At 44.8% G+C, this 57,671-nt stretch carries 44 protein-coding genes and 2 pseudogenes (1 of these 46 running past the window's edge); 23 read left to right on the forward strand and 23 right to left on the reverse strand.

Going from position 1 to position 57,671, the window contains the following annotated elements; genetic code table 11:
- A partial coding sequence (locus ACED41_RS05575) for a DUF882 domain-containing protein (RefSeq protein ID WP_371724621.1) occupies window positions 1-475 on the forward strand: 475 nt, incomplete at its 5' end.
- 205 nt (window positions 476-680) lie between these two features.
- Window positions 681-1,334, forward strand: a complete 654-nt coding sequence (locus tag ACED41_RS05580; protein ID WP_017060954.1) for an MBL fold metallo-hydrolase — start codon at window positions 681-683, stop codon at window positions 1,332-1,334.
- A gap of 111 nt (window positions 1,335-1,445) precedes the next feature.
- Here ACED41_RS05580 and ACED41_RS05585 read toward each other — a convergent pair whose 3' ends face one another.
- Window positions 1,446-2,246 carry a DUF2982 domain-containing protein gene (locus ACED41_RS05585; RefSeq protein ID WP_017060955.1) on the reverse strand — a complete coding sequence of 267 codons (801 nt, stop codon included), beginning with the start codon at window positions 2,244-2,246 and terminating at the stop codon, window positions 1,446-1,448.
- A 220-nt stretch (window positions 2,247-2,466) separates the two neighbouring features.
- On the opposite strand from ACED41_RS05585, the gene ACED41_RS05590 reads away from it, so the two are divergent.
- From ACED41_RS05590 to ACED41_RS05630, 9 genes are all read left to right on the forward strand, one after another.
- Complete coding sequence (locus ACED41_RS05590; protein ID WP_017060956.1) at window positions 2,467-2,859, forward strand: hypothetical protein; 393 nt, start codon at window positions 2,467-2,469, stop codon at window positions 2,857-2,859.
- A 553-nt stretch (window positions 2,860-3,412) separates the two neighbouring features.
- Window positions 3,413-4,507, forward strand: coding sequence for a TRAP transporter substrate-binding protein (locus tag ACED41_RS05595; RefSeq protein WP_017060957.1), 1,095 nt, complete (start codon window positions 3,413-3,415; stop codon window positions 4,505-4,507).
- 197 nt (window positions 4,508-4,704) lie between these two features.
- Complete coding sequence (locus ACED41_RS05600) at window positions 4,705-5,250, forward strand: TRAP transporter small permease subunit (RefSeq protein WP_017060958.1); 546 nt, start codon at window positions 4,705-4,707, stop codon at window positions 5,248-5,250.
- Window positions 5,251-5,259: 9 nt separating this feature from the next.
- Complete coding sequence (locus ACED41_RS05605; protein ID WP_029235146.1) at window positions 5,260-6,543, forward strand: TRAP transporter large permease subunit; 1,284 nt, start codon at window positions 5,260-5,262, stop codon at window positions 6,541-6,543.
- A gap of 104 nt (window positions 6,544-6,647) precedes the next feature.
- Window positions 6,648-8,003, forward strand: a complete 1,356-nt coding sequence (locus tag ACED41_RS05610) for a cache domain-containing protein (protein WP_371724622.1) — start codon at window positions 6,648-6,650, stop codon at window positions 8,001-8,003.
- Entirely contained in the window at window positions 7,996-8,634 is a 639-nt protein-coding gene (locus tag ACED41_RS05615) for a response regulator transcription factor (protein WP_017060961.1), read from the forward strand. The genes ACED41_RS05610 and ACED41_RS05615 overlap by 8 nt, the downstream gene beginning before the upstream one ends.
- Before the next feature lie 169 nt (window positions 8,635-8,803).
- Complete coding sequence (locus ACED41_RS05620) at window positions 8,804-10,402, forward strand: BCCT family transporter (protein WP_017066829.1); 1,599 nt, start codon at window positions 8,804-8,806, stop codon at window positions 10,400-10,402.
- A gap of 271 nt (window positions 10,403-10,673) precedes the next feature.
- A complete protein-coding gene (locus ACED41_RS05625; protein ID WP_017060963.1) occupies window positions 10,674-12,245 on the forward strand; it encodes a BCCT family transporter in 1,572 nt (523 codons plus the stop codon).
- Between the two features lie 323 nt (window positions 12,246-12,568).
- Window positions 12,569-14,452 (forward strand): methyl-accepting chemotaxis protein, encoded by a 1,884-nt coding sequence (locus tag ACED41_RS05630; protein WP_017070254.1) that lies wholly within the window; start codon window positions 12,569-12,571, stop codon window positions 14,450-14,452.
- 71 nt (window positions 14,453-14,523) lie between these two features.
- On the opposite strand, the gene azu is transcribed toward ACED41_RS05630, so the two are convergent.
- The 4 genes from azu to trxB form a co-directional block, all read right to left on the reverse strand.
- The gene (gene azu / locus ACED41_RS05635) at window positions 14,524-14,976 is read right to left on the reverse strand and encodes an azurin (protein ID WP_017063577.1); all 453 of its coding nucleotides are present in this window, start codon (window positions 14,974-14,976) and stop codon (window positions 14,524-14,526) included.
- A 274-nt stretch (window positions 14,977-15,250) separates the two neighbouring features.
- Entirely contained in the window at window positions 15,251-16,972 is a 1,722-nt protein-coding gene (gene cydC, locus ACED41_RS05640) for a cysteine/glutathione ABC transporter ATP-binding protein/permease CydC (protein WP_371724623.1), read from the reverse strand.
- Complete coding sequence (gene cydD / locus ACED41_RS05645; RefSeq protein ID WP_371724624.1) at window positions 16,965-18,749, reverse strand: cysteine/glutathione ABC transporter permease/ATP-binding protein CydD; 1,785 nt, start codon at window positions 18,747-18,749, stop codon at window positions 16,965-16,967. The genes cydC and cydD overlap by 8 nt, the downstream gene beginning before the upstream one ends.
- A 161-nt stretch (window positions 18,750-18,910) precedes the next feature.
- Complete coding sequence (gene trxB, locus ACED41_RS05650; protein WP_004733400.1) at window positions 18,911-19,870, reverse strand: thioredoxin-disulfide reductase; 960 nt, start codon at window positions 19,868-19,870, stop codon at window positions 18,911-18,913.
- Between the two features lie 529 nt (window positions 19,871-20,399).
- On the opposite strand from trxB, the gene ACED41_RS05655 reads away from it, so the two are divergent.
- From ACED41_RS05655 to ACED41_RS05665, 3 genes are all read left to right on the forward strand, one after another.
- Window positions 20,400-22,067, forward strand: coding sequence for a diguanylate cyclase (locus ACED41_RS05655; RefSeq protein ID WP_017066195.1), 1,668 nt, complete (start codon window positions 20,400-20,402; stop codon window positions 22,065-22,067).
- Window positions 22,068-22,849: 782 nt separating this feature from the next.
- On the forward strand, window positions 22,850-23,506 hold the full coding sequence (locus ACED41_RS05660; RefSeq protein WP_371724625.1) for a 2OG-Fe dioxygenase family protein: 657 nt from the start codon (window positions 22,850-22,852) through the stop codon (window positions 23,504-23,506).
- Window positions 23,490-24,725 (forward strand): cysteine desulfurase-like protein, encoded by a 1,236-nt coding sequence (locus tag ACED41_RS05665; protein ID WP_371724626.1) that lies wholly within the window; start codon window positions 23,490-23,492, stop codon window positions 24,723-24,725. The genes ACED41_RS05660 and ACED41_RS05665 overlap by 17 nt, the downstream gene beginning before the upstream one ends.
- 156 nt (window positions 24,726-24,881) lie before the next feature.
- On the opposite strand, the gene ACED41_RS05670 is transcribed toward ACED41_RS05665, so the two are convergent.
- Complete coding sequence (locus tag ACED41_RS05670; protein ID WP_371724627.1) at window positions 24,882-25,553, reverse strand: type 1 glutamine amidotransferase domain-containing protein; 672 nt, start codon at window positions 25,551-25,553, stop codon at window positions 24,882-24,884.
- A gap of 227 nt (window positions 25,554-25,780) precedes the next feature.
- On the opposite strand from ACED41_RS05670, the gene ACED41_RS05675 reads away from it, so the two are divergent.
- Together ACED41_RS05675 and ACED41_RS05680 are read left to right on the forward strand one after the other, a co-directional pair.
- The gene (locus tag ACED41_RS05675; protein ID WP_371724628.1) at window positions 25,781-26,665 is read left to right on the forward strand and encodes a LysR family transcriptional regulator; all 885 of its coding nucleotides are present in this window, start codon (window positions 25,781-25,783) and stop codon (window positions 26,663-26,665) included.
- A 350-nt stretch (window positions 26,666-27,015) separates the two neighbouring features.
- Window positions 27,016-28,266, forward strand: a complete 1,251-nt coding sequence (locus tag ACED41_RS05680) for a diguanylate cyclase (protein WP_371724629.1) — start codon at window positions 27,016-27,018, stop codon at window positions 28,264-28,266.
- A 151-nt stretch (window positions 28,267-28,417) separates the two neighbouring features.
- Here the strand turns inward: ACED41_RS05680 and ACED41_RS05685 are convergent, their stop codons facing one another.
- Window positions 28,418-29,242, reverse strand: a complete 825-nt coding sequence (locus tag ACED41_RS05685; protein WP_017063586.1) for a DUF2797 domain-containing protein — start codon at window positions 29,240-29,242, stop codon at window positions 28,418-28,420.
- Between the two features lie 303 nt (window positions 29,243-29,545).
- Between ACED41_RS05685 and ACED41_RS05690 the strand changes: the two genes are divergently transcribed.
- Window positions 29,546-30,841 (forward strand): GGDEF domain-containing protein, encoded by a 1,296-nt coding sequence (locus tag ACED41_RS05690; protein WP_065585186.1) that lies wholly within the window; start codon window positions 29,546-29,548, stop codon window positions 30,839-30,841.
- A 254-nt stretch (window positions 30,842-31,095) separates the two neighbouring features.
- Here ACED41_RS05690 and ACED41_RS05695 read toward each other — a convergent pair whose 3' ends face one another.
- The 3 genes from ACED41_RS05695 to ACED41_RS05705 form a co-directional block, all read right to left on the reverse strand.
- Window positions 31,096-32,466, reverse strand: a complete 1,371-nt coding sequence (locus ACED41_RS05695) for a DASS family sodium-coupled anion symporter (protein WP_048607137.1) — start codon at window positions 32,464-32,466, stop codon at window positions 31,096-31,098.
- A 196-nt stretch (window positions 32,467-32,662) separates the two neighbouring features.
- Window positions 32,663-33,463, reverse strand: a complete 801-nt coding sequence (locus ACED41_RS05700) for a vancomycin high temperature exclusion protein (protein ID WP_017063589.1) — start codon at window positions 33,461-33,463, stop codon at window positions 32,663-32,665.
- Between the two features lie 172 nt (window positions 33,464-33,635).
- A complete protein-coding gene (locus ACED41_RS05705; RefSeq protein ID WP_017059764.1) occupies window positions 33,636-35,324 on the reverse strand; it encodes an NAD-dependent malic enzyme in 1,689 nt (562 codons plus the stop codon).
- Window positions 35,325-35,507: 183 nt separating this feature from the next.
- Between ACED41_RS05705 and ACED41_RS05710 the strand changes: the two genes are divergently transcribed.
- Window positions 35,508-37,886, forward strand: coding sequence for a helicase-related protein (locus tag ACED41_RS05710; protein WP_371724630.1), 2,379 nt, complete (start codon window positions 35,508-35,510; stop codon window positions 37,884-37,886).
- A gap of 203 nt (window positions 37,887-38,089) precedes the next feature.
- Entirely contained in the window at window positions 38,090-38,467 is a 378-nt protein-coding gene (locus ACED41_RS05715) for a hypothetical protein (RefSeq protein ID WP_017059766.1), read from the forward strand.
- Window positions 38,468-38,633: 166 nt separating this feature from the next.
- Here the strand turns inward: ACED41_RS05715 and ACED41_RS05720 are convergent, their stop codons facing one another.
- The 7 genes and pseudogenes from ACED41_RS05720 to ACED41_RS05750 all read right to left on the reverse strand — a co-directional run bounded on the left by ACED41_RS05720 (window position 38,634) and on the right by ACED41_RS05750 (window position 43,955).
- On the reverse strand, window positions 38,634-39,737 hold the full coding sequence (locus ACED41_RS05720; protein WP_017055177.1) for a phosphoribosylaminoimidazolesuccinocarboxamide synthase: 1,104 nt from the start codon (window positions 39,735-39,737) through the stop codon (window positions 38,634-38,636).
- Between the two features lie 326 nt (window positions 39,738-40,063).
- The gene (locus ACED41_RS05725; RefSeq protein ID WP_017055178.1) at window positions 40,064-40,471 is read right to left on the reverse strand and encodes a SulA-like leucine-rich domain-containing protein; all 408 of its coding nucleotides are present in this window, start codon (window positions 40,469-40,471) and stop codon (window positions 40,064-40,066) included.
- A 343-nt stretch (window positions 40,472-40,814) separates the two neighbouring features.
- A complete protein-coding gene (locus ACED41_RS05730) occupies window positions 40,815-41,003 on the reverse strand; it encodes a hypothetical protein (protein WP_017059767.1) in 189 nt (62 codons plus the stop codon).
- A 165-nt stretch (window positions 41,004-41,168) separates the two neighbouring features.
- Window positions 41,169-41,606, reverse strand: a pseudogene (locus ACED41_RS05735) (hypothetical protein); the annotation flags it as partial.
- Window positions 41,607-41,686: 80 nt separating this feature from the next.
- Window positions 41,687-42,254 (reverse strand): annotated as a pseudogene (locus tag ACED41_RS05740) (tetratricopeptide repeat protein); the annotation flags it as partial.
- 118 nt (window positions 42,255-42,372) lie between these two features.
- Window positions 42,373-43,062, reverse strand: coding sequence for a DUF2786 domain-containing protein (locus tag ACED41_RS05745; protein WP_017059769.1), 690 nt, complete (start codon window positions 43,060-43,062; stop codon window positions 42,373-42,375).
- A gap of 209 nt (window positions 43,063-43,271) precedes the next feature.
- Entirely contained in the window at window positions 43,272-43,955 is a 684-nt protein-coding gene (locus tag ACED41_RS05750; RefSeq protein ID WP_017059770.1) for a DUF3334 family protein, read from the reverse strand.
- A 222-nt stretch (window positions 43,956-44,177) separates the two neighbouring features.
- On the opposite strand from ACED41_RS05750, the gene ACED41_RS05755 reads away from it, so the two are divergent.
- The gene (locus ACED41_RS05755) at window positions 44,178-47,213 is read left to right on the forward strand and encodes an FAD-binding and (Fe-S)-binding domain-containing protein (RefSeq protein WP_171733459.1); all 3,036 of its coding nucleotides are present in this window, start codon (window positions 44,178-44,180) and stop codon (window positions 47,211-47,213) included.
- 66 nt (window positions 47,214-47,279) lie between these two features.
- Entirely contained in the window at window positions 47,280-47,741 is a 462-nt protein-coding gene (locus ACED41_RS05760; RefSeq protein WP_017066183.1) for an isoprenylcysteine carboxylmethyltransferase family protein, read from the forward strand.
- A 129-nt stretch (window positions 47,742-47,870) separates the two neighbouring features.
- On the opposite strand, the gene ACED41_RS05765 is transcribed toward ACED41_RS05760, so the two are convergent.
- From ACED41_RS05765 to hutC, 6 genes are all read right to left on the reverse strand, one after another.
- A complete protein-coding gene (locus ACED41_RS05765; RefSeq protein ID WP_061032742.1) occupies window positions 47,871-48,596 on the reverse strand; it encodes a DUF3581 domain-containing protein in 726 nt (241 codons plus the stop codon).
- A gap of 226 nt (window positions 48,597-48,822) precedes the next feature.
- A complete protein-coding gene (gene hutH, locus ACED41_RS05770) occupies window positions 48,823-50,355 on the reverse strand; it encodes a histidine ammonia-lyase (RefSeq protein WP_371724631.1) in 1,533 nt (510 codons plus the stop codon).
- Window positions 50,356-50,369: 14 nt separating this feature from the next.
- Window positions 50,370-52,064, reverse strand: a complete 1,695-nt coding sequence (gene hutU / locus ACED41_RS05775) for a urocanate hydratase (protein ID WP_017063597.1) — start codon at window positions 52,062-52,064, stop codon at window positions 50,370-50,372.
- 66 nt (window positions 52,065-52,130) lie between these two features.
- Window positions 52,131-53,159, reverse strand: coding sequence for a formimidoylglutamase (gene hutG, locus ACED41_RS05780; RefSeq protein WP_102393420.1), 1,029 nt, complete (start codon window positions 53,157-53,159; stop codon window positions 52,131-52,133).
- Complete coding sequence (hutI, locus tag ACED41_RS05785) at window positions 53,146-54,396, reverse strand: imidazolonepropionase (protein WP_371724632.1); 1,251 nt, start codon at window positions 54,394-54,396, stop codon at window positions 53,146-53,148. The genes hutG and hutI overlap by 14 nt, the downstream gene beginning before the upstream one ends.
- A gap of 113 nt (window positions 54,397-54,509) precedes the next feature.
- A complete protein-coding gene (gene hutC, locus ACED41_RS05790) occupies window positions 54,510-55,223 on the reverse strand; it encodes a histidine utilization repressor (RefSeq protein ID WP_017072048.1) in 714 nt (237 codons plus the stop codon).
- A 181-nt stretch (window positions 55,224-55,404) separates the two neighbouring features.
- Here hutC and ACED41_RS05795 point away from each other — a divergent pair, with 181 nt between their 5' ends.
- Both ACED41_RS05795 and thrS read left to right on the forward strand, forming a co-directional pair.
- Complete coding sequence (locus ACED41_RS05795) at window positions 55,405-56,148, forward strand: sporulation protein (RefSeq protein ID WP_017059779.1); 744 nt, start codon at window positions 55,405-55,407, stop codon at window positions 56,146-56,148.
- A 384-nt stretch (window positions 56,149-56,532) separates the two neighbouring features.
- Window positions 56,533-57,671 carry the 5' portion of a threonine--tRNA ligase gene (gene thrS / locus ACED41_RS05800; protein ID WP_017059786.1) on the forward strand. The gene runs 790 nt beyond the window's last position, so only the first 1,139 of its 1,929 coding nucleotides appear in the window; its start codon is at window positions 56,533-56,535; its stop codon lies beyond the right edge, outside the window.

The raw sequence follows: 57,671 nt of genomic DNA on the forward strand, positions 1-57,671 counted from the left end.
TCCTTCTATCGCTTTCGCTTCATACCCGGATCAACCAAGAACGATTAGCATGAACAATCTTCACACTGGTGAACGATTAGAGACTTGTTATTTCGATGGCACTAACTATGTTGGTGACGAGATGGCACGCCTTAGCAAACTGTGCCGTGACTTCCGCCGCAATGAGATTCATCCAATGGATAAGAACCTGTTTGATCAGATCACTCAGATTCAAAATGTACTGGGTATTCAAAAAGAAGTTCAAATCATCTCTGGCTACCGCTCTCCAGCAACCAACGAAGCGTTGCGCTCTAAGTCGAGTGGTGTCGCTAAAAAGAGCTATCACATGCTTGGTAAAGCGATCGATTTTCGTATCGATGGTGTTGATTTAAAGGAACTGAGAGACGTAGCTAAAAGTCTGCAAGCAGGTGGTGTTGGTTATTACGCTCGTAGTAACTTCATCCACATTGATACTGGTCCAGTTCGCAGCTGGTAGAGCTAAGCTGAGTTATTGAGTGATACGGTAGGCACTTGTCAAAGTAGACATCCAATGTCATAGTTTGCCCAAATTTCAGTTTGTTCTAATAATTCGGTTTATTGCTGCTCAGTTTGTTGCTGTTTAGTTTGTTATTGTTGGGTTTGTTGCCAATAACATAGCGATATTCGAGTTGTTCACCAGATTCGCTCTTTAAGGTTTGTATATGTCTCTTAAGTATCAAGTTGTACCTGTTACCTCTTTTTCTCAGAACTGCTCGATTGTGTGGTGTGATGAAACCATGGAAGGCATCGTTGTCGATCCGGGCGGTGATGTTCAACAACTCGCGGCTATCATTGAAGAACTCGGTGTTAAGGTTGTGAACTTGGTACTGACGCACGGTCACTTAGATCATGTTGGCGGTACGGTACCACTTGCTGAGATCTTGAAGGTTGAAATTGTGGGCCCGCATAAGGCAGACAACTTCTGGCTACAAGGTCTAGAGAATCAAAGTCAGATGTTTGGTTTCCCACTGTGTAAAGCTTTTGAACCAAACACTTGGTTAGAAGAGGGCGACAAAGTCACTTTTGGTAATCAAGTGATTGATGTGATTCACACGCCGGGCCACACGCCAGGTCACGTTGTACTGTTCAGTGAGCAAGCTCGTTTAGCGTTTGTGGGTGATGTGTTGTTTAACGGCGCAATTGGCCGTACTGACTTCCCACAAGGTGACTTCAATACGCTTATCGCTTCAATCAAGACTAAGCTTTGGCCACTAGGCAGTGACGTAACATTCGTTCCGGGCCATGGTCCTGAATCGACATTCGGTCGCGAGCGTGCATCAAACCCGTTCGTCGCAGATGAAATGCCTCTGTACTAATTAAATCTTTGATTTTCCAACCGATTATTTGTGTCGATTGATTGAAAATGAAGCTTAGCTTTTGTCCTGAAAGCTAAGCTTTTTTATTGTGTGTGAACTTACTGGTAAACCTTAATCAGAAAGACGTTCAGCGGCAGCCAAGTAGCGTCGAGCCAGCCCCACAAACTCTTCTCCACTCATATTCAAATCATGGGTTGATATGAAAATGTCATAACCGTGGAAGCCCCTTTGATATTTCATTCTGTTGGCAAGCATCGCCTGCAATCCAGAATAGTTTTTAATCACCGCGTTTGGACTGTTTGTCTCATTCGGTGAATCAAGGTTGTCCTGTGATTGGTTATCGTTGAAATTCACGTTGTCGGTATTCTGCGACTCTTTGTATTGGCTTAGTTCGACACAGCCACTTTCAGTACAACGCGCATGGTAATGCGATGAGTCGAGAACCATATCCTCAAAGTTGGACTCTTTGCCTGCTTGTTTGGCTCCTAAGTACAAAAGTGCTCGTTGGCTGAGCAATAATTCACAAGTTATTTTAGGACAAATCGAATCGAGGTAGGGCGAGTAATCTTTTACTTTAATTCCGACCCAGGGCAGAGGTTGATGCCAACCATCTTGTTCATAAGTGCAAAGACCAATTTTTTGGATGTTACTCCATTTTAAAACCCAACCCCCTTTGTAAAAGTGCTGCTGAAAATGAGTCGGGGTAAGTGTGAACATCACTCGGCTGCGCAGCATCAAATAGTAGCCAGTTCCCAGAAGCGCAATACTGCAAAAAGCACCCACGATCAGTAACTTTGGATTGTCACTGTAGAGCGAAACGATCAAGCAAATGAAGCCTAAAATAATGGCGAGGATACGGTACGAGCGAGTGAATGAAGGCAAAGAGAAATTACTAAGGTGACGAGTGTCCATAGGTAACACCAAGTTTTCATATTTTTGTCTGGATGGATAACCAGTGTATATGACCCTGAATTGATAAGTCGATGTTTAAATAATAGACGCTAGTAGACAATATCGGTATTTTTCGTCGACTTTCGACGCTTCACTCTACAAATAGCTCCTGTTTTTTGGTATAAATCGCGCTTCAAATTTTCACCACTGCGAAAAGAGCAGTGAACTGGAGAAATATTCAATGAGACTTGCTCATAAGCGTAAGGTGCAGGCTAAACTGCAGAAACGCACTAAAGCGGCTGTAGTTAAAGCAGTGGCAACGCCGAAAAAAGCGAAGCCTGTCGCAGAGAAAGTTGTAGCAGAAAAAACTGTAGCAGCAAAACCAGCGGTAGAGAAAGCAGTAGCAGCAACTAAAGAAGTTGCAGTAGCACTGACTCCTAAGCAACAACAAGTTCTAGACATCGTTGTTAGCAATGCTGAAGGCATTAACCCTAAAGGTATCGGCCTAGAAGCTGGTCAAGAAGACGCGAAAGCAGCTTCATGGGCAACAGGCGCATTGAAAAAACTTCTTGAAGAAAACCTAGTAGCGAAAGAGCAGCTAGCAGGTAACAAGGTTATCTACAAAGCTATCTAATCCTGTGGGATTACATTCGCTTCGTTAAGTTTTTAAGCCTCGATTTTCGAGGCTTTTTTGTATCTGGCACATTATGCCAAGTCCGAGCCCAAATCCAAGCCTAAACCTAGGCTCTATAATCTCAATTCCAATTCGATATACGGCTTAACTGATTAGTGTTGTCTCGTGTCAGAGCTTCGAATCAGCAAGCACTAAATTAGGGCGTTAGCTAGGTAGATCAAGAGAGCAAAGCCTTGATTTTTTCCCCTAAAATACAGCAATGAATAGAGCTTCATCACGAAATGGCAATCAATTGTTAAGAGTATTTAATTATTAATACTTAGGTATTTATCAATACGCATTGCCTTGGTGAATATCCAAACTCCTTTGAAATCGACACTATTCAATCATCTCCTACGTAGTTCTACTTAATCCTTTGGTCTAATACGTAACTTTGTTAACGCCATGCGTGCGTGCTCTCCCTGATATCTTGTTGCCTCATCACGGTGCACTCTTATGTTGAATCATAAAAAATGCTCATAGAAAGAGTGTTAACCCAACAAAGGACGTGAACATGAGTCTCATTTCTAACTCCCTCACACGAGTTTTTAAAAACGTTGCAGTAACTGCTGCGGCTTGTTTAGCTTTGGTCGCTACTGGTGCTACAGCCGCTGATAAGGTTTACCGTTTAAAACTTGCGGAAACTTGGGGACCAAACTTCCCAGTTTTCGGTGATGCAACCAAAAACATGGCGGCGATGGCTGAGAAGATGTCGAATGGTCGACTGCAAATCAGAATCGATTCAGCAAACAAACACAAAGCACCTCTTGGCGTTTTTGACATGGTTAAGTCTGGTCAATACGACATGGGTCACTCAGGCTCTTACTACTGGAAAGGTAAAGTTCCAAACACTCTTTACTTCACTTCTATGCCTTTCGGTATGACGCCAGCAGAACAATACGCGTGGTTCTATCACGGTGGTGGTATGGAGTTAATGGAGCAGGTTTACTCTCCACATAACTTGATGTCTTTCCCTGGTGGTAACACGGATATCCAGATGGGGGGTTGGTTTCAAAAAGAGATCAACAGCGTTGAAGATCTACAAGGTCTGAAAATGCGAATCCCGGGCTTTGCAGGCGAGATTCTTGCTGAGCTAGGTGCTAAACCGACGAACATTGCCCCAGGTGAACTTTACACGTCTCTAGAGCGTCGCACGATTGATGCACTAGAGTGGGTAGGTCCATCGCTGGATTTACGAATGGGCTTCCACAAAATCGCGCCTTACTACTACACAGGTTGGCACGAGCCGGGTTCAGAGCTTCAATTCCTAGTGAACAAGCGTACATGGAACAAGCTGCCTGAAGACCTACAAGAAATCTTACGTGTTGCAATGCGTACTGCGGCTTACGACATGTACACACAAGCAACGCACGAAAGTGGTAAGAACTGGGTTTCAATGAAGACAGAATACCCAGATGTACAAGTGAAAGATTTCCCACCAGAGGTTATGTCTGCTCTGAAAGAAGCGAACGATCGCCTACTGGCTGCACATGCTGAGAAAGATGAGCTAGCAAAAGAGATTCAAGCTTCACAAGCAAGCTACCTAGAGCAAGTACGTTCATGGACGGATATTTCACATAGAGCTTATCTAAATAGCCAAGCGAAATAATCGACAGTTGTTGAACTGAATCTAAATGAACCCGAAGCTTTTCTTATTGAGTATTTAAGAGTGAATAAGCCGAGGGTTCATTTAAAACATAATAACTAAGCAGGATAAATCCTGTATTACGCTCAAGAACCTTTTCTACGTCCTACAGCTCGTTACCTCAGCTGCGCGATGTCTTTTCAAATTCCATGGAGTCGGGAATGCGAAGTCTAATTTATATTGAACGCCTGTTTAATCGTATCGGTGACGCACTGGGATGGCTTTCCAGTATGTTGTTTATTTTACTTATCGCCAACGTCGTGTATGACGTTGTCATGAGATATGCCTTCAACGATGTCTCTATCGCCTTCCAAGAGATGGAATGGCACCTTTTCTCCGCCGTTTTCCTACTCGGTGTTCCTTATGCCATCAAGGCTGGTGGCCATGTTCGAGTTGACGTGTTCTATGAGCAACTGAGCTTTAAAGCACAAGCGATTATTGACCTGCTTGGCACGCTTATCTTTCTACTTCCGTTTTGCCTGCTGGTGGCTTGGTTTGGTATCGATGTTGCCAAAGAGAGTTATGAACTGGGTGAAACCTCAGGCGATCCCGGTGGCCTGCCGTATCGCTGGATCATCAAAGCTATGATCCCGCTGTCATTCTTTTTGATGGCACTCAGTGGCGTAGGTTTGATCCTGCATTCACTGAATAAGATTTTTAATCCGCATCTTATCCATGCAAACAATATTCATACAAAAAACAAGTAGAGGCTGAACATGATTGGAATAGTAATGTTTTTCGTAGCCTTGTTTGCGCTTTTACTTGGCTTCCCAGTGGCGTTTACCTTTGGTGGTATCGCGTTAATCTTTGGTGTTTGGGCTGAGGGCATTGAAATGTTTGCCTTCATGCCATATCGAATTCAATCCATTATGGAAAACACGGTTCTGATGGCCGTTCCATTGTTTGTTTTTATGGGGCTCGTTCTACAAAAGACCAAGCTTGCTGAGCAGTTGCTTGAGTCTATGGGGCGACTGTTTGGCGGCGTTCGTGGTGGTATCGCGATTTCAACCGTATTAGTAGGTTCACTACTTGCGGCTTCTACTGGCGTGGTTGGTGCTTCTGTTGTTGCTATGGGACTTATCTCCCTACCTGTAATGCTCAAGTACAATTACGACAAAGGCTTAGCCTGCGGCACTATTTGTGCGTCTGGTACGCTAGGGCAGATCATTCCACCCTCCATCGTATTGATTCTATTGGGTGATGTTCTAGGTGTTCCTGTAGGCGACTTGTTCCAAGCGGCGATTTGGCCGGGCGTGATGCTGGTCGGCGCGTACATCGTTTATATCTTGATATACGCAAAGCTACACCCTGAAGCGGCTCAACCTATTGAACGTGATGACTCCATCAGCCGTAAGCAGGAAGTGTTTAATGCACTGAAAGCGATTCTTCCGCCTCTAGCGTTAATCATTGTTGTACTGGGCTCTATCTTCGCAGGTGTTGCTACGCCAACAGAGTCAGCCGCATTAGGTGGCGCGGGTGCGATGATACTTGCACTGCTTTACGGTCAATTTAGTTGGTCGATGGTGTACGAGGCGTCGAAAGAGACGGTGAAAGTAACGGCGATGGTATTTGCTATCTTGTTGGGTGCAACGGCATTCTCAATGGCGTTTACCTACACTGGTGGCGACTATCTGGTTGAAGAGTGGATGCTACAACTGCCAGGTGAAAAATGGGGCTTCCTGATCATTACCATGCTGGTGATTCTGATTCTGGGTTTCTTCATCGACTTCGTAGAGATCTGTTTCATCATCGTGCCGATCATTGCGCCAGTTGCTGAACTGATGGGCATCAACATGACATGGTTCGCTATCCTTATTGCGATGAACCTACAAACTTCCTTCTTAACGCCGCCATTTGGTTTTAGTTTGTTCTATTTAAAAGGCGTAGCACCGAAAGGCGTGACGACTAAGGACATCTACCGAGGTGTGATGCCGTTCATTCTGATTCAAATCCTCGTACTTGGATCACTTCTCGCTTTCCCATCTTTCTATGGAATGTGAGTGAAGCCAAGAATGTGAATGATATGTTTCGACGGCTATCTATAAATTGCTAAAGTAAAACGGCTTATTGATGTTCAGTAAGCCGTTTTTTGTGAGGGAAAGGAATGCCTCTAAAAGCCAAGCTGATTTTGCTGACGTTGCTCCCGTTGCTGCTGGTAACGGCGAGTATTAGTTGGATCTCGCTGCACCAGACTAAGACGTTAGGCGCTAAAGAAGTCGAGATCTTTAGAGACAGCCTAATCAAGTCGCGTGAAAACGCCCTCAAAGACACGGTTGATCTCGCGTTCGACGCCATAGAACACGTCTATAACGATCCAAATATCCAAGAAGCCCAAGCCAAAAAAAAAGTTCGAACCATATTGTCTAAACTTAGATATGGCTCTGATGGGTACTTCTTCGCATACGATCGTCTCGGGACCAACTTGGTTCATCCAATTCAGCCAGAATTGATAGGCCAAAACCTACTCCAACTGCAAGATGAAGATGGCGATTTTCTGATAGAGGCTCTGTTAAGAGAAGCGCAAACCGGAGGCGGGTTTCACCAGTATTTGTGGCAAAAGCCTTCGACGGGTGAGGTGGTGTCTAAGCTTAGCTACGCCGCTTGGTTAGAGCGTTGGGACTGGATGATTGGCACCGGCTTGTATATTGAAGACGTACACCAAGAAGTGGCTTCGATGCAGGCTGCGATTAACAACAATATTGAAACCACGTTCTTTTCGATTGTGGTGATTCTGAGTGTGACGGTTGCGGTCATTATCGTGCTGACCTTGGCCATTAACATGCATGAACATCGGATTGCGGATAACAACCTAAAGGAACTGGCGCACAAGACGGTGATGTTCCAAGAAGACGAGAAGAAGCATTTAGCGCGTGAGCTACATGATGGTATTAACCAATTATTAGTGTCGAGTCGTTGCCACTTAGAACTGCTCGGTAATAAGCTACAAAATGAAGACCTCAAAGCACATTTGAATAAGTCGCAGCATTCACTGATGCGAGCAATCGAAGAAGTGAGGCACATCTCGCATCAACTTCGTCCAAGTTCGTTGGATGATATTGGTTTAGAGGCGGCATTGTCTTCATTGTTGTTAGATTTTCAGGCGCATTCGGGTATTGAAGTAGAAACCTTGTTTAGCACTCAACAGGGTAAGTTGAAATCTGAGGCTGCGACAACCTTGTATCGAGTGGTGCAAGAGTCGCTGAATAATATCGAGAAACACGCGCAAGCGACCAAAGTAACGGTTATCGCTCAGCAAATTGGTAATGTGTTGCAACTACTGATTCAAGATAACGGTGTCGGTTTCAACACCTATAAAGCGATGGAAAAACGAGGGATCGGGCTGCGTAACATGAGAGAGCGAGTGGAGTTCATCGGTGGTGACTTTGAATTGATGAGTGAGATTGGCCTCGGAACGGAAATTACAGTGTTACTGACACTAGAGGGATTAATGAATGAGTGAAGTTATTCGAGTTGTGATTGCTGACGATCACCAAGTGGTACTGGATGGCTTTATGGCGAGATTGGAACTCGAGCCAGATATTAGCGTGATAGGTACGGCCAGCAATGGACTAGAAGCGGTAGAGGTCGTTAAGTCTCTGCGCCCTGATGTGGTGTTGATGGATATCAGCATGCCTATCATGAATGGCATTGATGCCACCCATCTGATTAAAGAAGAAGACCCAGAAGCCAAGGTCCTGATGCTGACCATGCATAACAACCGTGAATACATCATGAAGGTGATGCAGTCGGGTGCTGTCGGTTACATGTTGAAAGAGATTTCGGCTGAAAAAATGGTACAGGCAATCAAAACGGTCAATCAAGGATCGACCTATTTCTGTGAAAAAGTCACGCAGAATTTGTTTACTCAGCCGATTACTCCCACGCCATCTGTCAAGAATCCATTGAGCAGACGTGAAGAGGCTGTGCTGAAATTAGTCGCAAAAGGGGAGAGCAGTAAAGAGGTCGCAAAGGCGCTGAATATCAGCTATCGAACGGTAGAAACCCATAGGCAAAATATTAAGCATAAGCTCGATATTCACTCTACGGCAGAGCTTGCTAAATATGCGGTCAGCTCCGGGCTTGTGGACTGATCTTACGCTAAATAACGTTAAATGTGTAATTTAATTACTAAATGTGTAATTTACGCCTCCTTTATGGAGGTTTTTTTAGTATTTTTGCGACAGGTTGATATTCTTCTTTTCGAAATTTAAGCGCCGAATGCAATGTTGCAAACTGTGCGCTGCAAATTAGAGAGGAAGCATGGAGCCTGTAAAAGATAGGTATAGTATTGAAAATACCGATTATACAGTAGGACAAGATAACGTTCAGAAATGGGGTTTTGATGTTCATAACCCAGTATTTGGAATCAGTGCAGGGGCGATCATTATCTTCCTGTTGGCACTTCTAGTCGCAGACCCTGAAACCGCAAAAGCGGCGCTTGATGGAATCAAATGGAAAGTCATTGGTAACTTCGATGGTTTCTTCATGTGGGCAGCAAACATCTTCGTAATTTTCTGTTTTGCCCTCATTGTCTCCCCGTATGGCAAGATACGTATTGGTGGCAATGATGCCAAAGCAGAGCACTCAAACCTATCTTGGATGTCGATGTTATTCGCCGCAGGAATGGGTATTGGCTTAATGTTCTGGGGGGTTGCTGAGCCAGTAGCTTATTTCACTGGCTGGTATGAAACACCACTAGGTGTTGAAGCTTACTCTCCTGAAGCGGCGAAGTTGGCTCTTGGTGCAACCATCTACAACTGGGGTCTGCACGGTTGGGCGATTTACGCGGTTGTTGCTCTAGCGCTTGCCTTCTTCACCTTCAATAAAGGTTTACCTCTATCAATCCGCTCTATTTTCTACCCTATCTTGGGTGATAGAACTTGGGGTTGGTTTGGTCATATTGTTGATATCGTCGCTGTGCTTGCAACGCTATTTGGCCTTGCAACTTCATTGGGCTTAGGTGCTCAACAAGCGACCAGTGGTATTAACCATGTATTTGGTACCGATGGCGGTATTGGCATGCAGCTGATTGTTATCGCAGTGGTTACTTTCTTAGCGACAATGTCCGTGGTTCGTGGCATCAACGGTGGTGTAAAGCTTCTGAGTAATGTGAACATGCTGGTTGCTTTGGGCTTACTTATCTTCGTTACCATCGCTGGTGGCATGGCGGGTATTAAAGCAATCCCAACCGCGCTAATGGGCTACATTGAAAACTTCATTCCCTTAAGCAATCCTCACGGTCGTGATGACGAAACGTGGATGCAAGGTTGGACGGTATTCTACTGGGCGTGGTGGATGTCTTGGTCACCATTCGTAGGCATGTTCATCGCTCGTATCTCTAAAGGTCGAACGATTCGTGAATTCATCGTTGCTGTATTGTTCATCCCAACGACAGTAATCATCATCTGGATGGCTATTTTCGGTGGCATCGCGATTGATCAAGTGGCGAACAAGGTGGGCGAGATTGGTGTGAATGGTCTGCAAGATATTACACTTTCTCTTTTCCATACTTACGATGCTCTGCCAATGAGCTCTGTGCTTTCAGTGGTATCGATTGGTTTGATTATGGTGTTCTTTATCACCTCTTCTGATTCAGGCTCATTGGTTATCGATAGCATTACCTCTGGCGGTAAAGTGGATGCACCGGTTCCACAACGTGTATTTTGGGCGTTGATGGGCGGCGCGATTGCAGCGGTTCTACTATGGGTTGGTGGTACGGAATCTATTCAAGCACTGCAAGCTGGAACGGTATCGATGGCGCTACCATTTGCCTTCATATTATTGCTTATGTGCCTAAGCTTATTGCTAGGTTTACGAACTGAAAATCAATTGGTTAAGCACCAAAATGCTTTGAGTTAAAAGTATTTTTGATAAAAAGGTCGACAGGGTCGACCTTTTTTTCGTCATAAACTTGAGTAATTACGTGAATATTGTTTGAAATTCCATCGAACCGATTCTAGTTTACTGAAAACAACAAGTTAACCTGCTAAACTTCAGACATCCAAGTATTTGAATTATTGTGACAACAGCTTGTACTACTTGGATCGTAGGTTCGAGTTTGTAATTAAGTCGCAGGTAAGTAAGGAATACGAGGTCAATAGACCCTAATAGAATTCCGTAGAGAGGGATGATGACTAAAGGTATAGATAAATACAGTATCGACAGTACGGATTACACTGTCGGTCAAGATAACGTCCAAAAATGGGGTTTTGATGTTCATAACCCAGTATTTGGTATTAGTGCGGGACTTATCGCTTTGTTCCTGATCGGTGTTCTTATTACAGATACCGCTTCAGCAAAGGCTGCGCTAGATGGCGTTAAAGGCCAGATTATCAATTCGTTTGATTGGCTTTTCATCTGGTCGGGTAATATTTTCGTAATTTTCTGCTTAGGTTTGATTGTTTCTCCGTACGGCAAAATCCGCCTTGGTGGTGTTGATGCGACGGCAGATTACTCATTCTTCTCTTGGCTATCGATGCTGTTTGCCGCAGGTATGGGTATCGGCTTGATGTTCTGGAGTGTGGCAGAGCCAGCGGCTTACTTCACGGGTTGGTTTGAAACTCCGTTAGGTGTTGAACCAAACACACCAGAAGCTGCAAAACTGGCATTGGGCGCAACCATGTATCACTGGGGTCTACACCCTTGGGCGATTTATGGCGTAGTAGCACTGTCACTTGCGTTTTTCTCTTACAACAAGGGATTGCCTCTTTCTATCCGTTCTATCTTTTACCCAATTTTAGGTGATAGAGCTTGGGGCTGGGCAGGTCACATTGTTGATATTCTTGCTGTACTTGCAACGCTATTTGGTCTGGCGACATCGTTAGGTCTTGGTGCACAACAAGCGGCAAGTGGTATTCAGCATGTATTCGGCATTGAAGCGGGCTTAGGTCTGCAAGTTATTGTGATTACAGCGGTGACTTTATTGGCGGTAGTATCAGTACTTCGTGGTATTGATGGTGGCGTTAAAGTTATCAGTAACATCAACATGTTGGTGGCTTTCCTACTGCTTATCTTAGTGGCTCTAATCGGCTACGCGGTGACTTTAGGTTCTATCCCAACGACATTGATGGCATACATTGAAAACATCATTCCGTTGAGTAACCCTCACGGTCGTGAAGATGAAACGTGGATGCACGGTTGGACTGTATTCTACTGGGCTTGGTGGATCTCATGGTCTCCATTCGTAGGTATGTTTATCGCACGTGTTTCTAAAGGTCGTACCGTTCGTGAGTTCATCACAGCAGTACTGATTGTACCGACTACAGTGACTATCATTTGGATGTCAGTATTCGGTGGCATGGCGATTGACCAAATCGTGAATAACGTTGGTATTCTTGGTCAAGACGGCCTAACAGATGTATCACTAGCAATGTTCCAAATGTTTGATGCACTGCCGTTCGGGACTCTGCTTTCAATCATTGCGGTTGTATTGGTTCTAGTATTCTTCATTACATCGTCTGACTCAGGCTCTCTAGTAATCGACAGCATCACCGCGGGTGGTAAAGTTGATACGCCTGTGCCTCAACGTGTGTTCTGGGCGTTCCTTGAAGGTGCGATTGCTGTGGCTCTATTGTGGGTTGGTGGTACTGAAGCAGTACAAGCTCTACAAGCGGGTGCAATCTCGACGGCATTACCATTTACCATCATTCTATTACTGATGTGTGTGAGCTTGCTAATGGGTATGCGTACAGAAAAACGCTAGGCTTTGTAAGCTGAAATCTACTGCAATTTATACGCAGTAGAACGGTAAATAATATGAAGGCAGAAGAGGAAACTCTTCTGCCTTTTTTGTTTCCTCTTTACCGTGTTTTCTTGTCTCTTTTAAGCATGTGAAGTGCGATAAAAATGTTAATAACCGTAGAGACAACACCGCCTTAAATTTGGCGATAAGCCAAGGATTTGACATTACTTAAGCTTATGGTTTGCTTAAAATTATATTCCAATATTAAATTGTGAAATCGCTCGAATTTAATACTAATATTGGGTAGTATGCGCGAGATTTCCCACCACTCGTGAAACTTTGACATGAAACTAACACTAAAGCAGAAGTTGATAGGCGCTAGCCTATCTGCTGTTGTCGTTATGGCTACAGCGTTGACTTGGTTGTCAGCAAACCAATTATTTGAACAGACTCGTAATGGCGTATACCTACGAGCTGAAAGCGTATCTGAAGCAGCATCTGAAGGTATTAAAAACTGGATTGATATCCGTACTGATATCGCATCAGCATTTAATGACTTTTCACGAGAGGATGATGTTGTTCCTTTCCTTAGACAAGCTCGTGTAGCGGGTGGCTTTGACGATATCTTTTTAGGTACTCCAGAAGGTGGAATGTACCGTTCACATCCTGAACGTAATCGTGCAGATTACGATCCTCGTCAACGTCCTTGGTACCAAGAAGCAAACGCTGCAGGTAAGCAAATCATTACTACGGCTTACCAAGATGCAATCACCAAAGCACTTCTAGTAACGATCGCAGAACCTGTTCGCCACAATGGCCAACTTGTTGGTGTTGTTGGTGCAGACGTACTGATCGACCAGTTGGTTAACGATGTAATCAGCCTTGATGTTGGTGACAACGCTTACGCAATGCTAATTGATGCCTCTGACGGCACATTTCTAGCACACCCAGATTCAGCACTAAGCTTGAAGCCGGTAAGCCAGCTTTCAAACGATATCTCTATGCCTATCATCGAAAACGCAGTGCGTACGGGTAGCATCGAGATCATCAAAGAGCGCGGCGCAGACAAGCTGCTTTACTTCACGAAGGTGCCTAACACTAACTGGATCTTCGCGGTTCAGATGGACAAAGCAACAGAAGAAGCGAACCACTCAACGCTACTTACTCAGCTGATCATCACTGCTGTCGTTATTACGCTCATCGTAATCGTACTCGTGTCTTGGTTAGTAAGCTTCCTATTCCGCGACCTAAACCGCGTTTCAGCAGCACTTGAAGAAATTGCTTCAGGTGAGGGCGATCTTACTCAACGCCTTGAGCCTAAGAGCGACGACGAAATTGGTCAGCTTGCAGCAAACTTCAACCGCTTTGTGGGTAACATGCACACCATGGTGATCAAGCTAAGCGAAGTATCTGCTGCGCTAGGCAACCAAGCACGTCAAACGGCTTCTCAAGCTGAAGAACGTAGTGCTCGTATCCAAATGCAACAAGACGAGATCAACATGGTAGCAACAGCCGTTAACGAAATGGCTGCAGCAACACAAGAGATCGCAGGTAACGCAGACCACACTGCACAGAACTCATCTGAAGCGGTTGGCGCGTGTGAGCACGGTACTGGTCAAGTGACACAGACTCAAAGCTCTATCCAAAACCTTGCTCAAGAAGTTCAAATCGCAACTAACGTGATTCTCGAGCTTGAAGAGCACGGCAACAGCATCAACGCTATCTTGTCTAACATTCAAGGTATTGCAGAACAAACGAACCTACTTGCACTTAACGCCGCTATTGAAGCAGCACGTGCCGGTGAGCAAGGTCGTGGTTTCGCAGTAGTAGCGGATGAAGTTCGAGTTCTGAGCCAACGTACACACGGTTCAACGCAAGAAATTCAACAAACGATTGAGTTGCTGCAAGGTACAACAGGCAAAGCGGTTAACATCATGAACGATAGCCGTACACTTGCTGAAACCAGTGTTGATGACGCGAACTCAGCGGCTGCAAGCCTAACGCAAATCCATGCTGCTGTTGAACGCATCAGTGACATGGCAACACAGATTGCTTCTGCTGCAGAAGAGCAAGCGTCAGTAACGTCTGAGATTACTCGTAACACTGAAGGAATCCGTGACGTATCTAACGAGCTAGCAGACGAAGCACACCAAGCTGCAGAGCAAGCTGCGCAGCTTTCTGAACTGTCTCACGAGCTAGAAAGCGAAATCAGCCGCTTCAAGCTGTAATCGAAGCCAATATAACAAAGCCCCGACTTAGGTTGGGGCTTTGATGTATCTGTACCATCTAGACTAACGAGTTATTTAAACTCAAACTTGCCCTTCATGATTGCCCAGTGGCCCGGGAATGAACATAGGAAAGAGTAGTCGCCACCGGCTGTCATTTTCTCTGTGCTGAAAGTGATTGAGGTTGACTCGCCACCACCGATAACACGAGTGAAGGCGTAAACGCGGCTGTCGTCAGGTTTTACGTAGTTATTGTCGATACCTGCCGACATACCATCGATGCCTACTGCTTGTAGCGACGCAGTGTCTGTTATAACGACGTTGTGACCCATTGATTGGGCTGGCATAGAACCAGTATGGTTTAGCGTCAGCTTCACTTCTTTACAGCTCGCTGGAACGCTTAATGTGTCAGTTGAAAATTTCATTTGATCACTAGCATCAATCGATACTTCACATTCCGAGCTCGCTTGAGCGGTAAAGCTAGCACCTACAAGCGCTATCGTTGTTGCGATTAATCGTAAAGACATACACTGTTCTCCATTATTTTAGGGGGAGGTTATTCCATGAGGTTGATTGATACGTATTATCCTAGAAAGATGATCATAGTAATGTGCTACGACTTGAATTGTGTGCAACTCGTTGCTTTGTAAATGGTAAGTTTTTGTAGGAAAGGGCAAAACTAATCAGCGCATGAACAACCGTTTAGGGGGGAATGGTTGCTCGAGACTAGAATCGCAGACAACAAAAAGCCCGAGCATAAACTCGGGCTTTGAATAGTTTTCTTTATAGCTTAAGGGGAAGCTAGATTGCCTGACGAAGTTGGAAATAACGTCCTTCTTCGTTTAACAGCTTCTCGTGAGAGCCGTTTTCAACAATCTCGCCTTGTTCAATCAGAACGATAGAATCCATTGATTCCAGACCAATCAAACGGTGTGTAATGAAAATAACCGTCTTGCCTTCGAAGTGCTTCTCGAACAGCGTCATGATGCTTTGCTCTGTTTGCTTATCTAAGCCTTCTGTTGGCTCATCAAGAAGCAGGATAGGGGCATCATGAAGGATTGCACGTGCAATACCAACACGGCGCTTCTCACCACCAGACAGTTGACGACCACCGTCACCCAACCAGCTATCAAGCGCGTTATTCTCCAGCAGCTTTTCTAGACCAACATCTTTTAGGATATTCGCTAAGTGATCATCGGTCGCTTCTGGTCTTGCAATCAACAAGTTGTCACGCAAAGTACCATTTAGAATGTCGACACGTTGGCTTACCACACTGATTGATTCACGAAGCTGTGATTCATTCCACTGAGTCAGTTCAATGCCCGCGATTGAGATGTAACCCTTTTTAGGATCCCAGTAGCGAGTCAGAAGCTGAATCAGTGTCGATTTACCAGAACCCGTTTGACCAACAATCGCAACCTTGTGCGTGGCAGGGATCGTTAGGTCGACAGCGTTCAGAACACTGCGCTCAGAGTCAGGGTAGTTGAACGTCACGTTTGAGAACGTAATATCCAGTGGCTTGTTGATGTCGAGCTTCTCTTCAGCAAACTGAACTTCAGGTTCTGACAGAATCACTTCGTTCAAGCGACGAGCTGAAGACAGAGTTTGACCTAAATGCTGGAATGCACCTGCAATTGGCATTAATAGCTCGAAGCTTGCCATGGTTGCGAATGCCATTAGCGCGATGAACGGGTCTGGTGCATTACCACCCACGCCGTCAGCCGCAAGCCAAAGCATAAGAACCAGCGTCAAACCGTTGAACAGCATTAGCGCTGCTGAAGCCATACCGGTTAGGTTAGCGTTCACAAACTGATTCGCCATCAGCTTGCGTTGCGTTTCTAGAATCGCATTACGGTAACGCTCCTCAGCACCGAACAGAGTTAGCTCGCTGTAGCCTTCAATCCAATCCAGAGTGGTAACACGAAGATCCGCTTTGTTTTGTGTCAGTTCACCGCCGTTACGTTTACCCAGCTTGTAGAACAAGATTGGCCAAACCAACAGCATGACAAGAAGGATAGAACCTAAGATTAAACCTAGTGAGCTATCAAACCACATCAAGAACAGAGTCAGGAAGAAGATCCCAAACACACCCACCGTCACTGGGCTTACTAAGCGCAAGTAAACGTGGTCCATTGCATCGACATCAGCAACCAAACGGTTCAGTAGGTCAGCATCACGAAGGTTTGAAATACGACCTGGGATCAGCGGAGCCAGCTTCTTGAAGAAGAAGATACGTAAATCAGTTAACAGTTTGAATGTCGCATTGTGGCTCACAACACGTTCACCCCAACGACCCGCAGTACGGCTCATTGCCAAACCACGTACGCCACCACCCGGTAGCATGTAGTTGAAGGTTTCACGTGCAATCGTCAGGCCAGCAACCGCGGAAGCTGAAATAAACCAACCTGATAGCGTTAACAAGCCGATAGAAGCCGACAGAGTAGCAAAAGCCAATAGCATGCCTAGCGATAGGCCAAACCAATGCTTTTTATAGAGTTTCAGGTAAGGCAGTAAATCACGCATCTAAATTACCCTTATTATCTTGTTGAGCTAAGTTCGCGTTAAGCATCTCTTCGAATAAACCACCCGCAGTCGAAAGCTGAGAGTAATGACCTTGTTCAACCAGACCACCATCGCGCATAACCAGAATGTTATCGACCGATTGAAGTGGAGCGAGTTGGTGCGTCACAAGCAGGGCAGTGCGGCTTTCGATGTTGCTATTGATGCCTTTCATTACCAACTGTTCGCTACGAGTATCTAGGCTGGCAGTGGGTTCATCGAGCAACCAGAACTGACCGTCTTGGATCATTGCGCGAGCCAGAGCCAAACGCTGAGATTGACCCACAGACAGACCGCCAGAGCGATCAGAAATCATGTAATCCAAGCCGTGCTCATTTACGAATTCGTTAGCAAAAGACTGCTCAAGTGCGTTCTCGACAACTTGGTCAGTGATATCGTGCTTACCTAGAGTGACGTTGTCACGAATTGTGCCGTGCAGTAGCAACGGGTTTTGACCAACCCAGCTAATGGTTTTACGCCAAGAGGCTAAGTCTAGGTCACGCAGTTCAATGCCATTGATTTTCAAGCTTCCTTCATAAGGCATGAAACCAAGAATAGCGTTGATCAAACTTGTTTTACCTGCACCACTTGGGCCAACTAACGCAGTCGATTGGCGAGTGTTAAGCGCGAACGAGATAGGACCAACCAGTTGAACACCTTCAGGGCTCAATACTTTCAGATCTTGAGCTTCAATATTGATGCCTTGAGCCGGGTCTAACTGAGTGTCGCCTGATTTAACTTTAGTGATGTCTGTTTCTAGGAACTCGACAATACTTTCCGCTGCGCCAACCGCTTGTTGTTTCGCATGGTAGAAAGTACCTAAATCACGCAGAGGTTGGTAAAACTCTGGCGCCAAGATAAGGATAAACAAACCTGCGAATAGCGTAATGCCAACGCCGTAGTGGCCGAAGTTAAGCTCGCCGATGTAAGTGAAACCAAAGTAAACCGCCGTCATCGCAATCGAGATAGACGTGAAGAACTCAAGTACTGCAGACGACAAGAAAGCGATCTTCAATACATCCATGGTGCGCGTTCTGAACACCTCAGATGCACCTTTCAATACTTCTGTTTCAGCGTTTGTGCGGTCAAATAGACGGATGGTTGTCATTGACTGCAAACGGTCGTAAAAGTGACCAGAAAGACGTTGCAGTGCTTTGAAGTTTTTACGGTTTGCATCAGCTGCTTTCATACCCACAAGTGCCATGAACATTGGTACCAGTGGAGCAGTAATCAAGAAGATCAGTCCTGCTGCCCAGTTTACTGGGAACACCACAACCAAAATAATGAATGGAATCATTACCGACAAAGACATCTGAGGTAAGTAACGAGAGAAGAAGTCTTGCATGTCTTCGACTTGTTCTAGCAACAGGGTTGCCCACGTACCCGCAGGTTTGCCTTTGATATAAGCAGGGCCCAACTCACGTAACTTATCAAGGATGAGTTGCCTGATGTAGACACGGATCTGTTCACCACAGCGATAACCTGCGATCTCACGTCCCCATGTACAGCCAGCACGGCCAACGACCGATAATGCCAAGCCTGCGAAATGACCAACCAGTTCAGATTTATCGACATTTTCGATGACCAGCTGGTGAAGAATAGAGGCGAGAAGAGCTGCTTGAGCAATTAAGAACACGCTTGAAAGTACGCCAAGGCTAATCGCAATCATAAGCCAGCGTTTCGCTAACTTACTCTGTTGCTTAAGCCACTTGTTCAAGCTGCGTTGTTTTTTCTTATCCATTATGAAGGCTTAATGATAATTATTATTTGTTGAGGGCGGCTAGTATACAAAAGAAAGCCCAGTGGATATACCACTGGGCTCTAGGGATTTACAACAAAATGTGATGACGCCCTGCATCTACTGAGGCGAGAGCACCGATAATCAAATCTGCAATCTCAGATTTACTTATCGTTAAGGCCATCTAGGAAGCGTTCAGCATCCAGTGCAGCCATACAACCTGTACCAGCAGAAGTGATTGCTTGGCGGTAGTTGTGGTCCATTACATCACCTGCAGCGAACACGCCTGGGATGCTGGTTTGTGTCGCGTTACCTTCAAGACCAGACTGAACAATGATGTAATCATCTTTCATGTCGACTTGGCCTTTGAAGATTTCAGTGTTTGGTTGGTGACCGATAGCAATGAATGCGCCCATTACTTCGATATCTTCTGTCTTATCAGACTGAGTATCTTTAATACGAACGCCCGTTACGCCCATGTCGTCGCCCAGAACTTCGTCTAGCGTGCGATCAGTGTGAAGAACAATGTTGCCGTTCTCTACTTTGTCCATTAAACGTTTCACTAGGATCTTTTCAGCGCGGAACGTGTCACGGCGGTGAACTAGGTGAACTTCAGATGCGATGTTAGACAGGTAAAGTGCTTCTTCAACAGCCGTGTTACCACCACCAACAACTGCTACTTTCTGGTTGCGATAGAAGAAACCATCACACGTTGCACAAGCAGAAACGCCACGGCCTTTGAATGCTTCTTCAGAATCTAAACCTAGGTACTTAGCTGATGCACCTGTTGAGATGATCAACGCATCACATGTGTACTCGCCAGAATCGCCTTTAAGACGGAAAGGGCGGTTAGAAAGGTCGACTTCGTTAATGTGGTCGAACAGGATCTCTGTTTCAAAGCGCTCTGCGTGCTCTTTCATGCGATCCATTAGAGCTGGACCCGTTAAACCTTCAGCATCACCCGGCCAGTTTTCCACTTCTGTTGTGGTTGTAAGCTGACCACCTTGCTGCATACCCGTAACAAGTACTGGGTTTAGGTTTGCACGAGCAGCGTAAACTGCAGCTGTATAGCCAGCAGGGCCAGAACCAAGAATCAATAAATTACAGTGCTTTACGTCGCTCATGAGGACTCCGAAATTGAATTTGTTTTAATTTATAATCGCTTAGGATTGTATGGAAAATATGGAGGCAATAAAAGGTTAAACAAGGGCAGAAGTGTAATTAATCGTTATACGTTAGAACATAACCGAACTAAATGATGGTCTTGTAATCCTGTGTCTTAGATCAATAGCGATAAGTCAAGGAAAGTGCTCTTGCAAACAGCTATGCATATTGCTCACTTTTAGGGCCTTCTTGATCATGGTGTTTCTATAGCAGTATTTACTTTTTTGCGTATACATTGATGAGTAGAAAAACAAGAGAACCTGAATCCTATGTTTTATTTTAAAAAGTTTGCGTTAAAAGACGCTGCAAGAATTCATCAAAATTAGCGTGCAGATAAGCGACCACAAGACGCACTTTTAGTATGAACGGCATGATTACAAACAGGTGTAATGTTGGTTAATACTTGAACTATTGAGTGTTTCTCAGTTGTTATTTTTTTGTATGTGTTATTATTGATATTTATATATTGCACGGAATCATTTGAACTCTATGCAGATTCTAATCCTTTTTATCAATGTGTTTATTGTGTGCCTGAATTCGGTTTTTGCTTCTCCGCTGCAGGTCAGCGGGGAACAATCTGTGTTAGCTAATGAAGCTGTAAGATGGTATGAAATGCCTTTGTTATCTGATCCAGTCGATTTTCCCATATTAAAAAAACACATTGAATCCTCTCCAAGGATTGAAACGATATTTGGTGGTGAAGGGGCGTTTGGGTTGAGAGTTGATTTGGCCAACTCCGATATCAAGTCGTCACAACAAATAGTTACACTCCATGCAAACTATTTGGATCAAGGTTGGGGTTACTGGCAATCAACAAATGGTCAAGTAAGGCGAATACTTGATTTTGGCCAATTAAGTAACAAGAGTATCTTGCATCTGCATAGGCAAAGCTTCCCGTTAATATTGAATGCGGAGGAATCTGGAACACTTTGGCTCTACTTGGAAGCAAAGAAATTTCCAAAGGCAGTTAACTTCACTCTTCAACCTGAATATCCATTTTATATTCACGTTTTCCGCAACAATACGCTCACATTAGCTTCTATTACTGTCATGCTAACGTTGGGAGTTTTCGCTCTTTTTTGTTACTTTCAAACTAAACATCCAGTCACACTGGCTTGTGCAGGTTATGTTGGGCTACATGGCCTGGGATGGTTCGCCGCTTCAGGCGCTTGGGGGTACTTATTACCAAGCCAAAGCTGGAACCCAGTTTATTTTGGAATGGTATTGTTTCCGTTTGCGGTTGCTTTTTCTTGCTATTACACAAGATTATTGTTTGGATTTCCGCAGCATTTTATTCGTATTAATCTTACCTTTCAGGCCTTTAGTTGGCTGTGTGTCATTATCGGGTTTATTAATGTCTTTGCCCCGTTTTCGTTGACTTTTGTTATGTCCCATTTAATTGCGGCAATCTGGGTGCCGACAATGATAGTGACTGGCGTATTGATGGTTTATCAACGAAACTTTGTCGCTAAATATTATTTGATCGGTGGTCTTTGTTATGGCACGGCTTTGGTATATTACATTTTTGCGCATTTTGCACCATTGCCGACTCAGAGATCGACAGAAGTCATCGTTGTTGTTGCATTAGCAATAGATTGTACCTGCATTTTATTGTCACTGACTGAATGGTTGCGGATTCAACAACATCAACATCAGAAAACCTATATCCAGTCGAGGGTGGATAGTTTAACGGGGCTTGGAAACCGGCTGGATTTTAATGATGCGAGTAAACAATTAGTACATCATTCCTATTGTATCGTCTTCATCGATTGTGATGGCCTTAAATCGATTAATGATACTTATGGTCATGATGAAGGGGATCGCTTTTTAGAATACACCAGCCGCATGATGCGAGAAAAATTTACAGACCTTGGAATGGTTTATCGAGCTGGTGGCGACGAATTTATCTGGTTGTTGAAAGTGGATAAAGAGAAACAAGTTGAGGCTCTCTATTCTCAGATTGAGCTTAGAGTGACTCAGGTGGAAGAGCAAATTCGCAGTGCTGATTGGCCTCAGTCTGGCCTCAGTTTTGGAAGCGCATCTAGTTTTGAATGTGTCAATTTTTCTGAGTGTTTGAGCTTAGCTGACCAGCGAATGTACCAGCAGAAGCGCTCGAAGAACGGTTTTAAAAATCAGTCCAGTGAAATTGAGTGTTAGCTAAATTCCCTATTTTCTAAGTGAATCGTTTTAAGTCTAGTTAACTTATTTTCGTTTTGACTTTTGGTGTAAATGTCACCAAAGGTGGCTCTTTTAGCAACCAACCTTTCAAGCTTGCTTACCCTCTCATCTGTTTTGTGTAGAACATTCCCAATCTTTATAGTCGCCTATTTTTAACGAATTCTAAGTTAGGACATAAAGGCAGACCATCATATTCCAAATAAACGCATCATTTATAATTGTAGGTTTTATTAGAAAGCACTCTATTTGGGGCGGCCGAGTTCCCCCCGAACTCGACCTGTTCCAGACGCGCAAGCAAAGGCATTTGGTTTCTGGCGTACTCATAAATTAACCAATTTCAGTTTGTTGTGTAAATAATCAATAGCTTGGCAATTGATAGGTAGGTCGTATTTTGCTGTGCAAAAGCATAGAAATGAATGATGGTGAGCGTGGTGCTTGAGTTCATGCAAGGAGGCTGGCGTATTGAAGTGCAAGGGCTAACACAATATGAAACATGGCTTACCAGTTAATAATATCGTTAAATTTAAATTTGTAGGGATTTATAACTAGCTAGTGGAGTGTGCTAGTTTTAAGAGTTGGTCATCTTTTATTCTGGTGTTATACACTGCTTTTTGATTTCAGGTTGGATTTAGTGTCTGAATTATTAAATCTGACGGGATAAATGATTGTTTAATGTTGATTTGACAAGATCTTCAAGTATCCTTTATGTAAACAAAGCGTTAAATATCGAAAGTAAATTAACAATCATTAAGGAGTCGATGATGTTACATGCTCACGAAAATACCCTACATATTACCCACCTCAGTAACCACGCGGTTGAGGAGTTGTCACCATCATTCTCTAAGCTACCAAGCACAGAGCATGCGGATGGCCAGTTTCGATTGAGAAGATACTCGGTGGTTCAATTCAGTAATGGACAAGTCGTTGAGCAAGACAAACATAACTTTGTTCAGTCTGAAAACATTAATCACTTTCAAGGTGACGTTGTTCGTCAGTTCGAGCCGATTGAAGCGAATATTCTAAGCAGTGAAGGCATGCAAGAAATGTGTGAACTGTTTATTGAAACCAATGGGCTTGAAGACGGGCAAGAAATCGAAATCCACCAAATCCGTATCGCTGCCATTTTTGAAGAGACACAGGTTGCGCCAGAAGGTGTTCACCAAGATGGCTTCGACCACATCGCTTTAATTGGTGTTAACCGTCATAACATTGTGGGTGGCGAGATAATGCTGTACCAAGATTCACATGAAGCGCCATTCTTTAGAAAAGTGCTTGAAGACGGTGAAGTCGCAATGCTGGCCGACAGCAAGCTTTGGCACAACGCACAACCGATTCGTACCATAGACCACGATGAGATGGGCTATATGGATGTGTTTGTTCTAACGGCTAAGGATGCGCGCAATGTCCTTCACTCTTAATGATGTGCGCCAGCAGTTTAGCGCGCTAGGCCAATACCATAACGGTAAGCCGGTGACCTTTTTTGATGGGCCAGGTGGCTCTCAGGTTCCTGAAAATGTTTTAGCATCCATGATGGAATATCTTGGCCACTTTAATTCAAACCTAGGCGGTCATTACTTTTCTAGCCAGAAGACCACAGGTTTAATGCAGCAAGCGAGAGAAGCGGCACAAGCGCTACTCAATGCGGAATCTTCTGGCAACGTTGTGTTCGGTGCGAACATGACCTCGCTGACCTTCCAACTTAGCCGCGCGATCAGCCGAGATTGGAAAGAGGGCGATGAAGTTATCGTTACTGCGTTAGACCATTACTCGAATGTATCAAGCTGGCAGCAAGCAGCAGACGACAAAGGCGCGATTGTTCGCCAAGTTCGTGTCGACGAGTCGGATTGTAGCCTAGACATGGCGCACTTTGAGTCGCTGTTAAATGAGAAGACTAAGCTTGTTGCTGTGACGTTTGCTTCGAACACCACGGGCTCGATTGTCGACATGGCGAAAGTTATCGAGCTTGCACATCAGCACGGTGCTCAGGTTTATGTTGATGCGGTTCACTACGCTCCTCATCACTTGATCGATGTTCAACAACTGAATTGTGATTTCTTAGCGTGTTCAGCTTATAAGTTCTTCGGCCCGCATGTGGGTATTGCTTACATTGCACCTCAATGGCTGCATACGTTAAAGCCATACAAGGTAGAGCCTGCCACTAATATTGGTCCAGGCCGTTTTGAAACCGGAACACAAAGTTTCGAAGGACTTGCAGGTGTGATTGCAGCAGTAGATTACTTGGCGCAGTTTGGTGAGCCAACCGACTCATTGCGTTCTCGTTTAGAGCAAAGCTACGCGCTTTATAATAAGCATGAGAGCCAACTGAGTGAGTACTTCCTTAAACGCTTGTCTGATCTTGAAGGGGCAAAACTTTATGGTAAAACGGAGTTTGATTCGAACCTGAGAACGCCAACGTTCGCCATCACCTTTGATAACCACTCTCCAGAGTTCATCGCTAAGAAGCTGGGTGAGCATAATATCTGTGTGTGGAACGGACACTTCTACGCGCTAGGTTTGGTGAAACAGTTGGGTATTGAAGAGCAGGGCGTGGTGCGTATTGGTTGTATGCATTATAACTCGATTGAAGAAATCGACTTGCTGTTCAATGTGCTTGAAGGGATCTTGCGAAGCCATTAGCAGAAGTAATTAGCAAGAAGTCACTAGCACTATAATCGCTACAGAATTAGAAAAGAGCATACTTCTCTCAAGAATATTGAGTAGGAAGTATGCTCTTTTTCGTTTCACCGTGCTTATTTAGTTAGCGCCAGTGACCTAGTCAAGACAGCGATTCGATTAAGAAAGCTGCTCAACAATGGCTACACCCACTGCGTGTGCGCTAGTCGGGTTCTGGCCTGTAATGACTCGCTCATCAACAATCACAAGTTTTTGCCACGGTTGAACCTTGTTGAAACGCGCTGCGCCACGAGCAAGCGACTCTTCCAGTAGGAATGGAATGTCGTTGATGGTACCAAAGTCGATCTCTTCTTCACGTGTAAAGCCCGTCACCGATTTAGAGCTCAGAAGTGTTTCGCCATTGCTCAGTACGATAGGTAGCAGGGCTGCTGGGCCATGACATACTGCCGCAATCACACCACCATCTTCGTAATGCTTAGCCGCAATAGCAGCGAATTGCTCGTTGGTTGCTAGGTCTGAAAGCAAACCGAAACCACCTGGGTAGAAGATAGCATCGTAGCTTTCTGCATTAATTTGGTTTACAGGAATCGTATTGTTGATGCGGTTTTGGAAGTCATCATCAGCCAAGATCTCAGCGTTTACTGAATCCCCTTCAATATCGGTTCCGTACAATGGGCCTTTACCACCCTTGATAGAAGCGATGTCGTACTCAAAACCCGCAGCAATGATCTCTTTGAGAGCATGAGTCAGTTCAGGCGCATAAGTACCATTCGCTTGATCTGTATCGCCTAGTGTTGCGTGGTTAGTCACTGGAATTAGTATTTTTTTCATGGTTCGTCCCTTTGAGCTGCTGTTTTTTTATTTAGGTGCTGACGCTTTTCGTTAAGCACTGATGCTGTTCGTTAGGCGCTAGCGCTTAGAGCTTGGTATCGCGTTGTTACTTAGCTATCGCCGTCTTGTTGTTTCTAATACTAGTTCTAAACCAATTAGGTGATAATATGCTAAACAGGCAAAACATTGTTGCTATATAGCAAAGATAAAATACGAGTAGATTAAGTATGGATAGCTTTGAAGGGATTAACGAATTTGTTGCAGTTGCTGAGTGCCACGGCTTTTCAGCGGCCGCCAAACAGTTAGGTTGCAGTACCAGCCATGTGAGTCGGCAGGTTTCAAGGTTGGAAGAGAGAGTGGGAGTGGCGTTGCTTGCGCGTTCAACACGGATGGTGAGCCTGACCGAATCGGGTCATACCTATTATCAGCAGTGCAAAGACTTGGTGATTGGGCTGCAACAAGCGAATGAACAAGTCACGTCTCAACAAACTCAGCTTAGCGGTACATTACGTGTTAGTGCTGCGGGTGCATTTGCAGAAAATCATGTTGCGACAGCGCTGATGGAATTTGCCAAAGATCATCCTGAACTCACCATAGAAATGAACTTCAATACTAAGATGGTGAACTTCATCGAAGATGGTATCGACTTTGCCATTCGTTATGGTCGATTGGACGATTCAGGATTGGTGGCAAGAAAGCTCGTCGATCGCCCGATGGCGGCGGCAGCCAGTAAAGACTACATAGAGCAATTTGGTACGCCGACTCATCCAGAGCAGTTAAAAATGCACAGCTGTATTATCGCCAACAGTGATCAGTGGCTATTTGAGAAAGAGGGCAAACCGTTAAATGCAGTGCGAGTACATGGACGCTGGCGCAGTAACAATTCGAGCGCAGTACTGAAAGCATGTGAAGAGGGGCTTGGCATCGTTTATCTTCCTAAAAGCAGTTTCAATGGCAGTCTTAGCAATGGAAAACTGGTCCCTGTGTTAGAAGAGTATTGGGGAGCAGGAACCAGCAGTTGGGTCGTATATCAAAATCGTCGTTTTTTACCCCAGAGAGCACGGTTGGCGATCGACTTCTTAGTCGCTTACTTTTCGGATTGGAATGAATAATTGACTAGCTTTCAAGCGAACAACCAACACGATAGAAGTGAATAATGAACGGGTTTGAAAAGAGTTGTGATTAGCGCTAGCTACCTACTTTAAGGTCGAAAACAGAAAAGCTAATGCTTAAATAGATATACGTTATCTTTTTTTGTTTTTTGACGCGCGTAATAGGAATGAGAGACTTGTCTACTTTTGATAACTGGTGTTAGCGATTGAATTGTAGAGAAGTCCTCAACAGTACGATATACTAGATACCATATTAATGTCCCTAACGCGTGATAGATTCTGTGGAAGCGTTGGCAGGATATGTTGTTATGCTCCAGTTTATGAAGTATAGCTAGAGTGCGGAGTTGGCAATGTCTTCAATAAATTTCGAATCCACGTACGGTGTAATAACTATTCAAGATATGAATGTAGTTAGTGTTGACGCTAACTATGCTCGCATCTATGGATACCAATCGCCCGAAGAACTACTTTCTAATATCGATAGCTTTCTAGATTTAATCTCAGAAGATTATCATGTTCTCGCCTATCAAAATTACCTTGAAACGGTCAGTGGTCAACGCGACCCGCAGGTTCACACCTATACCAATGTTGATCGTAATGGCAGAGAGTTCACCGTGTTTTCTATCGACCATGTGACGGAGTGGCAGGGAAGACCTGCACTGCAAGTCACGGTGATCGATCTTTCCCCTGCGATTCAGCTGCAAAACGTAGTGCGCGAACAAGATAAAATGTACCACGATATGATCATGCAATCTGGGCAGGGCATCTTGGTTCACCGAGATTTCAAGCCGCTGATGGTCAATCAATCGTGGGTTAAAATGCAGGGTGGTTCTTCCATAGAACAAGTTTTAAAGCTGGACTCTATCCTTACATTGGTGCCAAAACAGAATACGGATGGCATCAGTAAGCACTATCAAGCGATCGTGTCGGGTGAGTTGTCGGGAACCAGCACTGTGGTTGAAAATATTGGGTTCGATGGCGTTCATCGGTTCTTCAATATTTACGACAATGCGATTACTTGGAAAGGTCAGCCAGCCGTTCAGGTTGTACTCGAAGATGTGACTCAAAAGGTGATGTTGGAAAAGCAATTGGTTCATCAAGCGAATTACGATGAAATGACTGACTTACTCAATCGCAGAGCGATTTATGAGTGGTTAAGGGAACATATTGCCTCTGATACTCATGTCGTCAGTATGCTGCTTGATATCGATGACTTCAAATCGATCAATGATACTTACGGCCATATGGTCGGTGATGAGGTCATTTGTGCTTTGGCTAATATTACCAAGCGCAGTGCCGAGAAAGCCGGCGGAGTCGCAGGCCGTTGGGGTGGCGAAGAGTTCATTATATTTATCCCAAACACGTCTCTTGAAACAGCACACGAAGTGTCAGAAGAGATTCGCCAACAGTTCAATCAAGTTGAATTCAGAATCGATGAACAGTTACGATTTAATTCGAGTGTCAGTATCGGAATCAGTGATAGCCAAGCCTGTGAAGACGGTGTCACGATTGATGCACTCGTGAATTTAACCGATCAATCTCTCTATCGCGCGAAAGCCAACGGCAAGAATTGTGTAGACGGAGATGTGGTTGCGCTCTAACGCCTAAAATCGTCATCGAAAGCGAATAGGATCGACAACGAAAAATGCCCTCAAGTCATCACTTGAGGGCATTTTATTTTTTGGCTATTCACTAAGCGCTTCTAACTATAAGAAACGCCTCTAACTATAAGAAACGTTTAAGTTCTACAAGTTATGCCGACACTTCCACTTCGTAAGAACCAAATTTACGGATGTTAATCACACCAGTATCTAGGATTAGGTATTGGCCTTTAATGCCTTGAAGTACGCCTGTCACTTCAGGGTTCTTATCAAAGTTATGCGACACAATCTTCACTGGGTGCTGTTCAACTGGGTAGCTCAATGAAGTGATGTTTTCGCTCAGAATCTCGATAGCATCATCACCAAACTTCGCTCTGATCTCTTGGATTTTATCCTCAACCAACGGCAACAGTTCTTTGGCTTTTTCTACCAATTCCATATCGTCGCCGTCGCCTTTAAGCAGCGTGCGCCAGTTGGTTTTGTCAGCAATGTGCTTTGCTAACTCAACTTCGATCAGGCCAGAAATCTGACGTGTTTTTACCTTCAAGATAGGCAAACCTTGAGTCGCGCCTTGGTCAATCCAACGGGTAGGGATTTGAGTGTGACGAGTGATACCTACTTTTAGGCTTGATGTGTTCGATAGGTAAACGAAGTGATCAACCATGCAGTTCTCTTCACCCCATTGAGGCTCGCGACACGTGCCTTCATCGTAGTGACAAGTCTCTGGCTTCATGATGCACATGTCGCAGCTTGCTAGCTTTTTCATGCACACAAAACAGTGGCCTTGAGAGTAGCTCTTCTTAGTTTTCTTACCACATGAGCAGCAAAAAATATTGCCGGTGTGAGTGAGGTTGATGGTTTTACCAATCAGAGGGTTTAGCTCTACAAACTCTTCGCCTACAGGCAAACGGTAGGTAACCGCGCCATCAAGGGAAGCACTCATCTTTTTGAGTGTTCCTTTTGCTAATAAAGACATGACATTACTCGTTGTATTTTGATTATTATTTCGTCGACTCGATTGCGCTGTGAGCAGGCAGTACGGTTAACGATGATTATGCGATGAGTATAACAAATAGAGCCTGTTTTTATACGCAATATTACTTGATTCTCGCCGTGAATAATCAACAGCAAATACATGCATTAAAATATAGTATGACATTTTGTTCGGGCGTGATATAACGTTTTTTAGTGATTTATTGGTATTAAGATCACTAATTTATCTAACTTGTTTTTTATCGTGAAATCCCAACTATAGGGATATTAAGCAGGAAGCTTAGACGTGAAGTGGATCCATAAGATTGTTATCTTTCTAGTTATCGCAACGCTTGCCATTGTGCAGTATTACCGTGTGAGCGGAAATCGTGTGATAACGGCAATTACCCCTGATAAATATGAATTTATCGCGACCAGTGATCAAGTTGATAGGGGAGTCAGTACGTCCCAGTTATCCTATGAAAATGGACAGTACACTCTCGATTGTGAACTTAAAGAATCTGAGTATCCGTGGCCTTACTGTGGGCTGTCGATTCGTATCAACCCTGACATCACCTCGGGCCTTGACCTTTCTCAGTACCACACCTTTAGAGTGAACATTGATTACCATGCGGAGGCTGACTCTAGTGGCCGTTTGAGAACCTATCTACGTAACTACAACCCTGCTTATTCAGTTCCTGATGACGAGTACACGCACAAGTACAATGGGATGGAGTTTTCTCCAGGAATCGATGGTGGTGTGATTGAAATCCCGATCAAAAATCTGCAAGTGATGACATGGTGGCTGGCTGACAACGACATTGCGTTAGAGCATTCGGCCCCTGAATTTTCGAATGTGAATATGGTTGAGTTTGCTACTGCGTCTGGAGCGAAACTCGGTCACCACAGAATCGTCATCCGCAGTATTGAGTTCGAAGGTTCGTATATCACCGCAGAAAGCTTGTTCATGATCCTACTGTTTGTGTGGGTGGGGACGGGCACCGTATTCTTGCTGTCAGAGTTAAACCGTTCAAGAAAACGCATGGTGATCGCAGAGAAAAGACATCACCACTTAAAGAACGTCAATCGCGCACTGAGAGAACAGAATTTTGAATTTTCAGAGATGGCCCATCGTGATGAGTTAACCGGAATACTAAACCGCCACGCGATTCGTGATTGGTTGAAAATGCAGTCACAACATGTGAAGCAAGGACATGGCAAGCTGGGTATGTTGTATCTCGATATCGACTACTTCAAGAGTGTAAATGACAAGTACGGACATCAAATGGGTGACCATATTTTACGCGAGTTCAGCATGGTGGTGGGCAGTTCGATCAGCGCTACCGACAAGTTGGTGAGATGGGGTGGTGAAGAGTTCATTGTTTTTTGCCCTGAGACCGAAGCCGGAGAGGCGCAGATAAAAGCTGAACGCATTCGATTATTGGTTAGCCAGCACCTTTGGGTTCATGGCGATCCGCTGACATGCAGTATCGGTGTTGCCGAGATGAAGCAAGAGCGAGTGACAGAGACCATTGCTCGCGCTGATGAAGCTTTATATCAAGCAAAGCATTCAGGTCGAAACCAGGTGATCTTGAGTCACTAATCTGAAAATTGTTTTGATGAGTTTATAAGCCACACGTGCATATGTGACGTGTGGCGTTTTTATGGTTCTTCTCCCAAAAGCCAAAACAAAAAAGGTGGCGCGGGGCCACCAAAAGGGAAAGCGTTTCTTGTTTTTATATGCCCGTTCAGTGCTTGCTTACGCTGAACGGGCATTTTTGTCTTGGTTGAACCGGGGGAAGTTCAACCAGTTTAGGGGAGCATTCCTGTAAGCATGCGCTTATAGAACGTTAGTGTTTACCAGAAGATCCAAGCGAACAGAGTCAGAACTAGGATACAAACTAGGTTCAACACCATACCGATTCGCATCATCTCTTTCTGCTTGATGTGACCCGAGCCAAACACGATTGCGTTTGGTGGTGTTGCAACAGGAAGCATGAAGGCACAAGACGCAGCAACAGCGATCAGTGCAGACAAAATAACTGGCGACATACCAAGTGCTTCAGCGATGGTTGCGAATACTGGCACCAGAAGTGCTGCACTCGCTGTGTTACTCGCAAATTCCGTTAGGAATACCACGAACGCTACCACGGCTAGAATCGTAAGCAGTACGCCAGCTGTTTCTAAAAATCCGCTTAGTGAGTGTGCTAAGAATACGCTGGTTCCTGTCGCTTTTAGAATGTTACTTAAGCAGATACCACCACCGAATAGGATAAGAACACCCCAGTCCGTTGTCTTCTCAACGTCTTTCCATTCCACCGCTCTAGAAGCGCCAAGCAGTACAATTGCGCCAATCGCTACTAAGCTATCAAATTTAGAGAATCCGCCAATCATTGCGTTGATTGGTTTACCGAATATCCAAAGCGTTACGGTTAGAAGGAAGATAGACAGTGTGATTTTCTTGCTGTTTGTCCATTCAACTGGGGCATGGTCTAGCTCGAATTTGTGGTCAAGCTTCGGCTTAGTCATCACGTAAAGAATAATCATCGCGATTGGCAGTAAGATCATTGAGATTGGTAGGCCAAGTGCCATCCACTCTGTGAAGCTCAAGCCAACTTCTGCCGCCGCAATTGCGTTTGGTGGGCTACCAACCAAGGTTGCGATACCACCGATTGAAGCACAGTAAGCAATACCCAGTAGTACGAACACGTAGGTGTTGCGGTCTTCACTTTGGTCAACCTTGTTCATGATGCCAAGAACAAGAGGAAGCATCATTGCTGTGGTGGCTGTGTTTGAGATCCACATTGATAGACCTGCACTCACACCGAACAACATGAACACAGCGACCGACATTCTGCCTTTTGCTATCAGCAGCACTTTGTCAGCTATCGCTTTATCTAGCTCTTGCTTGTTCAGTGCAGCTGCTAATGCGAAGCCACCCATGAATAAGAAGATGATCGGGTTTGAAAAGTTAGCCAGCGCTGCGGGCGTATTGAACACACCAAACAAGACAGCCAATAGGGGAACGAGCAAAGCGGTGATGCTGACGTGAATAGCTTCGGTTAACCATAGAATGGCAACGAACACGAGAATACTTAAACCTGTATTCACTTGCGCTTCGAATGGCAGGGTATTGAGCAAAACTGCAAATAGCGTGAAATTACCAATTAATATCATGCTGTTGCGGGTAAACAACCAGTGTTTCAGTGTAGTAACAAGTGCCGTCATAAGACGCTCCTTTTGTTATCCTCGTTTTATTGGTGCACGACTTCATTGAGTCGTGCTTATTATTTTCGAGGTATATAGCTTGATGTAGGGTCAGACTTTGTTGGGAGAATGTTACTTAAGTTAATAAAGGCGTGTTGGTGTGTTTTTGTGTAACAGTGGGGAAATGTGAGGCAACAAATTCAAAATGTGTAGTTTTCTACACATCTGTCTCTGCTGGGTCTGCAATAGGGTTTGTTGTAGGATCTACAACAGGGTTTACAGAGGGGTCAGTCATAGGGTTTGGGATCGGAAATGATTCCGGTTTTGGACTCGATTGAATGGGCTCTTTAGGTCCAAGGAACTTTGGCGTTGTCCCCATAATATACAAATCTAAGAAGGCTTTGGTACGCGCAAAAACTTCACGCAAACGGATAGAGGTGCCTGAATGATGAGTAGGGCCTGAAACCGCTAAACATTGTGCATGAATATCGTAAGAATTAGCGATAAATAGTGCTCTTTCACAGTGGAATTTCTGAGTAATGATCAGGAAGTTGTCGGTGTCGAAGATCTTTTTAGCGCGAACAATCGAGTCTAAGGTTCTAAAGCCTGCGTAATCGAGGTTAATGCGTTCATCGGGTACACCCGCTTTCAGCAAGTCGCGTTTCATCGTCCACGGCTCATTGTAAGAGCGATGAGCGTTATCACCACTTAACAGAAACTGGTCGACTTTTTCACGGTCGAACAGCTCAATCGCGGCTTCGATTCGGTGCTTATAATAGTCGTTGAGTGTTCGACCCAAATATTTGCTCGTGCCAAGCACAACGGCGACCTCAAGCTCGGGCACTTCATCTATATCGTAGATGATGCGATCTTCCGCTTGCCATGAAACCCAATAATCGATCGCAATAACCGCAGCGCTGCCTACTAAGAACACGAGGAAAGCGCCAAACAGAAAACCTTGCAGTTTTTTGTAAGCTTTTTTTATGTAGCTACGGATAATGTGAGAATCAAATTTCACTCTCGGTATGGTCCTTTCACTGAGCATTAATTTTTGAGTGCTCGATAATACCAAATAAAAATGAGAAAAATCAGTTAAAAAGACAAGACAGTTTAAAGAAAAAAGCCCCTGCAATTGCAGAGGCTCATATAAGAGTCGTTAACGCTCTTTATTCCAAGCGCAGTACGCTTTATTAGAATGCCGTGCGCTTGTAGCGACGGTAAACTGGCTGCCAGAAGTGCTGGTCAATCGCTTGTTGCAGTGCTTCTTCAGTGATCTCTAGAGCAACGCCCTGTTCAATCGCCTTTTTACCTACCGCAAGAGCAATTTTCTTAGATACCGTGTGGATCTCTTCCAATGGTGGAAGTAGAGCACCTGTGCCATTGATTGCTAGTGGAGAACACGTAGCAAGTGCACGGCTTGATTCCATTAGCATTTCGTCAGTGATGCGTGAAGCATTCACAGCCAATACACCAAGGCCAATACCTGGGAAGATGTAGCTGTTGTTACACTGAGCGATTGGGTAAGTTGTGCCGTTGTGAACGACTGGCTCAAATGGGCTACCTGTCGCAACAAGTGCTTGGCCATCAGTCCAACGAATAATGTCGTTTGGCGTCGCTTCAACACGGCTTGTTGGGTTCGACAGTGGGAACACGATAGGGCGTTCACTGTGTAGGTTCATCTCTTTGATGACTTCTTTGCTGAATAGACCTGGAGCACCAGACACACCAACCAATACGGTTGGTTTCGCGTGGCGAACTACGTCTAGTAGAGAGAAACCAGTGCCATCGCTTTCCCAGTCTTTGGTGTTTTCGTTGGTTTGAACCAGACGCTGTTGGAAATCAAGCAGGTTTTGCATGCCTTCCTGTAACAGACCCCAACGGTCAACCATGTAAACTTGAGAGCGTGCTTGTGCATCGCTGATACCTTCAGACACCATTTGAGCAATGATAGCTTCAGCAATACCACAACCTGCAGAACCCGCACCTAAGAAGGTGATGCGTTGATCTGAAAGTTTGCTGTTTGCTGCTTTACATGCTGCAAGTAGAGAACCAACCGTTACGGCTGCTGTGCCTTGGATATCATCGTTGAAACAACAGATGCGATCTTTGTAGCGCTCAAGCAGTGGCATTGCGTTCTTTTGTGCGAAATCTTCGAACTGAACTAATGCATCAGGCCAACGGCGTTGAACCGCTTGGATGAACTCTTCAACGAATGCATCGTAGTCAGCACCCGTAATACGAGGATGACGCCAGCCCATGTACATTGGGTCAGCAAGACGTTGAGGGTTGTTAGTACCCACATCGAGCACGATTGGTAGCATGTAAGCTGGGCTGATACCGCCACAAGCTGTATAAAGTGCTAGCTTACCAATTGGAATACCCATACCACCGATGCCTTGGTCTCCCAAACCAAGAATACGCTCACCATCCGTAACCACGATAACTTTAACGTTGTGGTTTGTCGCATTATTCAGTAGGTCATCGATACGATCGCGGTTCGGGTATGAGATAAACAGACCACGGCCACGACGGTAAATATTTGAGAAGTTCTCACATGCTGCGCCAACTGTTGGCGTATAAATGATAGGCATCATTTCAGAGATGTGGTTTTGAACTAAACGATAAAAAAGCGTTTCATTAGTGTCTTGGATGTTACGAAGGTAGATATGCTTATCCATATCACTTTCGAAGTTACAATATTGTTTGTATGCACGTCCTACTTGCTCTTGGATTGTTTCGGTTGTTTCCGGTAACAAACCTTCAAGGTTGAAAGAACTGCGCTCTTCAGCAGAGAATGCGCTGCCTTTGTTTAGAAGAGGTGTACTTAGTAGAGCAGGACCAGCATAAGGGATATATAGAGGGCGTTTATCGTTGTTCATTGGATGCCTAATATGGGAGAAAGGGTAACTAAAAAATGATAACGGTTTAGTTATTCAATTGTAAATAGTTTCTCCGCGATCTGAGCAAACAAAATGATATTCTTACCTCTGTCCCACACTTATCGAATTTCAACACGATAATTCGTTATACTTTGCTCACACTTTTTCGCTACTCGCCATTTTATGTCATTACTTCCCATCGATGCTTATCAAAACGTATTCCACGAACAAATCGCTAATTCTCACCTTGTCGTAGAGGCGGAAACCGGATCAGGTAAATCAACGCGCCTGCCACTTTGGGCCTCTCAACATGGGCGAGTGTTAGTGGTGGAGCCAAGACGCATCGCGTGTACATCACTGGCTAAATATCTCGCGCAGCGATCAGGCGAGAAGTTGGGTAGCAAAGTGGGCTATGCGATTAAGCTTGAGTCGGAATACAACGAGCAAACTAACGTTGTTTTTGTGACGCCCGGTATCGCGCTGCGTTGGTTATCAGAAGATGGATTAGCTAGTTTTGATGTGATCGTGGTGGATGAGTTTCACGAGAGGCGCTGGGACATTGATCTGCTGGTGGCGATTCTGAAACAAAAAGCGAGTCATCGTTTGGTGATCACTTCAGCAACCATTGAGGGTGAACGCCTTGCTCATTATTTGGATGCGAATCGCATAAGCTGTGAAGGGCGAACCTATCAAGTTGAGATTGAGCACAGAGCGAATGAATCCAGAACACTGCCTGATATCCGACATCTAGAGCAGCGTATCGCGGAAGAAGTGAATCATCAGCTGATCGCTTCTTCTGGCGATATGTTGGTTTTTCTGCCGGGTAAAAAAGAGATCGTGCAATGCGAACAAGCCTTGGCGAAAAATCCAGATATCCAAGTCGTTAAATTGCATGCGTCGGTCAGTGATAAAGAGCGAGATTCAGCCTTATCGGGTCGTAATATCAATACTGAAGGTAATGGCCTGAAAAAGGTCATCCTTGCGACCAACGTTGCAGAAACCTCATTAACCATTCCTGACATTGGCGTGGTGATAGATTCAGGATTAGAGAGACGCACCGTTCAGCGTAATGGCAGAACCACACTGATGCTTAAATCCATATCACGAGCGAGTGCCAAACAGCGAGCTGGCCGCGCGGGTAGGGTAATGGATGGCGTTTGCGTGCGTCTATATGGTGAACATGCGGCGTTAGAGTTAGTCACACCGCCTGAATTGCAGCGTGAAGAGCTGACTGAACCTATGTTGGCCGCAGCATGTTGTGGATCTCCGCTTGAGAGCTTGTCCTTCCTTGACCCTATTCCAGAGAAATCACTCAACAGTGCAACTCAAACCTTGCTGACGATGGAAGCGATTAACGCCGACCATCAAGTTACCGAGCATGGTAAAAAGCTGTATCCGTTGCCGATTGATGCTTTGTATGCCGATATCGTTACTCGAATCAAAACCAAAGCATTAAAAGAGGCGATGGTTGATCTCACTGCGGCGCTGTCCGTTCCTGCTCGCTTGTATCAGTTACCAAACAATGCAGAACATCTTGAAGCGCTCGCGCAACAAGAGAAGGAAGGGTGTGATTTAAGCCTGTTGATTCAGATTGTGCGCGGTCGAGAATATCCGCATTTAGACATCGACCAACAGGCTCTGAATGAAGCTCAAGGATTGGCGAAGCAAATGCGGGAGGTATTTGAACTTCCTCAGCTAGAAGTCGCGTCACGTTTCCAACGCATTGAATTGCTCAAGACCATTGTGAATCTGCATCCTGAACTGGTGTTTGTGCGCCGACTGAAAAGGAAAGAAGCCTTTGCCAATGGTGTTTTAGAAGTGGTGCTCGGTCGTCAGAACCGTTTCCCTGATAATGCACAAGCGATGTTGGTGTTGGATACTCACAGCTTGCCGGGAAGAGGCGTTAAGCAAACACTGACCTTAGCGACGGTCACGACACCCATTCCTCTTGAGCTTCTCATTGATGCTGAACTAGGAGAGTGGGAGCAAGGCGAAACCGTTGTGAATGATGATGGTGTTTTTACCGAGATGGCATTGGTGTACGCAGGCCGCACGATTACAACCAAACTCGTCGCCGCTGAAGGGCAACTATCGTTAAAACCTATCGTCGACCTTGTGTTAAATGGAGAGCAGCTTCCCGGTTTTGCAAAGGCTCGCACTCAAGAAATCAAACACTGGCAGTTGTATGTGAAACTTGGTCTCGATGAACAAACTAAATACACACCAGAAATTGAGAACATTAACTTTGAGCTATGGTTTATAGAGCAGCTTGAAGTACTAGGTGTTACTGATGTCAGCGAATTGGAAATGTTCGATCATGCAGACATACCGTTCGATGGCATTCCAACTTGGCTCTACTCAGAATTTTCGGAAAAATACCCGTTTGCATTGAGCCTTGCCGACTTGCAACTCGATGTTGAATACTTGCCCGCAAGAAAGCTGATTTACGTCCATTATCAGTCGGGTAGCCGAAAGTTATCGCCAAAACGTTGGGAGCTACCGACATGGTCTGGTTGGCGTATTCAGTTCAAAAAAGCGAGTCGAATAATTGATATCAAATAGATGGATAAGTTTTATCTCTAAAATATTAATCAAATAGATGCATATATGATTTTTCAGTGCTTATTTTGTTACAAGTTTGATTTTTATATGCCTTTTTAACCAATCAAAAGGTCATAAAAGACTATTCTTCTATATCCTATTGCTATAAAGAAAGAGTTGATAGATATTGAGTATATTGTGTTGCCAAAGTGTCGGGGGACATCATGGATAAACAGGAAGAGACGCGTGTAGAGTTCGATTACACAACATTTCTTGGCGCCTCATGCAGTAAAAAATGGACTTTTCTGGAAGCACTCACCACAATTGCGCCAGTGTTCAGTACCGTCTGGCGAGATAGCATTAAAGAGTTGGGCACCCCAGAGGATCGTTTATGGCAGATGGCATTGAAATCAATGTCGACGCGTAAAAGTGATGAGTCGAACATTGTTACCTTACTCAAGCTCGCTAAGCTGGAAGGGATCAATGAGCTCAAAGTGGTGATGCCATATTCACTTGAAGAAGAGCAGATCGAGTATATTGAATCGCGCAGTCATTTAGTGATTGCGGGTAATTCTGGAGAAGAGTTCACGATTAAGCTGTAACTTCAGCTCGCCTATAATCTCTCTCGAGGAATAGTAAAAACGTACACGTAAAAAGGGCCTCAAATATTGAGGCCCTTTTAGTATCTAAAACTTGAGTCTACGAGCTTATTAGCTTTCGAGCTTTTTATTTTGAGATTAAGCGATTAAGCAATTAGCAATTAAGCGACTAGTCGATTAGACCATAGTCAGCGCGCAGTACATCGATGATCTCTTGCTTAGGATTTTCGCTCAGTACGATCTCCGCACCTGTGATTTTCGCTGCGATATCAAGGTAAGTGCGAGACAGAGACATTAGAGAATCCAGTGGAAGTTCATTGTCACGAGCCAATGCTTCACGTTCTGGCATACGCTCTTTATTCAAAAGAATGTCGGCATCAGGGAAGTAGTTAAGCAAGAACTGACGGAAGCCTTCTTTTGAATTCTCAACGATGTTGCCGTTGTTATATTCCTGAGTATCCCAAATGCGAGATGAATCTGGAGTACCGACTTCGTCCATGTAGATAAGCTTTTCTTTGCCTTGAGCATCGTTGACGTAGCCAAACTCAAATTTGGTATCAACAAAGGTTTGGTCTACTTTTGCTAGCGCTTGGCTGATTACGTTGAAGCCTTCTTTAAGAAGTTTTTCGTAATGCGCGATGTCGCTTGCTTGAGTAAAGTTGAATGCTGCGAAGTTATCTTCGATGTTGTTGCGTGTGATGTTCACATCGTCAGCTTCTGGAACGCCAGGAATACCTTTCAGAATCCCTTTTGTTGAAGGCGTGATCAGTAGCTCAGGCAACTTCTTGTCTTTCTCAAGGCCTTCAGGCATCTCGATACCACAGAATTCACGTTCGCCGTTTGCGTATGCACGCCACATTGAACCAGTGATGTATTGACGACAAATCGCTTCGATCATGACTGGGCGAGCTTTTTGTACAATCCATACGAACGGGTGAGGGATATCAAGAATATGACTGTCAGCAAGTCCGTTGTCTTTAAACAATTTGAACCAGTGGTTAGAGATAGCATTCAGAGCCGCTCCCTTACCTGGAACACCTTTAAGATTCCCTTCACCACGCCAGATACAATCAAATGCAGAGATACGGTCACTGATCACCATGATTGCTAAAGGCGCATCTGGTGCTACATCGTAGCCTTTCTCTTTAATTAGTCGTTGGCTATCTTCTTCAGTTAACCAGTAGACCGAACGAACCTTGCCACTGTGGACAGGTTTATCAGTACGGATTGGTAGGTCATCATTTACGGCAAGAACTTGATCAGCAAGGCTCATTTAGACATTCCTATCTTTTATCAAACGTCATACAGAGAAGTGCGGTGTGCACATGATTAGACGGGCATTATACCCAATCTACTATTTGCTTCCAGAGAAAAAGCAAACGATTGCTAAATCTGTTGTTTAAATAAAACCCCCGCCTAACAATCCGCTAAAAAATGGGCGAATTGTAGGGCAGGGGAAGGCAGTATGTTTGGACTGTGTTTTGGCGAATTGTTTCTTAAGTTAAATTAAGTTTGTTAGCTAAAAGATTAAGCTATGTTTGTGGACCATGTTTTTGAGCCAAAATGTTATTAAGCCAACATGTTATTAAGCAAGGTGGCTTAGTGAATACGCTCTGAATTTGCATCCATAAAGAAGACTTCACATTGAAAGCGTAACCCTAATGTTCTTAGGTACTGTTGGCTGAACTGATCAATCGATGCACTTGCAACAATCGCGCTCGCATTCTTAGAGCGGATTGCTTTCTCGACAGTCTCTACCTCAGTCATTTGATGAGAGGCTTTCATATGAATAACGCGGTCGCAGCAAACATTATGTTGCTTAAGCTGCTTAGCCGATGGTCTTGGTGTTTGAGCCGTAAACAGTAACCACTGATGTTGATTGGACAGCAACGCCATTCTTGCAAACAACGCTTCCTCGTTTGAATTTTTGCTTTTACGAGAAACTGATGTAAATGCGCAGTGAACTAGCGGGCTAGAGTGTTGTGCTTTAACGTGTGCTTGAATCATTTTGCTGTCCTTATATACATGCTGTATGTGTATACAGTAGTTTTAGTTGCTTATAAGATCAAGCGTTTTTTGCGGGATTATTGGACGATTTCGTCTGAGGTTATGGATGGTGAATGATTAAATCATTGAAAGTATTCGATAAATTAAATTTGAATGAATCTGCTGTTTTGTATCATAAGTTGAATAAATGTGAGCTTTATACAGGTGTATACACTGGTTTTTGCAGAAAAGTACTGTATATACCTGTATAGAAGAGAGAACAAAGAAGAAAGAAGAAAGAAGATCTAAAACCACAGGCACAAAAAAAGCGCCTTAGGCGCTTTCTTATATTTCACGGTGTTGCTTATCTCAATGTCGCTTGGGAGAGTTTTGCTCTCATTTCCATTTCACCAATATTGAACTGGCGAACATCAATGGTTGCAATATCATTGCACTCGTTACATGCATGATGACACTTACCATCTAGGTAGTCGTGCTTTTTAACTAGGCTTGGCTTTTTGCACCAATCACAAACGCCTTCTATTGTGAACATATTCTCTCCTCACCTGTTTAAGTCAGGTGTATTTTCGGCGCAAATTATGACACAAGTAAGACCCATTAGTTAATAGTTTGTTACCCGTTTTTGAGAGGGGGATCGATTGCAACACCAATAAAATCGATATCTTTGAGATCTAGGAAAATGAAGATGTGTGTTTGTTTACGGTTTTGTAACATTTTGTAAAGTGGTTTTTAGCGCATTGTTCAAACGTTTCATTTCTTCGTCACATCCGTGACCATCTGGATGGTAGATCTTTGATAGCTGTTTGTATCGGATCTTGATGCTTTTCTGGTCGGGGATTGAGCTAGGTGTGTAGCCAAATAGCGCGCAGGCCACCTGCAAATTACTCAGACCTTTGCTGTTTTTCTGCTTCTTCAATTCGTGGAACATAGTGTGCAGCTGGCGTTTTTGCTGCTTAATCGTAAGGTCCTTCGAGCTAAGCTGCGCTTCAAGTGATTGTTGTTGCTGTCGCGAATCACCCGACTTTAGAGCTTGTCTTTTTCTTGAGATAACGAGCGTCGCAATAATGCTGATGATTGAAATCAACACGGCCAACGCAGCACCAATCATATAGTCAGAGCTAGTTAGGTTAGAACTGGAGAGGTTAGAGCGTGATGCTTGGTTAGATTGAACGTGCTTAGATACCCCCTGACTGGTGTCTATTTCAGAGTCGATGCTGTCATCGAGCTGTTCTATTGAAGAGATCTGTTTTGCACGTTGCTGGTTGAATTGTGCTTCCAAAATGCGGTTGTAGCCCTCTTCTGCTTGTGGATTATCTTTTAAGGCTGCTTCATACCATAGCTGCGCTTTATCTAATGGTTGAAGGAGGTCTTGTTCTAGCGAGGATTCGTAGAGTTTTGCTACCTCGATAGGTGCGCGCTGGTTACCTTGCAACGCCGCTTTAATAAACCATTCCAAAGCAAGCTTGTTACTTTGTTCAACACCTGTACCTGCCAAGTACCATTCACCCAGTCTAAATTGCGCGTTTGGGTTGCCGTTTTCTGCTGACTGCGTGTACCAATACAATGCATCACTGGTGCTAACAGGAACGTCGACACCCGATTCATAAGCTTGAGCCAATTGGTATTGAGAAACTGGATCTTGAGGTTGTGATTCTAGTGAAAATTCATCACTGCTTGCTGCGTGCACGAAATGTGTGGTGGACAACGGTATCGTGGAAAAGATGAGGGCTAGAAATAGAGCTCTAAGAAATGATGAGGGGGGAAAATTGGACACGATAAACAATGGGACCTCATAGTTAAGTCTAATACGATATGTGGTTGTCAATTAAGTCGTATCTTCTTCGGCGAGTGATACGACTAAAGTAATCACTATCAATACCCTAAGCCAATGTGCATCGGCTCTATGATTTAGTTATCTTTTTAGCTGCCTGGGTACCGCCAACTGGTCGATTAACAGACAATTTACGACCTTTCTTCAAACCAACTTCATAATCGGCGGTGAGGTTTTTCATCGCTTCTCTCAGTTGCTGCTTGAACGTTTCACGGTCGATATTTTTGAATTCTTTATCAATGTAGTTATTGATCTTGTTGTTTGATTCGTCGTCGGGAGTAATGGTTGGTAGCTTTTCAAGCGCACCTTCAACCCAGCCTGAAACAAACGAGTTCACGCGGCGTGTCACTTCTAAGGACCCTGTGCCAGAGCCAGCAAAGCTATTTCTGAATTGGCCGGTGTGTTCATTCAGTTCACGATAAATGATATCGAAAGCGAACGCTGCGAAGATCGCGCGGTCGGCTTCACCAATGAACTCAACACGCTTGAGGCCTTTATGATTCAGCAATACGGCTTCTACGCCAAATTTGGTGTTGATACCGCGAATAACACGCAGCAGTGTAGAACTGATATTTGCAGGTAACAGGTGACTGGACTGAGTTTTCCCCATCTTGATAAATTCAATATCGTCTTTTTCGAGACCATATTTCAGCATCAAGTTATGCGCCATTTTTATCGCATTGGCAGCTTCATTGACGTTCGCAGAATTTCCAAGCTCAAGACACTTGGCAATTTTCTTTAGGGCTTTTTTCTTATCCATCGACAATTTAATCAGTACCGCAAATTTTTAAAAGTCCAACATTTTACATGTTTTCGCGGGTAACAGAAAGGCAAAACTGGTTTGATGAACAAGGAAGGCGGTGAACATTGAACTGCATGAGCCCAGTTGGCGGTAAAAACAAAAACGCCATCAAGCGTATTGATGGCGTTAGTGACACGTTTTTTCAATATGTCTAGAGCATTCGTAAACTAGATACCCAGTTCATCGAGTAGATCTGCCGCAGAATCATTGCCAGAGCTTTGAGCTGGCTTGTTCGCTTCTTGCATTTTTTTCTGAGTCGCCTCAAGAATGCTATCTGGACATTCGTCTTCTGCGATTTCAAATTCTTCTAATTGAATGAACTCAGTCTTATCCATCGCAAGCTCAAGGTAGAAGATGTTGTTATTAGCGGTAGAGAAGGTCACACGACGAGCTTGTGGACGGTCGAGATTGGTATCAACAGAAAGGTTAACTTGCTTGTTCAGAGCCAGCATTTTCGGTTGGTTTTGTGTGATGTTGGTTTGCAGCTCTTTGCGGATTTTATTGGTGAAATCGCCAACTAATTGGTTCATCAACTCACCCAATACATCACCCACTTCGTCTGAAGTATGAAGCACAGCAAGCTCGTTTTCAGGCATGCCCATATTGCGCATGTAATTGGTGTAGATCTCTAGCGCTGCTTTGGACGTAAAATTAATAACAACGAGACCAGAAAAGCCGCCGTCAAACAGAACGAAGCAACCAAAATCTGGCTTTAGGCTTGTCTTGTTGATCTTTTGAACCATGGCTGAATAGGACACCTGAGAAGCCGTCGCTGAAGTCAGTACGCTTGAGACTGATTGGCATAGTTTAAGAAGGATATCTTCAGTTGTGACTGTTTTGTTTTTTTTCATTGTGATGTGCTCGTGGAGATGTCTTAAACAAAATGTTATTCAGTATATTGTTACTGAATTAAGACGAAAGTGACTATTTCTCCATTCTTGCACTGAGATTCTGATTTGATCACCTTTTTATATGATCTTAATAGTAGTAAAGTGACGAAATTCAAAGAAAATTATTATAAATCTCAGATAACCCAATGCTGATAGGATCAGCGAAGTAGGGGCAGGAAGCAAATGTTACCAAGACTTCAACTCAATGCTGATGTCGATCCAGTTGTCGTACGCTTTTTAGATGAACTAAAAACAGCGGGCTTTACTGGCGACATTGAATCTCAATATTCTAGCCGTTTGGCTGTGGCGACTGATAATAGTGTCTATCAGCAATTGCCGCAGGCGGTCATCCTTCCTAAAACAACGCAAGACGTTGTGCTTATCGGTAAAGTGGTTTCTAAATCCGCTTACGAACGCGTGACTTTTTCCCCTCGTGGCGGCGGTACCGGAACCAACGGACAATCTTTAACAAAAGGTGTCGTGGTTGACCTGTCGCGATACATGAATAAGGTTCTTGAGATTAACGAGAAAGAGGGCTGGGTAAGAGTTCAGTCTGGTGTCGTTAAAGATCAATTGAACGACGCTGTTCGCCCTTATGGTTACTTTTTCTCTCCAGACCTTTCTACCAGTAACCGAGCAACCTTGGGTGGCATGATCAATACCGATGCTTCGGGCCAAGGGTCATTGAAGTACGGCAAAACGTCTGACCATGTATTGTCGCTGCAAGCGGTGTTCGCAGATGGTTCATGTCTAGAATCTGATTTATCACACGGCTTACCTGTAGAGGGTGAATTCGCTCACCATGCACTTACGGTGACAGAGGCGGTTTGTCGAGACAAACGCGCTCAAATCTTAGATAAATTCCCTCCGCTGAATCGCTTCTTAACAGGCTATGACCTAAAGAATGCAATCAACGAACAAGATGACAGCTTTGACCTAACTCGCGTTCTATGTGGCGCTGAAGGTTCTTTAGCATTCATCACGGAAGCAAAGTTAAACCTAACCAAGATTCCAAAAGCGCGCACACTGGTTAACGTGAAATACAACACGTTTGATTCTGCGCTGCGTAATGCGCCGTTCATGGTGGAAGCGAAAGCACTGTCTGTTGAAACGGTAGATTCAAGAGTATTGAACCTAGCGAAGCAAGACATCGTTTGGCACACCGTGAGCGATTTGCTGACTGATGTTCCGAACAAAGAGATGCTTGGCATCAACATGGTTGAGTTTGCAGGCCAAGATGAAGCGGAAGTTGAACAGCAAGTTCAAGCGCTGACTGCACGCCTTGAAACCATGGTTGAAAGCGAAGAAGCCGGCGTGATTGGTTTTCAAGTTTGTAGCGATTTGGCGAGCATTGGCCGAATCTACAACATGCGTAAGAAAGCAGTGGGTCTGTTAGGTGCGGCGAAAGGCCGAGCTAAGCCAGTCGCTTTTGCTGAAGATACTTGTGTACCACCAGAAAACCTCGCGGATTTCATCTCTGAATTTAGAGTGTTACTCGATTCAAAAGAGTTGAATTACGGCATGTTTGGTCACGTTGACGCGGGCGTATTACACGTTCGTCCAGCATTGGATCTGTGTGACCCGATGCAAGAAGCATTGATGCATGAAGTCTCTGATGAAGTGGTTAAGCTGGTGGCGAAATACGGCGGTTTAATGTGGGGCGAGCACGGTAAAGGTTTCCGTTCTGAGTATGGCCCAGACTTCTTTGGTGAAGAGCTGTTTACCGAATTAAGACGTATTAAAGCAGCATTCGACCCGCACAACAAGATGAACCCAGGCAAGATCTGTACGCCTTTAGAAAGTGACGCTGAATTGGTGAAAGTCACCGATACCAAGCGTGGTTTCTACGACCGTCAGATCGACGTACAAGTTCGTGACAGCTTCAAGCAAGCAATGGAATGTAACGGTAACGGCTTGTGTTTCAACTACGATACTAGCTCGCCAATGTGTCCTTCAATGAAAGTTACGGCTGACCGACGTCACTCACCCAAAGGCCGCGCAGGCTTGGTAAGAGAGTGGTTGCGTCAACTGACTGAACAAGGCGTTGATATTCTCGACCTTGAGCAAGAAGCGTTGAAAGACAACACACCCGTTAAGACTATGATTGAGCGTGTTCGCAATACGATGAACAAACGCCATGAGTACGATTTCTCGCATGAAGTTCATGAGGCGATGAACGGTTGTTTGGCGTGTAAAGCGTGTGCGAGTCAATGTCCGATCAAAGTCGATGTACCAAGTTTCCGTTCTCGATTCTTGAACATCTACTACTCGCGTTACCAGCGCCCTGCAAAAGATTATCTAGTTGCCAACATTGAAACCATGCTGCCGCTGATGGCGAAAGCGCCAAAAGTAGTCAACGCTGCATTGGGTCAAAAGTGGATCCAAACGGCAACAGCTAAAACGGTCGGTTATGTTGATGCACCATTGATGTCGGTGCCTACGCTCAAAAATCGTCTAGCGAGTAAAGAGCTGCAACTCTTCGATTTACAGTATTTAGAAGGCTTGTCTTCTGAACAGAAGAAACAGCATGTGCTGATCGTTCAAGACCCGTTTACCAGCTTCTATGATGCCGAGGTGATTGAAGACTTCGTCACTCTGGCTCAAAAACTTGGCAAAACTCCGGTACTGCTGCCGTTCAAACCGAATGGTAAAGCGTTGCACATCAAGGGCTTCTTAAATCGTTTTGCACGTGAGGCGAAATCGACTTCGGATTTCTTGTCGATGGTGGCGGATATCGGAATTCCTTTGGTCGGTGTTGATCCTGCTCTTGTGCTTTGTTACCGCGATGAATACGTCGAGATCTTAGGTGACAAGCGCGGCGACTTTGATGTACTTACTGTGCATGAATGGTTAATGCCATCGCTAGGTGAGTTCGAAGCACGCTCAGCAAGTGAAGATATGTGGTACTTGTTTGCTCACTGTACTGAGAAAACCAAAATGCCGAACGCTGAAAAAGAGTGGGGTACTATCTTCAAACACTTTGGGGCGGCGTTAACCAGCGTTCCTGTCGGCTGTTGTGGTATGGCGGGAACTTTCGGCCACGAAGTCGATAAGCTACAAATGTCGAAAGACATATATGGTTTAAGCTGGAAGCCTCAAATGCAGGACTTACCAAAAGATCGTTGCTTGGTGACGGGCTATTCTTGCCGCAGCCAAGTGAAGCGTTTTGAAGGTGAGAAGCTTGCTCACCCATTACAGGCGCTAGCAAAAATTCTCTAATACATTTAGCCCAGCAATTGCTGGGCTTTTTTCTAAACTAACAAAGGAATGTTAATAAGGAAAAGTATGAAATTTCTAGAATTAAAAGTACCACCAGTTGCACTGTTCATTATTGTATTCGTAGCATCATACTTCTGCGCTCAACAGTTGAGCCAAGGGACACTGGCATTGCCTTATGGAATGATTGTGTTAGGAATCGGAGTCACATTGAGTGGTGTGATCGGAATATCCGGTATATTGGAATTTCGAAAACAGAAAACCACCGTTAACCCGATCAAAGTAGAAACCGCTTCAGCCGTCGTGGACAGTGGAATTTTTGGCTACACGCGAAACCCAATGTACTTAGGGTTGTTCATCCTGCTATTTTGCTTTGGCTACTTCTTCCAGAATATCTTCAGTGTACTACTTAGCTTTGGCTTCGTAATCTACATGAATTACTTCCAAATCAAACCCGAAGAGCGAGCACTAGAACAATTATTCGGCGCAGAATATGTTGATTACAAACAAAAGGTTAGACGCTGGATTTAGTTTTGACTTGAGTGTCTTCGTGTAGTCAGAGAACGTACTAAAAAAGCCCAGCTTGAGGATATCAAGCTGGGCTTTATTGATCTTATTCTAGAGCTTATTTACATCGAGATGTGTAAATAAGGATGCTGATTAAGCAGCAGCGGCGAATTGAGCTAGAAACATCTCTTTACGCTCGTTGAAGCGGTTTACTAGGTCGTCGACAGAAGCTTGGTCGTATGGCTTAAGGCCGCTTGCTACCATGCGCTTCACGCCTTTACCTACTACTTCGCCGTCTTCTTTGAAATCGAAGTTCAGGGTCACGATGCCACGTTTGCCTTCAACATCAAAAGTCGCGCCAGAGAATTCAACTTCTGGGTGAGACAGGTCTAGGCGAGTAAATTCAACTTCCATGCTCTCGTAAATCACTAGAGGACGTTGGCAGTTGATCATCATTTGTTGTTCTTCCATAAGAGGAACCATGATGTGTGGGAAGTTCATGCCAGAGAACTTAACGTAGTTTGTTACTACGTGCTCGATGAATGCTTGATCATGGCTCTTCTCACCTTCACAAGACATGTGTAGGTACTCTTTACCATTTGCATCGATAAGTGAGCTCTCTTTTTCACACTTGTTGTCAACGCTTAACGCAATACCGTTACCAACCATACCTGAAAAATCAAAACGCATTTTTTGGCTGATGCCTTCTTTTTGCAGAAGTACTGCAAATAAAAGATCGCCAGGTACACAGAAGCGCTTGTTGTCTTCATCGTGAATCGGGTTGAAATCGCCAGCTACTTTTTTAGCAAAGTGGCTAGCTTGTTCACGAGTGAATTGAAATTGATTGTCTTCAGTAGAAAAGTAAGGTGTCAGAAACATAGTATCGCTATTAGTCATCAAATCTGGGGTGGATTATAGCTAACTAACTTCGATCTAATGGTCTATCCAGTTAACTTTGCTTATATATCAGTCAATTAGATAAATACGTTGGATGGTATGTGGCAGTTTTACAGCGGATATGGTGACTGGCTCAATGCAACAAGGGCTAATTAATAGCCCTTGTTTATATGACACTCTAATGGGTGTTGTTCAGAATGTTTTTGCTTTAAAAGCTACACAAAGTGCCTTCTGGCATTAGGTGATTATGAACGGACAATTTGAGCAACAGGTTAGCTTGTTCAATATCCGGTGCAAAATATCTGTCTTTGTCGTAGAAGCTGACTTTTTCACGCAGAATCTGTTTCGCTTCTTCCACACGAGGAGAAGATAGATTCGGAGCTCGGAAGTCTAGCCCTTGTGCCGCTGCTAAATATTCTACTGCCAATATCCCACGGGTGTTTTCAGCCATGTATCTAAGCCTACGAGCTGCAAAGGTAGCCATTGAGACGTGGTCTTCTTGGTTTGCAGAAGTAGGCAGGCTGTCTATTGACGCCGGATGAGCCAAGGTTTTGTTCTCACTAGCGAGTGCTGCAGACGTTACTTGAGCAATCATAAAGCCCGAGTTCACGCCGCCGTTATCGACCAAGAAAGGTGGAAGTTTGCTTAGCGCACTATCAATCAACAACGCCATTCTACGCTCTGACAAGCTACCGATCTCTGCGATTGCTAATGCAAGGTTATCCGCAGCCATTGCAACGGGTTCTGCGTGGAAGTTACCACCAGAAATGATGTCGCCATCGTCAGCGAAAACAAGCGGGTTGTCAGATACGGCATTTGCTTCAATGTTTAAGGTTTCTGCAGAATTACGAATTTGCTGTAAACACGCACCCATCACTTGAGGTTGGCAACGCAGCGAGTAAGGGTCTTGAACCTTTTCACAACAAGTGTGTGATTCGCCAATTTCACTCTTTTGATCAAGCATATGGCGGTAAGCAAGTGCTGCATCCATTTGGCCACGATGACCACGAACGCGGTGTATACGAGGGTCAAACGGACGACGACTACCCAGTGCAGCTTCAACAGACATTGCACCACATACGGTTGCAGACGCAAACAAGTCTTCCGCTGCGAACAGACCTTCTAATGCAAAGGCAGTCGATGCTTGTGTGCCGTTTAACAGCGCTAAGCCTTCTTTCGGCGCAAGTGTGATTGGTTCAAGACCTGCGATCTGCATTGCTTCTAAGCCAGTGATGATCTTGCCGTTGTGGCGTGCTTGGCCTTCACCTAGCAGAACGGTACTCATGTGGGCGAGGGGAGCAAGATCTCCAGATGCGCCTACTGATCCTTTTTGTGGAACACACGGGTAAACCTGCGCGTTCACAAGATCGATAAGAGCGTTAATCACTTTGAGGCGGATACCAGAGTAACCGCGAGACAAGCTGTTAATCTTCAATACCATCATCAAGCGTACGGTTTCATCAGACATGAACTTGCCAATGCCCGCAGCGTGAGAAAGTACGATACTTTTCTGTAGAACTTCGAGATCTTCAGGCGCAATCTTGGTGTTTGCTAATAAGCCAAAACCCGTGTTGATGCCATACACAGTGCGGTCTTCAGCAATCACTTGTTCGACAACTTGCATGCTCGCTTCGATATCCGGGATTGCTGCAGGATCGAGTGATAAGTTCACAGGGCTACGGCTGATTTTTCGAAGTTCAGATAGGCCAAGAAGTCCTGGCTTAAGTAATAAGTTCAACATGTTCTCTCCAGACATTAAAGGCGACGAAGTTCTTCGTTTAGCATAGGTAAATCAAGCTTCTGCTCTTTGGCACATTGCTTGGCAATATCGTAACCTGCATCAGCATGACGCATAACGCCGGTTGCTGGGTCATTGTGAAGTACGCGAGCAATACGCTGTGATGCATCTTCACTGCCGTCACAACAAATCACCATGCCTGAGTGTTGCGAGAAGCCCATACCAACGCCACCACCGTGGTGCAAAGAAACCCAAGTTGCGCCGCCCGCTGTGTTCAGAAGGGCATTCAATAGAGGCCAATCTGATACGGCATCTGATCCATCCATCATGCCTTCTGTTTCGCGGTTCGGGCTTGCTACTGAACCTGAATCTAGGTGGTCACGACCGATAACAACTGGTGCTTTCAGTTCGCCATTTTTCACCATTTCATTGAATGCTTGGCCTAAGCGTTCACGATCTTTCAAGCCAACCCAACAAATACGCGCTGGCAGGCCTTGGAACTGAATGCGTTCACGCGCCATATCTAGCCAGTTATGTAGATGTGGGTTGTCTGGAATCAGTTCTTTTACTTTTTGGTCTGTTTTGTAGATGTCTTCTGGGTCACCAGATAGTGCCGCCCAACGGAAAGGACCAATACCTTCGCAGAATAAAGGTCGAATATAAGCCGGAACGAAACCTGGGAAATCAAACGCGTTTTCTACGCCTTCTTCCAGTGCCATTTGGCGAATGTTATTACCGTAATCCACGGTCGCTGCGCCGCGGTATTGCAGGTCTAACATCGCTTGTACTTGAATCGCCATAGATTGCTTAGCGGCTTTCACCACTTTTGCTTCATCAATGGAGCGCTCTTGTGCGGCTTTCTCCATCGTCCAACCTTGCGGCAAGTAGCCGTTAAGAGGATCGTGGGCAGAGGTTTGGTCAGTCACCACATCAGGTGTGATATTGCGTTCAACTAACTCTGGGAAGACGTCTGCGGCGTTACCTAATAAGCCAACAGAGATTGGCGTGTCTGACTCTTTAATCATTGCCATCGCTTCATCTAAGCTGGTGGCTTTTTTGTCTACATAGCCAGTACGCAAGCGGTAGTCGATTCGTGATTCATCACACTCCACTGCGATCATTGAGAAGCCAGCCATCGTTGCAGCAAGAGGTTGAGCGCCGCCCATTCCACCAAGACCGCCCGTTAGAACCCACTTGCCGTTTGCTTCACCTTGGAAGTGCTTCTTCGCGATAGCGACAAAGGTTTCGTAAGTACCTTGAACGATGCCTTGTGAACCAATGTAGATCCAGCTGCCCGCGGTCATTTGGCCGTACATCATCAAGCCTTCTTTATCGAGCTCGTTGAAGTGCTCCCAGTTCGCCCAGTGTGGAACAAGGTTCGAGTTAGCGATCAGTACGCGAGGTGCGTTTTTATGAGTCGGGAACACGCCCACAGGTTTACCGGATTGAACAAGTAACGTTTGGTCGTCCTCTAAACGCTCTAATACTTCAACAATTTTGTCATAACATTTCCAATCACGTGCCGCGCGACCAATACCGCCATACACAACCAGTGCATGTGGGTGTTCTGCCACATCAGGGTCTAGGTTGTTCATCAGCATACGCAGTGGTGCTTCTGTTAACCAAGATTTAGCGCGCAAAGTGGTGCCGTGAGGTGCGCGAATTTCGCGAGTCGTGTCGAGACGAGGGTCACTGTTGTGGTGTTCCGTCATTTTGGAATTCCTTCTGTTTCACGTTATATCGTTGTAGTTGTAGTTGTAGTTATCGGTATAGCTGGATTAGTCGCTGGCCATTGCACTGGCAATATCCCAACATAAACGAGCCGCTAATCGAGCCGTTTGGCCATCGACGTCGTAGTCTGGGTTGTATTCCGCTATGTCCGCGATAATGAGTTTTTCACTGTGTTGGAAAATCTGTTCTAGAAAAGGAGCAAGCGCTTCATAGCTCACGCCTCTTGCCGCTGGTGCACTTACGCCCGGCGCAGTAGCTGCGGGGAAAACATCGAGATCAATGGTGAGATAGAGATAATCACACTCAACGATGAATTTTTGTAACTTGATCAGTTGAGCGACTTGATTCACTTGGGTCATGTTGCGGTCGTGTTCATACCACACGCCCAGTTGGTCAGCTTTGTTAAACAGCGCTTTGGTATTGCTGGCGGCACTCACACCAAGACAAGCGTAATGAAACGGCCATTGATGTGCGTGGCAGTAATCACTGATCTGGTTAAAAGGCGTGCCGGAGCTCGGTTTAACATCGGTGATGTCGCTTTCAAATTCACGAAGATCAAAGTGAGCATCAAAATTAACGATGCCGATCTTAGGATTGTGTTCTGATTGAATTTTATTTAGGTGCTCAGCGAGACCTTGGAACGTTGCCCAAGCCACCTCGTGACCACCGCCAAGGGTAATCACTTTGTTGGTTGCTAAGGCATTGGCAATCACAGAAGCACACTGTTTTTGGCTGACTTCTAATTGACCATCATTGCACTCGATATCACCAAGATCGGCGATGTGTGCGTCACTGTGCCAAGCCATATTCGCCAACGCTTGGCGTATCAAGTTAGGTGCTTGTTTCGCGCCCACGCGTCCTTTATTTCTTGCAACACCGGCATCGCTGGCAAAGCCTACCAAGGCGATATCACCGTCAGTCAGCTTGTCACTTAACTCACTACTTTGCACTTGCTTGGTAATGTGATGAACGCGAGTACCGAGTGCGCCATCTTCAAGATCATTACGTCCGGTCCACACAAAGTTATGCACGGTTGTTGCGTTCTCTTGGATACCGTTGGATTTAGATTGAGTCATGACACACCTCGCCATTAACAATGCGTTTATGCAGGTGAGGAACACCGACTTGATAGCTTAGATCTGCAGGGTGGTCGATGTTCCAGATAGCCAAATCTGCGGCATAACCGATTTCGACTTTGCCTTTGGTTTGTGACTCACCAATGGCAGCCGCCGCGTTACAAGTTACACCGCGTAGCGCTTCTTCAGGCGTCGTACCAAACAGGGTGCAGCTCATGTTCATCATCAGCGTTAAGTCTGCAAAGGGAGATGTGCCGGGGTTTAGGTCGGTCGCGATCGCCATTGGGATTTTGTGTTCACGAAGTAAAGCAATAGGTGGCTGTTGAGTCTCTTTCAAGAAGTAGAAAGCCCCGGGTAATAAGGTGGCGACTGTGCCTGATTCTGCCAGTGCTTTTACTCCGGTTTCATCAAGGTATTCAACATGGTCGACAGAGAGTGCACCGTATTTAGCTGCGAGCGCACTGCCGCCCATATTTGAAAGTTGTTCAGTGTGACCTTTAATCGCGAGGCCATGTGCTTTGGCTGCTGCAAATACACGTTCGGTTTGTTCTAGGTTGAAGCCGATAGATTCGCAAAACACGTCAACTGCATCGGCGAGCCCTTGCTCTGCAGCTTTAGGAATGATCTCTTGGCAAACCAGATCGATATAGCTGTCCGGTTGCTCTTTGTATTCGGGTGGCACAGCATGCGCTGCAAGGAGAGTAGTGGTGATCTTAATTCGGCGATGATTCTCTAAAGCTTTGGCTGCGCGTAACATTTTGAGTTCATCATCAAGTGTTAAACCATAGCCAGATTTTACTTCGATGCTGGTTACGCCACTTCTTAGTAGGCCATCAAGTCTCGGTAATGCCATTTCAACCAGCTCAGACTCTTGCGCTGCGCGTGTTGCAGTGACTGTCGCTAGAATGCCGCCGCCTTGCTTGGCGATGTCGGTGTAAGACACACCATTCAAACGCTGCTCAAATTCATTGGCACGATTACCCGCAAATACGAGGTGAGTGTGGCAATCAATTAATCCGGGTGTCACTAGCTTGTTCTTGCAGTCATAGGTGATGTAATCCGCAGAGTTATCAGTGCTCGGTTGTTCTACCTCATAAGCAAGTACGCCTTGGTTTGAACAAGAGATGGACACGATTTTACCGCTTTCGATAACGATATCTTGAGGGGAAGAGGGCTGATAACCGTCGGCTCCCGAACTCATGGAGACCACTCGTGCATTTTTGAGGATCAAATTCATAATCACCTAGATCTTTGCTAAATATTAAATGTATATACAAATAAATAGGCTAAACGCTGACCCGAATCAAGTCGATGTTGCAAAAATGTGATCGGCGATCAGGATGATGTTCTTTAATTTAGAAGTATCTTGGAGCTTAATTTGTACTTAGAACCAGGATGGTAGAGCAATGCAAAGCTGATGAGGCGCTCTTTACTCCATGTTCTTCTATTCAAAAGTAGGCAAGGTTCTGATTCAGATAGCTTTAGTGACGTTCTGATTTGAGAGTCAGGAATAATGGCTTCAACCGTGTGCTCGATTGCACTCAACGGGCAGCTTTTTGAAAGGTATTCATTGGGTGTAGAGGTTGAAAAGTCTTGCTCTAGGTATTTTGGTGCGGCTTGCGAGTTCACCCAGCGCGCTTCCAATTGAATCGGTGTGTTGTCAGCAAAGTGGATGATTTCACTATAGAATACTTCGGCATTGATCATCACACCTAACCGTGTCGCGGTGCTTTCATCTGCCTTGATGCTCTTGTGCTTGATAACCTGGCTAGCATACGTTTGACCTCGGTCTTTGATCTCTTGTGCGATGTTGTTGATATCAAGCAGCGGAGATTGCGCTTTTTCGTCTGGTTCACAAACAAAAGTACCTAGCCTTGGCTTCCTGATGAGTTTGCCTTCAGACACAAGATCTCGAATGGCTTTATTGACCGTCATTCGACTCACATTGAACTGCTCTGTGAGTTCGAGTTCTGTGGTTATCTGGTAACCCACTGGCCAGTGACCACTGTTGATATTATCGTCTATGAACTGTTTTATCTGAAGGTAGAGCGGCGCTTTCGACATAATGAAACCTTATTTGACTATACAAATAGAGTAACGGAATTTTTCACGATTTCAACATTTCCTCGGGCAATGTGACCTTATTCAACATAGATGGGGCAAATTGCTTGATTCTGTGAGGCAAGTGTCGCAAATTGTCACGTAATAACTATTCGTAAATCAGATGATTAGAAAGGGAAATAATATGTTTAAGAAATTAAAGGCCTCGTTGGGCATCGGTGCAGCAAAGGTTGATACTGTCTTAGATAATATTGAAGTTTTCCAAGGTGGAGAGTTGTCTGGCAATGTTCACATTGTTGGTGGCGACGTTGAGCAACAAATCGACTTGATTAACTTGGTTCTCAACACAGAAGTAAAAGTAGAAACGGAAGACAGTACCAGCTACGAAACCTTTTCACTGGGTCGTATTCAAGCCGTAGAGCCTTTCGTTATCCAACCGGACGAAACCAAACTGGTTCCATTCCGTCTTAAGTTAAATGACGAAACGCCAGTCACCGCGTTGAACGCACAAATGAACCAATGCCATGTGTGGGTAGAAACCAACCTAGATATTGGCTTCGCGATTGACCCTAAAGACCGTGACTTTATCTCCGTACACCCATTGCCAACAGTGGCTAAAATCATCCGAGGCGTGGAAGCATCAGGTATGGCAATGGTGAAAGCAGACGTAGAGAAGGGCTTCTTAAAAGGCAACAGCTTTGCTTCTCGTTCGGGCTGTTACCAAGAGATTGAGTTTCGCAGCGGCGGCTTCATGAATAATAAAGAGATCGAGCTGTCATTCATCGTTGAAGGTTCAATGGTTCACTGCCTAGCAGAAATCGACCGCTCAATGAGCTTTCGCGGCGACCAATACATCTCATTCAGCTTACCTGCTAATGCGGCCGACTCAGACATTCGCAACGCTGTATCAAGAATCATGAGTGCGTAGTTGCTCTCTCTGTTAGTCGTTACTCTTTCTATTAATAGAGACAAGACAGTACGATTTCTAAAGCCGAAATTATCCGTTCGGCTTTTTTGTATTGTAGATAAAGCCAACGAATTACTGATTGAACTATGGGTTAGGCGTTAGAAGGATCTATATAGAAGAGACATTTCAGTCATATAGTTTTGTGGTGCTGCGGGACTAACATTGTCATTTCATATTATTTCGTTACAATGTTCGGCTACTCACAGATGTGGCATCTGTATTTGCTTCTATGTGGGTATATTTATTATGCATATATCCCCAATCAGCGTACTCGTTGATTGAAAGACATATATTAAACATTTTCATGTGTTGCTTGGTGTGCAACACCACTGTAAAGGACAAATAATGCCAATTATTACTCTTCCTGACGGTAGTCAGCGTCAATTTGACAACCCTGTATCAACTCTAGATGTTGCCCTATCAATCGGTCCTGGTCTTGCGAAAGCTACCATTGCTGGTCGTGTAGACGGCGAGCGTGTTGATGCTTGTGATCTTATCGAAAACGATGCAAGCCTAGAAATCATCACAGCTAAAGATGAAGTTGATGGCCTTGAAATCGTTCGTCACTCTTGTGCTCACCTTTTAGGCCACGCGGTTAAGCAGCTTTTTCCAGAAGCGAAAATGGCGATCGGTCCTACTATCGATAACGGTTTCTACTACGATATCGATCTTGAGCACTCTCTAACGCAAGACGATCTAGAAAAGATCGAAAAGCGCATGAAAGAGCTAGCGAAGACCAAATACCAGGTTGTTAAGAAGAAAGTTAGCTGGCAGGAAGCGCGCGACGCATTCGAAGCTCGCGGCGAGACTTACAAGATTGAAATCTTGGACGAGAACGTTTCTAAAGACGATCGTCCAGGCCTGTACCATCACGAAGAATACATCGATATGTGTCGTGGTCCACACGTGCCTAACATGAGCTTCTGCCAGCACTTCACTCTACTTAACGTAGCGGGTGCATACTGGCGTGGTAACAGTGACAACAAGATGCTTCAACGTATCTACGGCACTGCATTCCACGACAAGAAGGCACTTAAAGCTCACCTTGTGCGCCTAGAAGAAGCGGCTAAACGTGACCACCGTAAAATCGGTAAAGCGCTTGACCTATTCCACATGCAGCAAGAAGCACCAGGCATGGTGTTCTGGCACCACAACGGTTGGACTATCTTCCGTGAGCTAGAAGTATTTATTCGTCAAAAACTGACTGAGTACGATTACCAAGAAGTTAAAGGCCCATTAATGATGGACCGTGTTCTTTGGGAACGCTCTGGTCACTGGGATAAGTACGCTGAAGCGATGTTCACTACTTCTTCAGAGAACCGTGAATACGCTATCAAGCCAATGAACTGTCCTGGTCACGTTCAAATCTTCAACCAAGGTTTGAAATCTTACCGTGATCTACCGCTACGTATGGCTGAGTTCGGCTCATGTCACCGTAACGAGCCGTCTGGCGCACTTCACGGCATTATGCGTGTTCGTGGCTT

It is taken from the genome of Vibrio sp. 1F255 (genome assembly GCF_041439145.1).
Lineage (GTDB): Bacteria > Pseudomonadota > Gammaproteobacteria > Enterobacterales > Vibrionaceae > Vibrio > Vibrio crassostreae_C.

Excerpts from the sequence above, each read along its gene's own strand:
- ACED41_RS05620 (WP_017066829.1), top strand. The coding sequence starts at position 8,804 with ATGGAGCCTGTAAAAGATAGGTATAGTATTGAAAATACCGATTATACA.
- ACED41_RS05585 (WP_017060955.1), bottom strand. The coding sequence starts at position 2,246 with ATGGACACTCGTCACCTTAGTAATTTCTCTTTGCCTTCATTCACTCGC.
- ACED41_RS05605 (WP_029235146.1), top strand. The coding sequence starts at position 5,260 with ATGATTGGAATAGTAATGTTTTTCGTAGCCTTGTTTGCGCTTTTACTT.
- ACED41_RS05655 (WP_017066195.1), top strand. The coding sequence starts at position 20,400 with ATGCAGATTCTAATCCTTTTTATCAATGTGTTTATTGTGTGCCTGAAT.
- hutU (WP_017063597.1), bottom strand. The coding sequence starts at position 52,064 with ATGACGGAACACCACAACAGTGACCCTCGTCTCGACACGACTCGCGAA.
- ACED41_RS05730 (WP_017059767.1), bottom strand. The coding sequence starts at position 41,003 with ATGTTCACAATAGAAGGCGTTTGTGATTGGTGCAAAAAGCCAAGCCTA.
- hutI (WP_371724632.1), bottom strand. The coding sequence starts at position 54,396 with ATGAATTTGATCCTCAAAAATGCACGAGTGGTCTCCATGAGTTCGGGA.
- ACED41_RS05720 (WP_017055177.1), bottom strand. The coding sequence starts at position 39,737 with ATGAGCCTTGCTGATCAAGTTCTTGCCGTAAATGATGACCTACCAATC.
- ACED41_RS05665 (WP_371724626.1), top strand. The coding sequence starts at position 23,490 with ATGTCCTTCACTCTTAATGATGTGCGCCAGCAGTTTAGCGCGCTAGGC.
- ACED41_RS05625 (WP_017060963.1), top strand. The coding sequence starts at position 10,674 with ATGACTAAAGGTATAGATAAATACAGTATCGACAGTACGGATTACACT.
- ACED41_RS05600 (WP_017060958.1), top strand. The coding sequence starts at position 4,705 with ATGCGAAGTCTAATTTATATTGAACGCCTGTTTAATCGTATCGGTGAC.
- ACED41_RS05715 (WP_017059766.1), top strand. The coding sequence starts at position 38,090 with ATGGATAAACAGGAAGAGACGCGTGTAGAGTTCGATTACACAACATTT.
- ACED41_RS05680 (WP_371724629.1), top strand. The coding sequence starts at position 27,016 with ATGTCTTCAATAAATTTCGAATCCACGTACGGTGTAATAACTATTCAA.
- ACED41_RS05760 (WP_017066183.1), top strand. The coding sequence starts at position 47,280 with ATGAAATTTCTAGAATTAAAAGTACCACCAGTTGCACTGTTCATTATT.
- ACED41_RS05705 (WP_017059764.1), bottom strand. The coding sequence starts at position 35,324 with ATGAACAACGATAAACGCCCTCTATATATCCCTTATGCTGGTCCTGCT.
- ACED41_RS05750 (WP_017059770.1), bottom strand. The coding sequence starts at position 43,955 with ATGAAAAAAAACAAAACAGTCACAACTGAAGATATCCTTCTTAAACTA.
- azu (WP_017063577.1), bottom strand. The coding sequence starts at position 14,976 with ATGTCTTTACGATTAATCGCAACAACGATAGCGCTTGTAGGTGCTAGC.
- ACED41_RS05580 (WP_017060954.1), top strand. The coding sequence starts at position 681 with ATGTCTCTTAAGTATCAAGTTGTACCTGTTACCTCTTTTTCTCAGAAC.
- ACED41_RS05745 (WP_017059769.1), bottom strand. The coding sequence starts at position 43,062 with ATGGATAAGAAAAAAGCCCTAAAGAAAATTGCCAAGTGTCTTGAGCTT.
- ACED41_RS05795 (WP_017059779.1), top strand. The coding sequence starts at position 55,405 with ATGTTTAAGAAATTAAAGGCCTCGTTGGGCATCGGTGCAGCAAAGGTT.
- ACED41_RS05595 (WP_017060957.1), top strand. The coding sequence starts at position 3,413 with ATGAGTCTCATTTCTAACTCCCTCACACGAGTTTTTAAAAACGTTGCA.
- ACED41_RS05695 (WP_048607137.1), bottom strand. The coding sequence starts at position 32,466 with ATGACGGCACTTGTTACTACACTGAAACACTGGTTGTTTACCCGCAAC.
- ACED41_RS05590 (WP_017060956.1), top strand. The coding sequence starts at position 2,467 with ATGAGACTTGCTCATAAGCGTAAGGTGCAGGCTAAACTGCAGAAACGC.
- ACED41_RS05685 (WP_017063586.1), bottom strand. The coding sequence starts at position 29,242 with ATGTCTTTATTAGCAAAAGGAACACTCAAAAAGATGAGTGCTTCCCTT.
- ACED41_RS05710 (WP_371724630.1), top strand. The coding sequence starts at position 35,508 with ATGTCATTACTTCCCATCGATGCTTATCAAAACGTATTCCACGAACAA.
- ACED41_RS05660 (WP_371724625.1), top strand. The coding sequence starts at position 22,850 with ATGTTACATGCTCACGAAAATACCCTACATATTACCCACCTCAGTAAC.
- trxB (WP_004733400.1), bottom strand. The coding sequence starts at position 19,870 with ATGAGCGACGTAAAGCACTGTAATTTATTGATTCTTGGTTCTGGCCCT.
- ACED41_RS05610 (WP_371724622.1), top strand. The coding sequence starts at position 6,648 with ATGCCTCTAAAAGCCAAGCTGATTTTGCTGACGTTGCTCCCGTTGCTG.
- ACED41_RS05675 (WP_371724628.1), top strand. The coding sequence starts at position 25,781 with ATGGATAGCTTTGAAGGGATTAACGAATTTGTTGCAGTTGCTGAGTGC.
- ACED41_RS05615 (WP_017060961.1), top strand. The coding sequence starts at position 7,996 with ATGAGTGAAGTTATTCGAGTTGTGATTGCTGACGATCACCAAGTGGTA.
- cydD (WP_371724624.1), bottom strand. The coding sequence starts at position 18,749 with ATGGATAAGAAAAAACAACGCAGCTTGAACAAGTGGCTTAAGCAACAG.
- hutH (WP_371724631.1), bottom strand. The coding sequence starts at position 50,355 with ATGTTGAACTTATTACTTAAGCCAGGACTTCTTGGCCTATCTGAACTT.
- hutG (WP_102393420.1), bottom strand. The coding sequence starts at position 53,159 with ATGACTCAATCTAAATCCAACGGTATCCAAGAGAACGCAACAACCGTG.
- ACED41_RS05725 (WP_017055178.1), bottom strand. The coding sequence starts at position 40,471 with ATGATTCAAGCACACGTTAAAGCACAACACTCTAGCCCGCTAGTTCAC.
- ACED41_RS05630 (WP_017070254.1), top strand. The coding sequence starts at position 12,569 with ATGAAACTAACACTAAAGCAGAAGTTGATAGGCGCTAGCCTATCTGCT.
- ACED41_RS05670 (WP_371724627.1), bottom strand. The coding sequence starts at position 25,553 with ATGAAAAAAATACTAATTCCAGTGACTAACCACGCAACACTAGGCGAT.
- ACED41_RS05755 (WP_171733459.1), top strand. The coding sequence starts at position 44,178 with ATGTTACCAAGACTTCAACTCAATGCTGATGTCGATCCAGTTGTCGTA.
- hutC (WP_017072048.1), bottom strand. The coding sequence starts at position 55,223 with ATGTCGAAAGCGCCGCTCTACCTTCAGATAAAACAGTTCATAGACGAT.
- cydC (WP_371724623.1), bottom strand. The coding sequence starts at position 16,972 with ATGCGTGATTTACTGCCTTACCTGAAACTCTATAAAAAGCATTGGTTT.
- ACED41_RS05765 (WP_061032742.1), bottom strand. The coding sequence starts at position 48,596 with ATGTTTCTGACACCTTACTTTTCTACTGAAGACAATCAATTTCAATTC.